Origin of the sequence: Streptomyces sp., assembly GCF_019510245.1 — a bacterium.
In the GTDB taxonomy this organism is placed as follows: Bacteria; Actinomycetota; Actinomycetes; order Streptomycetales; family Streptomycetaceae; genus Streptomyces.
Genome location: NZ_JAEKKT010000159.1, coordinates 57,366 through 113,973, shown reverse-complemented (window position 1 = coordinate 113,973; position 56,608 = coordinate 57,366). Strand labels below are relative to the sequence as shown.

The following is a 56,608-nucleotide window of genomic DNA, read 5'->3' as shown; positions in this document are numbered from 1 at the left end:
TTCCAGCCGGAGACCCGCACCTGGGGCGTGGCGCCGTGCAGGTCGGCGGTCCGGTAGGTGGCCGTCAGGGTCGCCGACTCGCCCGGCCACAGGCTGACCTCGTTGTCCGACCACCGGACCGGCAGCACGGGCCTGCCGTTCGCGTCGACCAGATGGACGTCCGTCAGCAGGGCCGGGGTCTTCCCGGTGCCCGTGTTGCGGACGGTGACCGTGGTGGTCGAGGTGCCGTCGGCCTCGGTCGTCGACGCCGTCGCCGTGACCGGGACCTGGGCCATCGAGGAGAGCCCGGACAGATCGCCGTAGCTCGTCGTCGGCGTGTGCCACCAGTCGGTCTTCGTCCAGTCGAGGGTGTCGGGCCGGGTGGAGAGCCAGTAGACGTTGCGGCTCACCTCCTTGCCGTCGGCGTCGGTGAGGACCAGCCGCGCCAGGTAGGTGGACGACAGCCCGGACACCGACGCCGGCAGCGTGAGGGCGGTGCCGTGCGCGCCGTCGCCCTGGACCGAGACACCGGTGACGGCCTTGTCGTACTTCTGCGTGCCGTCGGGGTTGAAGAGGGTGGCCCGCGCGGTGAGCCCGGCCGCCGGCGTGTGCCGGTTGTTCACCACGACCACCGAGCGGTCGTCGTAGGAGTACTGGACGTGCAGCGGCTCGTTGGCCTTCTTCGCGCCGAAGTAGGCGCCGCCCTGGTCGAGGTAACGGTCCATCAGCTGCCAGTGCAGGGACGTCCAGCCGCTGTTGAACATCCAGTAGATCACCCCGGTCGAGGGCTTCGAGGCGTCGGTCTGGTTGCGCTCGTACGCCTCGTACTGCGCGCGGACGTTCTCGTACTGGGCGAGCTGGGCCTTGCGGACGTAGTCGGTGAGGCTCTTCGGGGCGCCGTAGCGGCCCGTGAGGGCGGCGTCGTAGACCTTCAGGGTGCCGAAGGTCGCGGACGGCGAGCGGTGGTACTGCTTGGCGTCCGGGTTCTTCCAGAGGGTGTCGAGTTCGGCCGGGGTCATCATCCGGCGCAGGGTGTCGAGGGTCGGGATGTCCGGTCCGGCGCTGGTCTCCGAGTTGAAGCCGGTGGCGCCGCCCTCGCGCTTGGCGTACCAGTAGCCGGGCGGGACCCAGTCGTAGGGGCCGGTCATCTTCATGCCGGAACTGCCCAGCTGAGGCGCCGACTTGTCCGAGGCGGCGGGAACCACCGGGACGGACCAGTCGGCGGCGTCCAGGGCGTCCAGATAGTTCTTCTCGATCTTCGCGTCGGGTGCGGCGTCGCTGCCGATCAGGAAGGAGATCACGCTCGGGTGGTCACGCAGCCGGGCGGCCTCGGCGGCCATCGAGGCCTGGGCTACCGGGTAGTCGGCGGCGGTCCACTTCTCGCCGCTCTCGCCGGGGTTGGTCTGCCCCTCCCACTTGTCGCAGCACTCCCAGCCGGGCAGGGTGAGGACGCCGAGGTGGTCGGCGAGGTCGAAGAACTCGTCGGGCTCGATGTGGCCTTCCAGGCGGATGGCGTTGAGGCCCAGGTCCACGGCGTACTTGAGGCGGTCCTCGGCGTAGGCGCGGTCCCAGCGCAGGAACTCGTCCGGCGACCAGCCGCCGCCCTTGATCAGCAGCCGGCGGCCGTTGATCGAGTACTGGCGGGCGCCGTCGGCGTTCAGCGGTGCCCGGACGTCACGGATGCCGAAGCTCTCGTGCGCGGTGTCCGACGCCGTGCCGGCGACGGAGGCGGTGAGGTCGAGGTCGTAGAGCGGCTGGCCGCCCATGCCCGCCGGCCACCACACCTTCGGGGAGGCGAGGTGCAGACCGGGGGTGTCGGCCGGGGTGAAGGTGACGGTCGTGGCCTGGTGGGCGGCGAGCTGGACCGACCGGGTGAGGGTCACCCCGGCGACGGTGCCGGAGACCTCGGCGGTGACCGGCGCTTCCGAGTCGTTGCGGGCCTGCGCCTTCACGGTCAGGTCCGCCGTCGCGAGGGACGGCACCGCGAGCTTCGTCACCACGTGCGCGTCGCGCAGCGCGACCGGGCCGCCGCGCCGGACCAGGACGTCCCGGACGATGCCCATGTTCTGGTCGGGCGGCGGCTGGAGCCAGTCGAGCCAGCCCATGGTGAGGTTCTTGTTGGGGTTGTTGGGCTGGATGCGGAAGGCGACCGTGTTCGTGCCGGCCTTCACCAGCGAGGTGACGTCCAGTTCGTGCCGGGTGTAGGCACCGGCGACGTCGGCGGTGGTGGCGACCTGACGGCCGTTCACGTACACGTCGGCCGCCGAGATCACCCCGCTGAAGTCGAGGTAGGTGCGCTGCGCGGGGTCGGCCGCCGAGAAGTCGCTGCGGTACCACCAGGGCACCTGGAAGGGCGCCTTGGGGATCTGCTGCTGGTTGGTGGAGACGAACGGGTCGGGGTAGACGCCGTCGGCGAGCAGCGCGGCCAGGACCGTGGAGCGGGGCCCCGCCGGATACCAGCCCTGCGTCGGGTAACCGGGGGAGGAGACCGCCGACGCGGAGTCGCCCACGTCGGCCGTCGACCGGATCGCATAGCCCGACAGCGGGGTGGCGGACCCGGCGGCGGACGGCACACGGGTGATCCCGGTGGAAGCGTGGGCCGGGTCGCGGGCCCCGGCCCAGGCGCTGGTGTTGAGTGAGCAGAGCAGTCCCAGGGCCACGGCGGCCGTGGCGAGGCGGTGTCCGGGGGCACGGCGAGGGAACACGATGGTCTCCAGGCTCGTAAAGTTAGGAAACTTTACTAACCCGGCTCAAGCTAGGGCGCCGCAGAGGTCGTGTCAATCACCGTGGCGCCTGCGCGAGTTGGCGCCGCGGCCGTCAGGACGTGCCCGACCTGCGCTCGAACACCAGGTCACGGGCGGTGCCCAGGGCCGTGGCCACCGCGCCGAGCAGCACCGCGTCCTCGCCGAGGCCGCTGGGCGCCAGCTTCGGGCGCAGCGGGGTGAGGGTGCGCAAGTGCTCCCGCACGGGGCGCAGCAGCAGGTCGACGCTGTGGCCGACCCCGCCGCCGAGCACCACCAGGTCGGGGTCGAGCACGGCCGCGGCCGCGGCCACCGTGTGCGCGATCCGCTCGCCCTCGAGCCGTACCGCCTCGGCGGCGGCCCGGTCGCCCTGGCGGGCGGCGTCGAACACGGACTTCGCGGTGAGCTGCCCGGTCATCCCCAGCCGTCGCGCGGTCTCGACCACGGCCACCCCCGAGACCGCGTCCTCCAGGCGCTCCGGCCCCCGCTGCCGCCCCGGCCAGGGCAGGAAGCCGATCTCCCCGGCGAGTCCGTGCGCCCCGGTGAACAGCCGCCCCTCGCTGACCACGCCCATCCCGAGGCCGGTGCCGATCATGATGTACGCGAACAGCCGGCTGCCCGCCCCGACGCCGTACGTGTACTCGCCGAGGGCCGCCAGATTGGCGTCGTTGTGCACCTCCAGCGGCACACCCAGCTCCTCGCGCATCCGGTCGAACAGGCCCGCGCGCCCCCAGCCCGGCAGATGCATCGCGTACCGCACCCGGCGCTGCCGCTCGTCGTACACGCCCGGCGTGCCCACCACCCCGTGCACCACCTCGGCCGGATCCACTCCTGAGTTGGCGACGACCTGCCGGGCGGTTGCGACCAGCAGGTCGGCCATCGCGCCCGAGCCCCGGGCCCGGTTGCGCACGTCGGAACGGGCGACCAGGGTGCCGTCGAGATCGGTGACCGCCGCCCGCAGCCAGCTCCGGCCCACATCGATGCCGAGTGCGTAGCCCGCCGCCGGGTCGGGCGCGTACAGCACGGCCGTGCGGCCGCGCTCCGGCACGTGGGTGCCGACCTCGTGGACCAGCCCCGCCGTCTCCAGGGACGCGAGTGCGCTGGACACCGTCGGCTTCGACAGACCCGTCTCCCTGGCCAGTTGGGCGCGCGAGGCGGAGCCGAGCAGGCGCAGCCGGTCCAGCAGCAGCCGCTCGTTGGTGCTGCGCAGTCGCTGCCGGCTCCAGGGCTGCTCCTGCTCCTCTACGACGTCGCTGGCGGCCATCGCACCATTCTCACCGATTCCCGGCGCATACTTGACGCATCTAGTAAGGCTCCTTAACTTTATCGGCCATCCCGTCGAGTCGGCACCCGCCCGTCGTACGCGCCTCGCCCACCTCCCCGTGTCTCGCTCAGGAGCCCTCATGTCTGCAGGTCCCGGTAGTCCCGTCGTCTCGGGCAGTGCGCCACCGGCCGGCGGTTTCGTCCGCCGTGTCGGGCTGTTCCAGGCCACCGCCATCAACATGAGCCAGATGTGCGGCATCGGTCCGTTCGTGACCATCCCGCTCATGGTCGCCGCGTTCGGCGGCCCGCAGGCCGTCATCGGCTTCGTCGCGGGCGCGCTGCTCGCGCTCTGCGACGGCCTCGTCTGGGCCGAGCTCGGTGCCGCGATGCCCGGTTCCGGGGGCAGTTACGTCTATCTGCGGCAGGCCTTCCAGTACCGCACCGGACGCCTGATGCCGTTCCTGTTCGTGTGGACGGCGATGCTCTTCATCCCGCTGATCATGTCCACCGGCGTGGTCGGCTTCGTCCAGTACCTGGGCTACCTCGCCCCCGGCCTCGGCCAGACCTCCGGCGACCTGATCGGGCTCGGCGTCATCGCCCTGGTGGTGCTCCTGCTCTGGCGCGGCATCGAGCACATCGCCCGGATCACCGCCGTCATGTGGACGGTGATGATCGCCTCGGTGCTGCTGGTGATCGTCGCCGCGGCGACCGACTTCAGCCCGCACCTGGCCTTCACGTACCCGGCCCACGCCTTCGACCTGACCAGCGACCACTTCTGGCTCGGCTTCGCCGCGGGCCTGACCATCGGCATCTACGACTACCTCGGCTACAACACGACCGCGTACATGGGCGCCGAGATCAAGGAACCCGGCCGCGTCCTGCCGCGGTCCATCCTCCTCTCGATCCTCGGCATCATGGCCATCTACCTGCTGCTCCAGATCGGCACGCTCGGCGTCGTCGACTGGCACCGCATGACGAACCCGGACGACATCGCCTCGACCTCGGTCGCCTCGGCGGTCCTGGAGAAGACCTGGGGCAAGGGCGCCGCCGACACGGTGACCGTGCTCATCCTCATCACCGCCTTCGCCTCGGTCTTCACCGGCCTGCTCGGCGGCTCCCGGGTGCCCTACGACGCCGCCCGCGACCGCGTCTTCTTCCGCCCCTACGAGAAGCTGCACCCGAAGCACCGCTTCCCGATGCTCGGGCTCGCGACCATGGGCGTGATCACCGCGATCGGCTTCCTGATCGGCCGGCACACCGACCTGGCGACCCTGATCCAGCTGCTCACCACCGTGATGGTGATCGTCCAGGCGCTGGCCCAGATCGTGGCGCTCACGGTGCTGCGCCGCCGGCAGCCGGCCCTGAAGCGGCCGTACCGCATGTGGCTCTACCCGCTGCCGAGCATCGTTGCCTTCGCCGGCTGGTGCGTGATCTACGGCTACGCGGACCGCAACTCCCCGGGCCGCCACCCCATCGAGTGGTCCCTGGCCTGGCTCGCCCTCGGCTGCGTGGCGTTCCTGGTCTGGGCCCGGCTGGAGAAGGTGTGGCCGTTCGGGGCGAGGGAGATCAGCGAGGAGTACCTGACGCCGGAGGAACCGGCCGTGGTGTAGCGTCCCCGCCACACGTCAGCCTCACCCGGCGGTCAACTACCGCCGGGTGAGGCTTTTTTCATGAACCGCACGGCTCCCCGAACCGCACCGCACCGGTGCCGGCATTGACATGCAAGTAATTGCCTGCATAACGTTGAGTGTGCGATCAGAGGACGACAGCGGGATGGACCAGGTCTTCAAGGCGCTGGCCGACGACACCCGCAGGCGGCTGCTGGACCGGCTGCACGAGCAGAACGGCCAGACGCTGGGCGAGCTGTGTGAGCGCATCGCGATGACCCGGCAGTCGGTGACCCAGCACCTGGCCGTCCTGGAGGCCGCCAACCTGATCAGTGCCGTGCGGCGGGGACGGGAGAAGCTGCACTACCTCAACCCGGTGCCGCTCCACGAGATCCAGGAGCGGTGGATCGACAAGTTCGAGCGCCCGCGCCTGCGCGCGCTCGGCGACCTGAAGCGACGAGCCGAGGAAGCCATGAGCGACCAGCCCAGCTATGTCTACGTCACCTACATCGCCAGCACCCCCGAGAAGGTCTGGGACGCCCTCACGGACGCCGACCTGACCGCCGTCTACTGGGGGCACTCCAACGTCTCCGACTGGCAGCCCGGATCCCGCTGGGAGCACGTCCGCACCGACGACTCCGGCATCGCCGACGTGGTCGGCGGCGTCGTCGAGAGCGACCGCCCCACCCGGCTGGTCACCACCTGGGCCGCGCCCGCGGACGAGGGCGACCGGGCCCGGCACTCCCGCGTCACCTTCGACATCCGCCCGCACGCCGACATCGTGAAGCTCACCGTCACCCACGAGGACCTCAACGACGAGGGCGAACTCCGGGCGATCTCGTCCGGCTGGCCGGCCGTCCTCTCCAACCTGAAGTCCCTCCTCGAGACGGGCAGCCCCCTCCCGCAGGAGCCCTGGCTGGTCCCCGGCCGCTGAGCGGGCGCGCGGCGGGGCCGGTCCGCCGTCATCGGACCGGCCCCGCGTCCTCCCTTCCAGGGGATGCTCGGTGCCTAGGTCATGGGCGTCCGCCTGGCCGCCGAAGCGGCGCACACCAACCCGAGGCAGAGGGCCAGCGCGCCGATGACGACGTTGTTGATGATGACGCCCGTGTCCGGGCTGGTGCCGACCACCCAGGGGGCGATGATCATCCAGATGCCCAGCGCGCACATGGCCCAGCTGAGGCCGTACATGCGCTCCGGTGCCCTGGTGAAGCCCAGTGCCAGCAGGCCTATCGCTATGCCCATGATCAGGTTGTGGGCCACGAGCGCGGGCTGGCTCGCCGTGTAGTGGAGGATCCACGGGGACGCCGCGCAGTACAGACCGAGGAGGAACACCGGTCCGTCCACGAGTGCCACGTCACGGCCGCCGAGCATGCGGTCGTAGCGCTCCCGCATCTCGGAGACATCGGGGTGGCTGGATATGTCACTTCTGCCGTGCGAGACGTTGGCCATGACTCGTCTCCTTTGACTTGCAGGCCTGACCGCGTCTGGTGCGTGCGGTAAACGCCACTACCTACCATTCTGCTCTTATCTCTTCTTTATGTGTACCTCTCGGGCGTTCCGGGTGCGCTCAGCCGCGCTCCCGCAGCCAGGGGCGTGAACACCGCGTCGTGCGACGGACCGGCGGCCGGCGGCAGTCCGGGGCGTTTCCGGCATGTCCGCGTCGATCGGGGGCAGCCGCAGGGAAAGGCGAAAACCGACCCGGGAGGTGCAGGACCACTATGGGTGCGAGGGTGCTGGAGCGATTTCCCGCCGGGGCTCCCCGGGGTTCGTGGCCGGCTGAGGAGTACGCGGCGCGGTGCCGCGCCGAGGGCGAGCGGGCGACCGTGGTGATGGATCTCGGCTCGGACGCCTTCCTGGTCGTCGTACCCGGCTCGGACGACGACCGGCCCCCCTCCGCCGCGGGCGCGTCAGCCGGGAAGTGACTGCTCGGCCCAGATGGTCTTGCCCCGCGCGTTGTACCGCGTCCCCCAGTTCTGTGCGAGCTGGGTGATGAGGTAGAGACCGCGTCCGCCCTCGTCCGTGTCCCGGGCGCGCCGCACATGGGGCGAGGTGCTGCTGCCGTCCGAGACCTCGCAGATCAGGCTCCGGTCCCGGATCAGGCGCACGGTGATCGGCGCGCCGCCGTACCGCAGCGCGTTCGTCACCAGCTCGCTCACGATGAGCTCGGTGGTGAACGACTCCTCCGCCAGACCCCACCGCGCGAGCTGCCGGGCCGTCAGCTCCCGTGCCCGGCGGACCATTTGCTCCTGCGCCTCGATCTCCCAGGTGACATGGGCGTCCGGGGCCAGACCCCTCATCCGGGCCACCAGCACGGCCACGTCGTCCTGGTGGCCCGGTGGCAGCAGTTCGGTGACCAGCGTGTCGCACACCTCCTGCGGTGCGGCCGACGCGGGGGTGCGGGAGAGCGTGGCGCGCATCCGGCGCAGCCCGGTGACGAAGTCCTGCGCACGCGACTCCAGCAGTCCGTCCGTGTAGAGGACCAGCAGGTCCCCGTCGGCCAGGGCGATCTCCCGTTCCTCGAACACGACACCGCCGAGGCCGAGGGGCGGGCCGCCGGGCAGGTCCACGAAGTCGACGGCGCCGTCCGCGGTGACGACCGCGGGGGGCGGATGACCGGCACGCGCCAGCTGGCACAGCCGGGACACCGGGTCGTACACCGCGTACAGGCAGGTCGCCCCCGTCACCAGGGACACCTCGTCGCCGCGCTCGTCGAGGAACCGGTTCATCTGGTCGTCCAGGTGGGCGAGGAGCTCCGCGGGGGACAGGTCGAGGTCCGCGAGGGTGCGGACGGCACCGCGCAGCCGGCCCATGGTCACCGCCGACTGCAGACCGTGCCCGACCACGTCGCCCACCACGAGCGCCACCCGGGCCCCGGACAGCGGGATCACGTCGAACCAGTCCCCGCCCAGCCCGGTGTGCTCGCTGGCCGGCAGATAGCGGGACGCCGTCCGCACCGCCGACGGCGACGGCAGGTGCTGGGGGAGCAGACTGCGCCGCAGGGTCCGGGCCGTCGTCCGCTCCCGGTGGTAGCGGCTGGCGTTGTCGACGCACACCGCGGTACGGGTCACGATCTGCTCGGCGAGCAGCACGTCCTCGGGCTCGAACCGGCGTGGGCTGCGCGAGCGCATGAAGACGGCGGTTCCGAGGGCGACGCCCCGGGCGAGCATGGGGACCAGCAGCCAGGAGTGGACGTCCGGGCCCGCTCCCGGTGCCCGGCGGGGGTCGGTGGCGGCGGGGCGCAGCTGCTCGTCGGTGAGGAGGACGGACTCGCCCTTCGCGAGGGCGGCGAGGAACGGCGAGCCCGGCACCGTCGCCGCCGTGTCGAGGTCGCCCACCCGTACCGTGCGCGCCCCGCCGGGGGGCGTGTCCCCGGCGGTCACTCCGTCGGACGCGGCCCGGCGCAGCAGCGGGTGGCGCGGCCGTGCGTCGTCGGCCGGCTCCCTGCCGTCCGTGTCGTCCCGGTCGGAGAGGACGGAGTCCAGCAGGTCGACGTGGCAGGCGTCGGCGAACCACGGCACCGCGACCTCGGCCAGCTCCCGGGCCGTCTGCCACAGGTCCAGGGTGGTGCCGATCCGGGTGCCGGCCTCGTTGGCCAGGACCAGCCGCTCGCGCGAGCGGACCCGGTGGGTCACGTCGGAGACCACATGGGCCAGCGCGATCACCGTCCCGGCCGGGTCCCTGAGCGGCAGGATGGACTCCGACCACACGTAGTCCTGCGGCGAACCGGGTACGGGGTGGCCGACCACCTCGGTGTCGAGCAGCGCCTTGCCGGTCTCCAGCACCCGCCGTTGCCGCTCCTCCAGCGCGTCGATGTCCAGGAGGCCGGGCGGGGCCATCTCGCGCATGGTGTGCCCGGAGTACTCGGCATCCCGGAACACCCCGGCGCGCCGCTGCGCGAGGTTCTGGGCGATGAACCGCTGCCGGGTGTCGAAGAGGTCGATGTGGAAGGGGATGTCGGTGAACAGCCCCTGCAGCAGGGCACGGCCGAATTCGTACGTGCGGTACGCCTCCGCGCCGGCCGCCTGTACGAGCCACCGCTGCTCGCCGTCCGCGGCGGTGAGGGAGCGTACCCAGACCTGGACCTCGACCGGCTCCCCGCCGCGCCGCCGCAGCACGAGCGGCCCCTGGCGGACGCCGTCCTCCCACCGCCGCACCACGCGCCCCGCCTCGGCGGGGTCGTGCAGCAGGCCGGCCGCGGGCCGGCCGAGCACCTCCCGCGCCGGGTGACCGAGCAGCGCCTCGGCGCCGGGGCCCCAGGCCGCCACCCGGCCCTGCGCGTCCAGCAGTACCTCCGCCTCGCCCCCGGGCTCAGGGAGCTCGCCGCGGCCGTCGAAGGTGATGTCGCGCATCCTCACCTCGGGCACATCCGTGCCGGACTCGGGATGTCGGTGTTTGTGGTGTTTGCCTAATAAATGATACCTGCGGGTGCGATGTCGGCCCCCGTGCATGCGGTGCACGCCCCGGCCGTGCCGGACGCGGGGGCCGCCGACGGATCCTTGACCCCCGGTTCGGCCTCCGCGATGCTGTGTTGCGAAACACGAGATGCGTGCCGTATCGAGCAACATCTCGCCGCCTCTGTCAGTGGAGGAGTGGCCATGTCCCAGCAGGTCCGTGCCGTCGTCGCGCGGAGCAAGGGCGCCCCCGTCAGCCTCGAGACGATCGTGGTGCCCGACCCGGGGCCGGGCGAAGCCGTCGTACAGGTGCAGGCCTGCGGCGTCTGCCACACCGATCTGCACTACCGCGAGGGCGGCATCAGCGACGACTTCCCCTTCCTGCTGGGGCACGAGGCGGCGGGGATCGTCGAGGCGGTCGGCGACGATGTCACCGACGTGGCGCCCGGTGACTTCGTGATCCTCAACTGGCGTGCGGTGTGCGGCCAGTGCCGCGCCTGCCTGCGCGGGCGTCCGTGGTACTGCTTCGCCACGCACAACGCCGGGCAGCGGATGACCCTGACTGGGGGCACCTCCCGGACGAAGTCTGGGGGAGGGACGGAACTCTCGCCCGCCCTCGGCATAGGGGCGTTCGCCGAGAAGACGCTGGTGGCCGCCGGGCAGTGCACCAAGGTCGACCGGCGCGCCTCGGCGGCGGCCGCCGGGCTGCTGGGATGCGGCGTGATGGCGGGCATCGGCGCCGCCCTCAACACCGGAAACGTCGGCCGCGGCGACAGCGTCGCCGTGATCGGCTGCGGAGGCGTCGGCGCCGCGGCCGTCCTCGGTTCGAACCTGGCCGGCGCGGCGCGCGTCATCGCCGTGGACATCGACGACCGCAAGCTGGAGAACGCCCGCAGGCTCGGCGCCACCCACACGGTCAACTCCAAGGAGACCGACGCCGTCGACGCGGTGCGTGAACTGACCGGCGGCTTCGGCGCCGACGTCGTCATCGAGGCGGTCGGCCGCCCGGAGACCTACCAGCAGGCCTTCTACGCCCGCGACCTCGCCGGCACCGTCGTCCTGGTCGGCGTCCCCACTCCGGAGATGAAGCTGGAACTGCCGCTCCTCGACGTCTTCGGTCGCGGTGGCGCACTCAAGTCGTCCTGGTACGGCGACTGCCTGCCCTCCCGGGACTTCCCCATGCTCATCGACCTGTACATGCAGGGCCGCCTCGACCTCGACGCCTTCGTCACCGAGACCATCGCCCTGGACGAGGTCGAGAAGGCGTTCGAGCGCATGCACCACGGTGACGTGCTGCGTTCCGTCGTGCTCCTCTGACGAACGGCCGCGGTCTCCGACCGCCCACAGGCGAAGCGGCCCTGCCCCGGTGACGGCACCGGGGCAGGGCCGTGCCCGCACCCCACCGGGGCCTGTTCGCCCTGCTCACGCCTGCTTTCGAGGGCGCTTCGGCGTGCCCGCGGGACCGCCGTCGGAGGCCGGGTAAACCGGCGCGTGAACTCCTTGACAACGCTTCGCGGCGGCCTCCAGACTGGCGTTGCGCTCATCGCAATCCGTTTCGCTATACGCACCGAGGTGTCATGATGATTCCCGCGTGCCGTCTCGCGGATCTGCCGCGAGGCGAGGCCCACCGGCTCGACATCGAACCGCCCGTCTCGGTGTTCCACACCGACGACGGGGAGCTCTTCGCCATCGACGACACCTGCACCCACCAGGACGCCTCGCTCGCCGACGGCTGGCTGGAGGGCTGCGAGGTGGAATGCCCCCTGCACGCCTCCAGGTTCGACCTGCGCACCGGCGCCGTGGACGCACCCCCGGCCAAGCTCCCGGTCCGCACCCACGAGGTCGTCGTGGAGGACGGCACGGTCTACGTCCGGCTCTCCGCCGAGGCGCCCAACCTGCCGCCGTGCGTCACCGCCCGCCTCGCCGGAGGCGCGGCGTGAGGACCGTCGCCGTGGTGGGCGCCTCGCTGGCCGGTTTGTCGGCCGCGCGCTCGCTGCGGCAGCGGGGGTACGACGGCCGCCTGGTCGTCGTCGGCGACGAGCCGCACCGGCCGTACGACCGGCCGCCGCTCTCCAAGGAGTTCCTCGCCGGCACCCTCGGCGAGGCGGACCTGGCACTGGAGCGCGACGACGAGGACCTCGGGGCGGAGTGGCTGCTCGGCGCACGGGCCGTCGGTCTCGACCGCACCCGGCAGGCGATCCGGCTCGCCGGCGGCGGGGAGGTCCGCGCCGACGGCGTGGTCATCGCGACCGGCGCCGCCGCCCGTACCCTGCCCGGCACCGAGGGCCTCGCCGGCGTCCACACGCTGCGCACCCTCGACGACGCCCGGGCGCTGCGGGCGGACCTCGCCCGGGGCGGCCGCCTGGTGGTGATCGGCGGCGGGTTCGTCGGTGCCGAGGTCGCCTCCACCGCGTACGCCCTCGGCCTCGACGTCACCGTGATCGAGGCGGCCCCGACCCCGCTGGCCGGACCGCTCGGCGAGGCCATGGGCGCCGTCGTCTCCGCGCTCCACGCCGACCACGGGGTACGGCTGCTGTGCGGAGTGGGGGTCAAGGGGCTGAGCGGCGAGCGCCAGGTGGCGGGCGTGCTGCTCGAGGACGGCCGCAGCGTGCCCGCCGACACCGTCGTCGTCGGGGTCGGGGCGCGCGCCTCGGTCGACTGGCTGGCGGGTTCCGGCATCGCCCTCGACAACGGCGTGAAGTGCGGCGCCGACGGCCGCACCAGCGTCGCCGGGGTGGTCGCCGTCGGCGACTGCGCCAACTGGTACGACCCGCACACCGGCGCCCACCGCAGGATCGAGCACTGGACCGGCGCGCGGGAACGGCCGGACACCGCCGTCGCCACGCTGCTCGCCCACGGCGCGCGGGAACCGGGGGCGCCCCGGCCGCCGTACTTCTGGTCCGACCAGTACGGAGTGAAGATCCAGTTCGTCGGTCACGCCGCCGGGGCCGACAGCGTGACGGTCGAGGAGGGCTCGACCGACGACCGCAGCTTCCTCGCCGTGTACCGGCGGGCGGGCCGGCAGGTCGCCGTGCTCGGGATGAACCAGCCGCGGCTGTTCACCCGCGCCCGCAAGCAGTTCGGCACCGCCGCGTCCTGACCCGGCGCCCGCGCCACCCCACCGATCCACGACGTTCTCCGAGGAGTGCACCGTGACCTCGACCAGCCTGCCGGACAGCCTGATCGCCACCCTCCCCGGCTCCGCCTACACCGATCCCGGGATCTTCGCCCAGGAGCAGGAGCGCATCTTCGAGACGATGTGGTTCTGCGTGGCCCGCGCGGCCGATCTGCCGAAGCCCGGCGCCTTCCGCACCGTCGACGTGGGCCGCGAGTCCATCCTCGTCACCCGGGCCCGGGACGGGTCGGTCCGCGCCTACTTCAACGTCTGCCGGCACCGCGGCGCCAGACTCTGCACGGAGGAGACGGGCGAGGTCAGGCGGGCGTTCCAGTGCCCGTACCACGCCTGGACCTACGACCTGGACGGCAGGCTGGTCGCCGCCCCCAACCTCACCAGGATGCCGGACGTCGGGCGCACCGAGTACGGCCTGGTGGGCGTCGCCGTCCGCGAGTGGCTCGGCTATGTGTGGGTGTGCCTCGCGGAGAACCCGCCGTCCTTCGAGGAGGACGTGATCGGGGCGGCCGTCGAGCGGCTGGGTGACGTCGAGTCGATCGAGCGCTACGGCATCGAGGAGCTTTCCGTCGGCAGGCGGATCGTCTACGACGTCAAGGCCAACTGGAAGCTCATCATCGAGAACTTCATGGAGTGCTACCACTGCGCCACCATCCACCCCGAACTCACCGAGGTGCTGCCCGAGTTCGCCGACGGCTACGCGGCCCAGTACTACGTCGGCCACGGCGCCGAGTTCGGCGCGGACGTGCAGGGCTTCACCGTCGACGGCTCCGAGGGACTCGACCGCATCCCCGGGGTCTCGGTGGACCAGGACCGGCGGTACTACGCGATCACCGTCAAGCCGCAGGTGTTCATCAACCTGGTCCCGGACCACGTGATATTCCACCGGATGTACCCGGTGGCCGCCGACCGCACGATCGTCGAGTGCGACTGGCTCTACCTGCCGCACGTCGTCGAGAGCGGCAAGGACGTCAGCCGGTCCGTGGAGCTCTTCGACCGGGTCAACCGGCAGGACTTCGAGGCCTGCGAACGCACGCAGCCGGGCATGAGCTCACGGCTGTACGCCAAGGGCGGGGTGCTGGTGCCCAGCGAGCACCACATCGGCGCCTTCCACGACTGGGTCGGCGAACGGCTCGGAACCCTGCAGCCGGAGTGACGCCCGTGGCGCGCTTGCGCCGCCGGCGCGGTGCCGCCGAAGGCCGGGGGAGGAACCGCGCGACCAGCCTCCGCCGACCCGCAGCCGAGCGGGCGGGCCGTCCGGCGGTCGCCGCGCGGGCGGCTCAGCCCAGGTACCCCATGCGGTAGCTGATCTCCTCCGCGCCCTTGACCAGCACCGGGGCCAGCTCGTGCATGCGCTCCTCGGTGAACCGGTAGGACGGCCCGGAGGCGCTGATCGACGCGATGACCGCGCTGTCCCGGTCCCGGATCGGCGCGGCCATCGCGTGCAGCCCGATCTCCAGCTCCTCCAGCGTCCAGGCGTAACCGCGCTCCCGGGCCTCGGCGAGGTTCTTCTCCAGCTTCGCCTTCGAGGAGATGGTGTGCGGGGTCAGCTTCTTCAGGCCCCCGTCCGAGATCAGTGCGGCCCGCTCCGCGGCGGGCCGGTGGGCGAGCATGATCTTGCCGCTGGAGGTGGCGTGCAACGGGGTCAGCTGGCCGACCCAGTTGTGCGCGGTGACGGCGGCCGTACCCCGCACCTGGTAGAGGTTGATCGCGTAGTGCTCCTGCATCACCGCGATGTTGACCGTCTCGCCGATCTCCTCGGCCAGCCGCTCGCACACCGCCCGGCCCTGCTGGGTGACGTCGATGCGCCCGGTCACCGCGCCGGCCAGGCGTACGATGCCGAAGCCGAGCGAGTACTTGCCCCGCTCGCCCGACTGCTCCACGAGACCGCGCGCCTCCAGGGCGCCGAGCAGCCGGAACGCGGTCGACTTGTGAACATCGATCTCGGCGGCCACCTCGCTCACTCCCGCCTCGCCGCGCTGGGCCAGGATCTCCAGGACGCTGATGGCGCGGTCGACGGACTGCACGCCACCGGAAGATGAGCCGTTCGTTTCGGTATCCGGACTGAAGTTGCTCATAGCGAAACTATACGCGCAGTAAACAACGCACTCCAAGTAACGCGATGTGAACAAAGATCTTACAAGTTGCGTTGTTCGCAACCTGGTGCGTATAGCGATACCCGTACTAGCATGCCGCGCAATCGACGGCGCGAGCGAGACGAGGCACCATGGCTCCCTTGCAGTACGACTTCGTCATCGTCGGCGGCGGCTCGGCCGGCAGCGCACTGGCGAACCGGCTCTCGGCCGACCCCGGCAACCGGGTGCTCGTCCTGGAGGCAGGCCGCCCCGACTACCCGTGGGACGTCTTCATCCACATGCCGGCGGCGCTGACCTACCCCATCGGCAGCCGCTTCTACGACTGGAAGTACGAGTCCGAGCCCGAGCCCCACATGGGCGGCCGCCGTGTCTACCACGCCCGCGGCAAGGTGCTCGGCGGCTCCAGCAGCATCAACGGCATGATCTTCCAGCGCGGCAACCCCATGGACTACGAGCGCTGGGCCGCCGACGCCGGGATGGAGAGCTGGGACTACGCCCACTGCCTGCCGTACTTCCGCCGGATGGAGAACTGCCTGGCCGCCGACCCGGACGACGAGTTCCGCGGCCACGACGGCCCCCTGGTCCTGGAACGCGGCCCGGCCACCAACCCGCTCTTCTCCGCCTTCCTCAAGGCCACCGAGGAGGCCGGCCACGCGCCCACCGACGACGTCAACGGCTACCGGCAGGAGGGCTTCGGCAAGTTCGACCGCAACGTCCACCGCGGCCGCCGCCTGTCCGCGTCGAAGGCGTACCTCAAGCCCGCCCGGAAGCGCCCGAACCTCACCGTGCGGACCCGTGCCCTGGTCACCCGCGTCCTCTTCGAGGGCAAGAAGGCGGTCGGCGTCGAGTTCCAGCGCGGCAAGGGCGCCCTCCAGCAGGTCCGCGCCAGGGAGGTCATCCTCTGCGGCGGCGCGATCAACTCCCCGCAGCTGCTCCAGCTCTCCGGCATCGGCAACGCGAAGGAACTGGCCGCCCTCGGCATCGACGTCGTCCACGACCTGCCCGGCGTCGGCGAGAACCTCCAGGACCACCTGGAGGTGTACATCCAGTACGCCTGCAAGCAGCCCGTCTCCGTACAGCCGTACCTGGCGAAGTGGCGGGCCCCCTTCATCGGCCTCCAGTGGCTCTTCCGCAAGGGCCCGGCCGCCACGAACCACTTCGAGGCCGGCGGCTTCTGCCGCAGCAACGACGACGTGGACTACCCCAACCTGATGTTCCACTTCCTGCCCATCGCGGTCCGCTACGACGGCTCGGTGCCGGCCGGCGGTCACGGCTACCAGGTGCACGTCGGCCCCATGTACTCCGACGCCCTCGGCTCGGTGAAGATCAGGAGCAGGGACCCGCGCGAGCACCCGGCCCTGCGCTTCAACTACCTCTCCACCGAGCAGGACCGCCGCGAGTGGGTCGAGGCGGTCAAGGTCGCCCGCAACCTCCTCAACCAGCCGGCCCTCGCCCCCTACAACGACGGGGAGATCTCACCCGGCCCGTCCGTGGCGACCGACGAGGAGATCCTCGCCTGGGTCGCCAAGGACGGCGAGACCGCCCTGCACCCGTCCTGCACCTGCAAGATGGGCACCGACGAGATGTCCGTCGTCGACCCGACGAGCATGCGGGTGCACGGCGTGGAGGGCCTGCGCGTGGTGGACGCCTCGGTGATGCCGTACGTCACCAACGGCAACATCTACGCGCCGGTGATGATGATCGCCGAGAAGGCGGCCGACCTCATCCTCGGCAAGGAGCCGCTGCCGCCCTCCAGGGCGGTGTACTACCGGCTTCGCGATGCCCAGAAGCAGGCAGGGTAGACCGGGCCACGGCGGCGCTTTCGCGGCCGAATCGGGATGCGCGGAGCCCTTGACGGCTGTCGGCACATTCGGTCAGGGTGTTCCACCAAAAGCAAACCAATGCACAATGCGCAACGAATTCGGGCTCGAAGGGCGCGGCCGTGGCAGATCTGTATGTGGATGGGAAATGGCGCGCGGCGGTGGCCGGCGGCCACCGCGAGATCCGCTGTCCGGCGGACGGCACCCTCGTCGCGACGGTCTCGGAGGCGACCCGCCGCGACACGGAGGCCGCGATCGCCGCCGCCCGCCGCGCGTTCGACGAGGGCCCCTGGCCGCACACCCCCGAGCGCGAGCGCGGTGCCCTGCTCCTGCGCACCGCCGGCATCATCGAGCGCGACGCCAAGGAGTTCGCCCGCGCCGAGTCCCTGGACACCGGCAAGCGCCTGGTGGAGAGCGAGTACGACATCGCCGACGTCGTCTCCTGCCTCCGCTACTACGGCGGCATCGCCGGCACCGGCGCCGGACGCGTGGTGGACACCGGCCGCGACGACGCGCTCAGCCGGGTCACCTACGAACCCGTCGGCGTCTGCGGGCTGATCACCCCCTGGAACTACCCGCTGCTGCAAGCCTCCTGGAAGGTCGCCCCGGCTCTGCTGGCCGGCAACACGTTCGTCCTCAAGCCCAGCGAGCTGACCCCTTCCACGGCGATCCTGCTGATGAAGGCCCTGGAGGAGGCCGGACTGCCGGCCGGTGCCGCCAACCTCGTCCTGGGCGCCGGAGCCGAGGCGGGCGCACCGCTGGCCGAGCACCCGGCGGTCGACATGGTCTCCTTCACCGGCGGACTCGACACCGGCCGGCACCTCATGGCCACCGCGGCCGCCACGGTGAAGAAGGTCGCCCTCGAACTCGGCGGCAAGAACCCCAACGTCGTCTTCGCCGACGCCGACTTCGAGACGGCCGTCGACTTCGCGCTCACCGCGGTGTTCCTGCACTCGGGGCAGGTCTGCTCGGCCGGCGCCCGGCTGATCGTCGAGGACTCGCTGCACGACGCCTTCGTCGACGAGGTGGTCCGCCGCGCCCGCCTGATCCGCCTCGGCGGCCCCTTCGACCCCGAGACCGAGACCGGCGCGCTGATCTCCGCGCGGCACCGCGAGAAGGTCGAGGCGTACGTCGAAGCCGGGATCGCCGAGGGTGCCGTACTGCGCTGCGGCGGCGCACGCCCCGACGACCCCGCGCTCGCGAACGGCTTCTACTACCCGCCCACCGTCCTCGACGAGTGCCGCCAGGACATGCGCGTGGTGCACGAGGAGTCCTTCGGCCCCGTGCTCACCGTGGAGCGCTTCCACGACGAGGACGACGCCGTCCGCATCGCCAACGACACGGAGTACGGCCTCGCCGGAGCCGTCTGGACGCAGGACGCGGGCAAGGCCCAGCGGGTCGCCCGCCGGCTGCGCCACGGCACCGTCTGGATCAACGACTACCACCCCTACGTGCCGCAGGCGGAATGGGGTGGCTTCGGGCACTCGGGCGTGGGCCGCGAGCTGGGACCGACCGGCCTGGACGAGTACCGAGAGCCCAAGCACGTCTGGCAGAACATCCAACCCCGGCCGCAGCACTGGTTCCGCGGCTGACGCCGAAGAGAGGTCCCCACCATGCCCCCAGCCCAGACCGAGGCGTCGCAGCGGCGCGACACGTCCGAGGAACCCCGGGACCGCACCCCGGTCATCTCCGTGCGCCGGCTGTGGAAGGTGTTCGGGCCCAGGGCCGACGAGGTGCCGGGCTCCGAGGAGCTCTGCGGGCTCACCCGCCGCGAGCTGATGGACCGCACCGGCTGCACCGCCGCCGTGCGGGACGTCGACTTCGAGGTGTCGCCCGGCGAGGTCTTCGTCGTCATGGGCCTGTCCGGATCCGGCAAGTCCACCCTGGTGCGCTGTCTGACCCGGCTGATCGAGCCCACCGCCGGCGAGATCGTCTTCGAGGGTGAGGACATCCGGGACGCCGACGCCCGGCGGCTGCGCGAGCTGCGGCGCAGCAAGTTCTCCATGGTCTTCCAGCACTTCGGCCTGCTGCCGCACCGCAAGGTCGTCGACAACGTCGCGTTCGGCCTGGAGATCCGGGGCATGGGCAGGGCCGAGCGCGTGAAACGTGCGATGGAGACCGTCGAACTGGTGGGCCTCGCCGGCTACGAGAACTCCTACCCCGACCAGCTCTCCGGCGGCATGCAGCAGCGCGTGGGCCTGGCCAGGGCGCTGGCCGGTGACCCGGACGTCCTCTTCTTCGACGAGCCGTTCTCCGCGCTGGACCCGCTGATCCGCCGCGACATGCAGAGCGAGGTCGTCCGGCTGCACCACGAGGTCGGCAAGACCATGGTCTTCATCACCCACGACCTTTCCGAGGCGCTCAAGCTCGGCGACCGCATCCTGATCATGCGGGACGGCAAGACGGTCCAGTGCGGCACCGGCGACGAACTCGTCGGCGCCCCGGCAGACGACTACGTACGGGACTTCGTCAAGGACGTGCCGCGCGGCGACGTCCTCACCCTGCGCTGGATCATGCGGCCCGCCGAGCCCGGGGACGCCCTGGACGGACCGGAGCTGGGCCCGGACGTCGTGGTACGGGAGGCGACCCGGGCGGTGCTCGCCGCCGACAAGCCGGTCAAGGTCGTCGAGAACGGCAAGCTCCTCGGCATCGTCGGCGACGAGGAGATCCTCGCGGTCGTCGCCGGGCAGGAGGGCGGCGCCTGATGGCCGCCGTCGCCGACGCGACCGCGCCGGTCGCGACGATACGCAAGAAGGTCAGCCGTCCGATGGTGGTGGCGGCGATCCTGGTCGTCTGGCTGGTGCTCTTCGCCGCGTTCCGGGGCGGGCAGACGCTGACCCTGGCCGCCGCCGACCTCACCGGCCTGCACCGCTGGCTCAACGACGTCAACGACAGCATCGGTGCCAACCGCAACTCCAATCCGGTCTTCCTCTACTTCTTCAACGAGATCCGGCTGGCCATCGACAACCTGGTCACCTTCGTCCAGTCCCTGATCTCCCAGCCCGCCGACGGCCGCCCGGTCCCGCAGATCGGCTGGCTCGGCGTCGTCGGCCTCACCGGCTACGTCTCCTGGGCCGTGGGCAACTGGCGGGTCGCCCTGCTGGCCGTCGCCGGGTTCACCTTCTTCGGGCTCCAGGGCCTGTGGCAGGAGAGCATGGACACCCTGGCGCTGACCCTGTCGGCGGTCCTGGTGGCCCTGCTCATCGGCCTCCCGCTCGGGGTGTGGGCGGGGCTCTCCGACCGGTTCAACCGGATCATGACGCCGTTCCTGGACTTCATGCAGACGATGCCGACCTTCGTCTACCTCGCCCCGCTGACCCTGATCTTCCTCATCGGCGGCGCCTCCGCCGTCATCACCACGGTGATCTACGCGGCCCCGCCCGCCATCCGCATCACCGCGCACGCCATCCGCTCCGTCCCCGAGACCACGGTGGAGGCCGCCGACTCGCTCGGCACCACCCGCACCCAGCAACTGCTGAAGGTGCTGCTCCCGATGTCGAAGCGCACGGTCGTCATGGGCGTCAACCAGACCATCATGGCCGCCCTGGCCATGGTCACCATCGCCGCCCTGATCGACGCGCCCGGTCTCGGCAAGACCGTCGTGCAGGCCCTCCAGTCGCTCGATGTCGGCACCGCCTTCAACGCCGGCCTCGCCATCGTCGTCATGGCCATCGTGCTCGACCGGGTCACCACCGCGGCCGCCGCCCGCACCGAGACCCGCCGCACGGACGGGCGGTTGGGCAAGTGGCGCCGCCCGCTGCTGGGCGCGGGCGGGATCGCGGCCGCCGTCCTGGTCTACCTCTCCCACACCTACGTCTGGGCGGCCGAGTTCCCCGGCGACGGCACCGTCGGCAGCCACATCGCGAGCGCGGCGGACACCGCGACCACCTGGCTGCAGGACCACCTCTCCGGCCTCACCAACGCCCTGCGGGACGCCCTCACCAACGGCCTGCTCAACCCGTTCCAGACGCTGCTCACCGACTCGCCGTGGTGGCTGGTCGGCGCGGTCCTGGTCGGGCTCGGCGCGGTCCTCGGCGGCTGGCGGGCCGGGGCGACGGCGGCCGTGTGCGTCGGCCTGCTGGTCGGCACGGGCCTGTGGTCGGACAGCATGACCACCCTCGCCTCCACCGTCGTGGCCACCGTCCTGGTGATGCTGGTCGGCGTGGTCTTCGGCGTGTGGATGGGCCGCAGCACGCTGGTGGACCGGCTGATCCGGCCCACCCTGGACGCGGCACAGGTCATGCCGCCGTTCGTCTACCTGGTGCCGTTCCTGGCGCTGTTCGGCGCCACCCGCTTCACGGCGATCGTCGCGGCCGTCGTCTACGCGGCACCCGTGGCCGTCAAGATCATCGCGGACGGGGTGCGGAACGTCTCCGCGCCCACCGTGGAGGCGGCCACCTCGGCCGGGTGCAACACCTGGCAGATCATCACCAAGGTCCAGCTGCCGATGGCACGCAGCGCCCTGACCCTCGCGACCAACCAGGGCCTGATCTACGTGCTGTCGATGGTTGTGGTGGGCGGCCTGGTGGGGGCCGGCGCCCTCGGCTACGACGTCGTGGCCGGTTTCTCGCAGGGCGAGCTGTACGGCAAGGGGCTGGCGGCAGGGCTCGCCATCGTACTGCTCGGAGTCATGTTCGACCGGATCACTCAGGCTGCGGCACGACGCACCAGGGCATAAGGAGCTCGACACCATGGCACATCACTGGCGAGCCGGCGCGGCCGGCCTGGCCGTCCTCGGCCTCACCCTCACGGCCTGCGGCGGCGCGAAGGTCGGCGAGAGCAGTTCCGCCGGCTCGACGTCCTCGGGCGGCAAGTGCGGCCGTCAACCCCTGGGTGGGCTACGAGGCGGACGCGGCGGTCGTCGCGTACGTCGCGCAGCACGACCTCGGCTGTACCGTCGACAAGAAGGACCTGAAGGAGGAGATCGCCTGGCAGGGCTTCGGGACCGGCGAGGTCGACGCCGTCCTGGAGAACTGGGGCCACGACGATCTGAAGAAGAAGTACATCACCGGGCAGAAGACGGCCGTCGAGGCCGGCTCGACCGGCAACAAGGGCATCATCGGCTGGTACGTGCCGCCGTGGCTGGCCAAGGCGCACCCGGACATCACGAACTGGCAGAACCTCGACAAGTACGCGGCCCAGTTCAAGACCTCCGAATCCGGCGGCAAGGGCCAGCTGCTCGACGGCGACCCGTCGTACGTCACCAACGACGCCGCCCTGGTGAAGAACCTGAAGCTGGACTTCAAGGTGGTGTACGCGGGCAGCGAGACCGCGCTCATCCAGGCCTTCAGAACGGCCGAGAAGAACAAGCAGTGGCTGATCGGCTACTTCTACGAACCCCAGTGGTTCCTCTCCGAAGTGCCGCTGGTCAAGGTGAACCTCCCCAAGTACACGACGGGCTGCGACGCCGACGCGGCGAAGGTGGCCTGCGACTATCCCGTCTACAACCTCGACAAGATCGTGAGCGCGAGCTTCGCCAAGTCGGGCAGCCCGGCGTACGACCTGGTGAAGAAGTTCAACTGGACCAACGACGACCAGAACACCGTGGCCAAGTACATCGCGGTGGACAAGATGTCGGACGACGCGGCGGCGAAGAAGTGGGTCGACGCCAACCCCGACAAGGTCAAGGCCTGGCTGAAGTAGCCAAGGCCGCGGGAACAGCCGTTCCGGGACGCCCGGCGGGCGGTGCGCACCTGTGCGCGCCGCCCGCCGGGCGTTGCTTTCCGGCCGTCGTCAGACCCGTCGTGGGGCCCGTGAGGCCCCTTGACACCCCTCCTCGGAGGCGGGCACATTGAGTTGCGCAGCCTGAATCAGGTTGCGCAGAAAGCAACTGCACCGGTCTCAAGTTCGGAGGTTGGGCGATGGCGGGACCCCGAGTGGTCATCATCGGAGCGGGTGTCGTGGGGGCGGCCCTCGCGGACGAGATCTCCCAACGCGGCTGGACCGAGGTGACCGTGGTCGACCAGGGCCCCCTCCCGGCCACCGGCGGCTCCTCCTCGCACGCCCCCGGCCTGGTCTTCCAGACGAACCCCTCGAAGACCATGACGGAGCTGGCCCGCTACACCGTCGAGAAGTTCTGCTCCCTCGACGTCGACGGCAAGCCCTGCTTCCTCCAGGTCGGCGGCCTCGAAGTGGCCACCACGCCCGAGCGCCTCACCGAACTCCACCGCCGGCACGGCTGGATCACGTCCTGGGGCGTCGAGGCGCGGATCCTCACCCCCGAGGAGTGCGTCGAGCAGCACCCGCTGGTCAACCCCGACCGGGTCCTGGGCGGCCTCCTCGTCCCCACCGACGGCCTCGCCAAGGCCGTCCTCGCCGTGGAGGCCCAGATCCGCCGGGCCACCGAGCGCGGCGTGCGCTTCCTCGCCCGCCACGAGGTCCTGGACGTGCAGCAGAGCGAGGGCCGCGTCACCGGCGTACTGACCGACCAGGGCGAGATCCCCGCCGACATCGTCGTGTGCTGCGCAGGCATCTGGGGCCCGAAGATCGCCCGCATGGTCGGCATGAACCTGCCCCTCACGCCGCTCGCCCACCAGCTCGCCTGGACCGGCCCCGTCCCCGCCCTGGCCGGCCAGACCGAGGAGGCCGTCCGCCCGATCCTGCGCCACCAGGACGCCGACCTCTACTACCGCGACCGCTTCGACGGCATCGGCATCGGCTACTACGGCCACCGCCCGATGCCGGTCTCCGCCGACGACATCCTCTCCTTCGACGAGGCCGACCGGATGCCGTCGGTCCTGAAGTTCACCGAGGAGGACTTCGCGGACGCCTGGACCGAGACCCAGTCACTGCTCCCCGCGACCCGCGAGGCCAAGGTCGAGGAGGGCATCAACGGCCTGTTCTCCTTCACCACCGACGGCTACCCGCTGCTCGGCGAGTCCCCGGACGTCAAGGGCTTCTGGGTCGCCGAGGCGGTCTGGGTCACCCACTCCGCGGGTGTCGGCCGCGCGGTCGCCGAGTGGCTGGTCGACGGCCACTGCTCGTCCTTCGACCTGCACGAGTGCGACGTCAACCGCTTCGAACCGCACCAGCTCGCCCCGGAGTACGTCCTCGCCCGCGACTGCCAGAACTTCGTCGAGGTCTACGACATCCTCCACCCCCTCCAGCCGTCCGGGAAACCGCGCCCGATCCGCACCAGCCCCTTCCACGCTCGCCAGCAGGAACACGGCGCGTTCTTCCTGGAGGCGAACGGCTGGGAGCGCCCCCAGTGGTACGAGGCCAACGCGGGCCTGGTCGAGGGCCGCGCGATCCCCAACCCCAACGACTGGGCCGCCCGGTACTGGTCGCCGATCGTCGGTGCCGAGGCCCAGGCCACCCGCGAGACCGTCGCGATGTACGACATGACCGCCCTCAAGCGCCTGGAGGTGAGCGGCCCCGGCGCCGCCGGCTTCCTGGAGGGCCTGGTCACCGGGAAGGTCGCCAAGTCCGTCGGCTCGGTCACGTACACCCTGCTCCTCGACCACGACGGCGGCATCCGCAGCGACATCACCGTGGCTCGCCTCGGCCGCGACCTCTTCCAGGTCGGCGCCAACGGCAACCTCGACCTCGACTGGTTCAGCCGCCACCTGCCCGCCGACGGAAGGGTCCAGGCCCGCGACATCACCCCAGGCACCTGCTGCATCGGACTGTGGGGCCCACTCGCCCGCGAGGTCCTGCAGCCGCTCACCGACGCCGACTTCTCCAACGAGGGCCTCAAGTACTTCCGCGCCAGGCGCGCCTACATCGGCTCGGTGCCGGTCACCGCGATGCGGCTGTCGTACGTCGGTGAACTCGGCTGGGAGCTGTACACGACCGCCGACCAGGGCGCGAAGCTGTGGGACACCCTCTGGCAGGCGGCCGAGCCCCTCGGCGGGATCGTCGCCGGCCGCGGCGCCTTCAACAGCCTCCGGCTGGAGAAGGGCTACCGGTCCTTCGGCACCGACATGACCTACGAGCACGATCCCTACGAGGCCGGCGTCGGCTTCGCGGTCCGGCTCGACAAGGGCGACTTCATCGGCAGGGCCGCGCTGGAGCGTCGCAAGGCCGACGTACGGCGCAAGCTCACCTGCCTCACCGTCGACGACCCCCGGGCCGTCGTCATGGGCAAGGAGCCGGTGTACGACGGCGACCGCGCGGTCGGGTACGTCACCAGCGCGGCGTACGGCTACACGGTCGGCAAGGGGATCGCGTACGCGTGGCTGCTGGCGGAGCTGGCGGTGCCGGGGACCACCGTGCGGATCGGCTACTTCGACCAGCGCGTGGAGGCGGTGGTGGCGGAGGAGCCGCTGTTCGACCCGGCGATGGCCCGGCTCCGGGGCTGAGCAGCCCCCGCAGCGTCAGGCGGACCGCTCCGCCAGCCGCTCCAGGTGCGCCCCGCGCGACTCGTCCGTCTGGCCCTGGACCAGCAGGAACAGGGCCTCCCTCGCGAGGCGCTGGGCGCGTTCGCCGACGGACATGGCCCGGCCGCCGCCCGAGACCACCGCCGCGGTGGTCGCCGTACGCAGCAGGGTGAACGCCTCGGCCCGCAGCGCCAGACGCTCCCGTGCGTGCTCCTGCGGCACCGGATGATCGGCGAGCGCGTAGGCCCGGCGGCGGACCTCGCCGAGGCGCACCCGCAGGGGAGCGGCATACTCCTCCCGCACCAGGGCGAGGGCCGCCGCCGCGACCCCGAAGACCGCGGGGTTGGCGTTGCGGCTCTTCGGACGGTCCGTCGCCGCCCACTCCTCGTAGGGCATCCGCAGCGCCACCGCCTCCTCCGGCACCCGCAGGCCGTCCAGGTCCAGGGACACCGTCCGGGACGCGGTGAGCGCCGCCAGCCGCATCGGTTCCGAAGGCCGCAGGCCGGGCTGCTCCCGTGCCTCGACGAAGGCGAAGACCACCTCGTGGTCGTCGGTCACCCCGGCCAGCAGGAGCACGTCGTTCAGACCCCAGCCGGTGTACCAGGGCACCGTGCCGAAGAAGCGCACGCCGTCCGCCTCCCGCCGGACCCGCACGGGGATCCGCGGGTAGGACCGCAGATGCGCGTACGCCACCCCCGACAGCAGCTCACCGCGAGCCAGCGGGCCCAGGAGGCGGTCCCGTACCGGCAGGTCCGTCCCCACCAGGGTCAGCACCGGCGTGTGGTGCTGCGTCTGCACGAACCAGGTCGAGCAGCACGCCCCGGCCAGGATCTCCGCCGTCTCGCGCACCACGTCCGCGGGCGCCGCCGAGCCGCCGTACGCCACCGGCGCGTTCACGCCCAGCAGGCCCGAGCGCTTGATCGCCTCGATGTGGCTCGCGGGGACGCCCTCCTGGTCGACTCGCTCGGCGGCGGGGGAGAGGAGGCCGTCGGCGAGCTCCCGGGCGCGGGCGACGAGCGGATGCGCGGCGATGGTCATGGAGAAGATTCTTTCGGTTCCGCGGTGCGAGATGTCGATCCTTGGGCCTGCCGTTCGTGTAAAAGGCGAACACACCCCCACGACGACCGAGGAGAACGAGATGAAGCACTACCTGCTCAGCGTGGTCCAGCCGGCCGACGGCACCCCGCCCTCGCCCGAAGCGCTCGCCGCGATCGTGCGCGACGTCGAGGCGTTCCACGACGAGCTGCGCGCGGCCGGCGCCTGGGTCTTCGCGGACGGTCTGCACGGCCCGGAGACGGCCACCGTGCTACGGCCGAAGGACGGCGACGTGCTGATCACCGACGGTCCCTACGCCGAGGGCAAGGAGTACCTGGGCGGCATCTGCCTGATCCGGGCGGAGGACCTGGACGCCGCGCTGGAGTGGGGCCGCAAGGCCGCCCTCGCCACCACTCTCCCCATCGAGGTGCGGCCCTTCATGGGACAGCACTGATGGCGGAACCCGCCGACGTCGAGGCCGCCTTCCGTGCCGAGTACGGGCGCGCGGTCTCGGTCCTCGTCCGCTTCCTCGGCGACATCGACCTCGCCGAGGAAGCGGTCCAGGACGCCTTCACCACCGCGCTGGACAGCTGGCCGCGCGCCGGACTGCCGCCGAGCCCGGCCGGCTGGATCATCACCACCGCCCGGAACCGCGCGCTCGACCGGCTGCGCCGCGAGTCCTCCCGGGACGCGCGGCAGGCCGAGGCCGCCCGGCTGTACGCGCCCGACGCACCGGCCGAGGAGGGCCCCGTGCGCGACGAACGGCTCCGGCTGATCTTCACCTGCTGCCACCCCGCACTCGCCCTCCAGTCCCGGGTCGCCCTGACCCTGCGCCTGCTCGGCGGGCTCAGTACCGCGCAGATCGCCCGCGCCTTCCTGGTCCCCGAGCCCACCCTGGCCCAGCGGCTGGTCCGGGCCAAGGCCAAGATCCGCGACGCGGGCATCCCGTACCGGGTGCCGAGGGACGCCGACCTGCCCGACCGGCTCGGCGGCGTACTGGCGGTCGTGTACCTGATCTTCAACGCGGGGTACGGCGGTGATACCGCGCTGTGCGCCGAAGCCGTACGCCTGGGCCGGCTGTTGTACGAGCTGATGCCGGACGAGCCCGAGGCCGCCGGGCTGCTCGCGCTGATGCTGCTCGTCGAGGCCAGGCGTCCGGCCAGGGAGCCGGCGGCGGGGGTGCTGGTGCCGTTGAACGAGCAGGACCGTGGACGGTGGGACCGGGAGCTGGTCCGGGAGGGCCAGGACCTGGTCCGGCGGTGCCTGCGGCGGAACAGGCCCGGGCCGTACCAGATCCAGGCCGCGATCAACGCCGTGCACAGCGACGCGCCCACCGCCGAGGCCACCGACTGGGGGCAGATCCTGCGCCTGTACGACCAGCTCATGGCCGTCGCCCCGAGCCCCGTCGTCGCGCTGAACCGGGCGGTCGCGGTGGCCGAGACCTCGGGGCCGGGCGAGGCCCTGGACCAGGTCGACGCCCTCGACCTGGACCGGTACCACGTGCTGCACGCCGTCCGTGCCGACCTGCTGCGCCGCCTCGGCCGGGACACCGAGGCGGTCGCCGAGTACGACGCCGCCATCGAGCTGGCCGACAGCGTGCCCGAACGGGCCCACCTGGTCCGGCGGCGGAGCGGACTCGCGGGCTGAGACGGTGTGGCCGCGGTCCCGGCAGCCGGCTCCACGGGCCGGAATTTACTTCGGACGCTGAAAGGTTGCAATATACATCTGACCGTCGAGACCGGATCCGGGCCGCAAGGCCCATCCGCACCACCAGTGAGGCATCCGTGAACCAGCCCGCCCCCGAGCAGCCCGCCGACGTCGTGGCCCGGCTGCGCGCCACCTTCCGCACCGGCCGCACCAGGCCCGTCGAGTGGCGCACCGGCCGGCTCCGCCGGCTGCGCGCCATGCTCACGGAGCGCGGCGCCGAGATCGCCGTGGCCCTCCACGCGGACCTGGGCAAGAGCACCCGCGAGGCCTACGGCACGGAGATCGACTTCACCGTCCGGGAGATCGACCACACCCTCGACCACCTGGAGGAGTGGCTGCGCCCCGAGTCCGCACCGGTCCCGAAGCACCTGGGCGACGACGCGACCGCCTGGACGCAGTACGACCCCCTCGGCGTCGTCCTCGTCATCGCCCCGTGGAACTACCCGGCCCAGCTGCTGCTCGCCCCCGTGGCCGGCGCCCTCGCCGCCGGCAACGCGGTCGTCGCCAAGCCCAGCCCGGGCAGACCTGCGTGGCTCCCGACTACGTCCTGACCGACCCGGAGACCGCCGCGGCCCTGGAGCCCGCCCTGGCCAAGGCCGTCCAGGGGCTGTTCGGCAGCGAGCCCAAGGAGTCCGGCGAGTACGGCCGGATCGTCAACGAGCGCCACTTCGACCGGCTCAGCGCACTGCTCGGCTCGGGCCGGGTGGCGGTCGGTGGCGACACCGACCGGGCCGCCAGGTACATCGCGCCCACCGTGCTCGCCGATGTCGACCCGGAGTCCCCCGTGATGCAGGAGGAGATCTTCGGCCCGATCCTGCCCATCGTGACCGTCCCGGACCTCGACGGCGCGATCGGCTTCGTCAACGACCGCGACAAGCCCCTCGCGCTCTACGTGTTCAGCGAGTCCGACGACACCCGGGAGCGGATCGCCGCCGAGACCTCCTCCGGCGCCCTCGGGCACGGCCTGCCGCTCGCCCACCTCACCGTCTCCGACCTGCCGTTCGGCGGGGTGGGGGAGAGCGGCATGGGCAGCTACCACGGCCGCTACTCCATCGAGACGTTCAGCCACCGCAAGGCGATCCTCGCCAAGCCCCTGAGCTGAACCTCCTCACCGGCCGGGCCCCGGTCGGTGCCGTTTCCCCGCGGGAGGCCGGTCGACTGGTCTACACCCTTGACTGGTACAGACCAAAGCAGTTGAGTGTGCCTCACACCCCCCACCGCGGCCGCACCCCATCGAGGGGCGCGGCCGCGTCAACGGCTCCCTGGAGTCCCAGATCCTCGGCGTCCGCGCGAGCGGCAACTGTCTTGCCGACCCGGCCGTAAGGATCGTGTGCCAGACTCCGTCGATGACCTCCGAAACGATCACCGCGGACGCCTCCGGCACCTGGAAACTCGGCGACCTGCCCGTCCACCGCCTCGGCTTCGGCGCGATGCGGCTGACGGGCAGCGCCGCCTTCCACCACGGCACCCCGAGCGACCGAGCCCGCTCGATCGCCGTCCTGCGCAAGGCCGTCGAGCTCGGCGTGAACCACATCGACACGGCGGCCTTCTACTTCTCCGCCCTGCGCTCCGCCAACGAACTCATCAACACCGCCCTGGCCCCGTACCCCGACGGCCTGGTCATCGTCACCAAGGTCGGCACCCACCGGGACCATGACGGGGAGTGGGTCACCTCCGCCCGCCCCGACCAGCTGCGCGGACAGGTCGAGGAGAACCTGCGCCAGCTCGGCCGCGACTACCTCGACGTCGTCAACCTCCGCCGGATGGGCCAGGACTCGATCGCCGAGCACTTCGGCGCCCTCGCCGAACTGCGCGAGGCCGGGCTGGTCCGGCACCTCGGCGTCTCCGACGTCGAACCACGCCATCTCGACGAGGCGCAGGCCATCGCCCCGGTGGTGTGCGTGCAGAACCGCTGGGGACTCGACGCGGCGAACCCGGCCACCGACGAGCTCGTGCGCATCTGCGGCGAACGGGGCATCGCCTTCGTACCGTTCTTCGCCGTCGCGGGCGACGCCGGGGCGCTCGGCGCCACCGCGAGCCACGACGACGAGGTGCTCGCCGTCGCCCGCGCCCACGGCGCCACCCCCGCCCAGATCCGCCTCGCCTGGACCCTGCACCAGGGCCCGCACGTCCTCGCCATCCCCGGCACCGGCAACCCGGACCACCTCGCCGAGAACGTGGCGGCCGGCGCCGTCCGGCTCACCGAAGACGAGCTGACCCGGCTGGACGCCCTGCACACCAGGGCCGGCTGACGGTCCGGCTCAGACCGCCCACACCCCGTCCCGCATCAGATGCCGGCCACGCAGTTCGAGCGTCCCGCGCCAGGCCTGCACCGCGTACGGCAGGATCCGGAAGAACGCGTACGACGGGCTGTCCCCGCGCGGGTCCCAGCCCGTCTTCGCCCGCAGCGCCCCGGCAGCCGCCTCCGGCACGTCGGCCGGGGACCAGACGCTCACCTCGCCGTCGAGCAGCACGACGTCCTGGGTGTCGCCGAGCGCGAGCCGGACCCGGCCGCCGTCCCGCAGATTGCGGCCGGTCGGGTTGGTGAGCCGGGTGGACAGCCACACCGCGTCCGCGTGCCAGACGAACCAGAGCGGGACGAGACACGGCAGCCCGCCGCCGTCCGCCGTGGCCACCCAGACGTCCGTCTCCCGTTCCAGACGCGCGAGTACGTCCTGCTTGCGCTGGCCGGGGGAACGGGCCGGGTTCGTGATCTTCATGGCCGCGAAACTACCGGCCGTGCCCGCTCCGCGCCTCGGCCCCGCGTCCTAGGTCTCCGGTACCGCCCACTGGGACGGTCCCCGGCCCGCGACGGCCTCCCCATAATGGATTCACGGCCGCCGGCCGCTGCGGGGCTGACTACACTGCCGTAGACGGTCTGCTGACCGAGGACGAAGAAGGGGGGAGGAACCTTCCATGGCCGACGGGAAGGACGAACGCCGGCCCGCCGGCGAACTGGAGGCGAGCGTCATGGCAGCTCTCTGGGCCGCGGGCGCGCCCCAGACCCCCGGACAGGTGCAGCGGAGCCTCGGCACCGACCTGGCCCGCACGACCGTGACCACGATCCTCACCCGGCTGCACGATAAGGGCGTGGTCGAACGGCACCGCCAGGGGCGTGGCTACGCCTACGTCCCCGTCCAGGACGCCCAGGGCCTCACCGCGAAACGGATGCACACCGAACTCGACCGGGACAGCGACCGGGAGACCGTGCTCGCCCGCTTCGTCGCCCAGCTCAGCCCCGACGACGAGCGCGTGCTGCGGACCCTGCTCGAACCCGGCGAGCAACCCGGTCCGTCATGACCGCGCTGCTGCTCCTGCCCCTGCTGGTGCCGTTCGCGCTGCCGGCGCTGTCCCGGCGGGCCCTCGACCGGCTGGCGCCCGGCACAGCGCTCTGGGTGATCACCACCTCGGCCGTCGCCCTCGCGGGCTGCTGCCTGGCCGCGCTCGGCGCGTTCTTCCTCACCGGGCTCCTCAAGCTGCCGTTCTTCGCGGCGCTCGGTGAGCTGGTCCAGCCCCTGCACACCGCCTCCGACCAGTACGTCCTGCCGCTCACGGCGCTCTCGGTCGGCGGCCTCGCCGTGTGCGCCGGGACCCTCGCCCGGACGGTGCTCCGGCAGACCCGTGCCTTCCGCGCGGCCCGTACGGAGGCGGGACGCCGGCCCGCGGTGGGCGACCTGTGCGTGGTCGACTCGCCGTGCCCGGACGCCTACGCGCTGCCCGGACGTCCGCACCGGATCGTCGTCACCACCGGAATGCTGCGCAGCCTCGACGGAGCCGAGCGGGAGGCGCTGTTCGCCCACGAACGGGCGCACAACACGGGCGGCCACCACTTCTTCCTCGCCGCGGCAGAGCTCGCCGCGCACTGCCACCCGGCGCTGCGGCGGGTCCGGGACGTCGTCCGGCTGGCCGTGGAGCGGTCCGCCGACGAGGCCGCGGCGAGTGCGGTGGGGGACCGGCGCCTGACCGCCCGCGCGATCGCCCGGGCCGCGCTGGCGGGACAGGGCGCCGCGGCCGAGCGGCCGGCGTTCGTGTCCGGCGCCGCGTCCGGGCCGGTGCCGCAGCGGGTCGAGGCGCTGCTGGCGCCGCGCGGACGGCGACGGGCCGGGGCGTGGGTGGCGGCGCTGCTGGTGGCCTGCGCGGGGTTGTCGTGTGTCGCCTCCGCGACCGGCATGGTCGACTTCCATCATCGCGTGGAGGTCGCGCAGGGGGAGACGGAGCGGTAGGGGGCGGCCGGTTCTCGGGTGCGGGTGCGCCGTGGCTGGTCGCGAAGTTCCTCCCCCAGCCTTCGGCCGGGGGTACCCCCAGCGCCCCTGGAGGGGCGCTTCAGCGGGCGTCCCCCAAGGAGTTGCGCTCGGAAGAGGAAGATTGGCATCCCGGGAGTTTTACGTATAACCTCTCCCGCTAACCGCTCCATCGAAAGGCCCCCATGCGACGCGTCGCCCTGGTCACCCTTGTCGTCGGCGACTACGACGAGGCGATCCGCTTCTACACCGAGGCCCTCGGGTTCCGGCTCGTCGAGGACGCGCCCCGCCCGGACGGTTCCCGCTGGGTCGTCGTGGCGCCCGGCGGGGAGGGACACGGCACCGGACTGCTGCTCGCCCGCGCCAAGGACGCGGACCAGCGCGCCCGCCTCGGCGACCAGACGGGCGGCCGGGTCGGCTTCTTCCTGCACACCGACGACTTCGCCCGCGACCACGCCCGGATGACCGCCGCCGGCGTGACCTTCCTGGAGGAGCCGCGGCACGAGCCCTACGGCAGCGTCGCCGTCTTCCAGGACCTCTACGGAAACCGCTGGGACCTGCTCCAGCCCGCCGCCTGACCGACCACCCGAACCACCTGCCGAGGACAGCTCCACCATGACTGCTACGCGCGTAGACGCAGACGTGATCCGCCGCCTCCCCAAGGCCGTCCTGCACGACCACCTCGACGGCGGCCTGCGCCCCGCCACCCTCGTCGAGCTCGCGGCCGAGGCAGGTCACACCCTGCCCACCACCGACCCCGACGAGCTGGCCGCCTGGTACTTCGAGGCCGCGAACTCCGGTGACCTGGTCCGCTACATAGCCACCTTCGAGCACACCCTCGCCGTCATGCAGACCAAGGAGGGACTGCGCCGGGTCGCCGAGGAGTACGTCCTCGACCTGGCCGCCGACGGTGTCGTCTACGGCGAGGTGCGCTACGCGCCGGAGCTGAACACCAAGGGCGGCCTCACGCTGAACGAGGTCGTCGAGAGCGTGCAGGAGGGGCTCGCCGCCGGTATGGCGAAGGCCGCCGCCGCGGGCACGCCCGTCCGCGTCGGCACCCTGCTCTGCGGGATGCGGATGTTCGACCGGGTCGCCGAGGCCGCCGGGCTGGCCGTCGCCTACCGGGACGCCGGTGTCGTCGGCTTCGACATCGCCGGCGCCGAGGACGGCTTCCCGGCCGCCGACCACCTCGCCGCCTTCGAGTACCTGCGCCGCGAGAGCGTGCCGTTCACCATCCATGCCGGTGAGGCGTTCGGCCTGCCCAGCATCCACCAGGCGGTCCAGGTGTGCGGAGCCCAGCGCATCGGGCACGGTGTCCGCATCACCGAGGACATCGTCGACGGCAAGCTCGGCCGCCTGGCGAGCTGGGTGCGCGACCGCCGGATCGCCCTGGAGATGTGCCCCACCTCGAACCTCCAGACCAGCTGTGCCGCCTCCGTCGCCGAGCACCCCATCACCGCGCTGAAGGAGCTGGGCTTCCGGGTCACCCTCAACACCGACAACCGGCTGGTCTCGGGGACGACGATGACCCGGGAGATGTCCTTGCTGGTCGAGGAGGCGAACTGGACGGTGGCGGACCTGCGCACGGTCACGGTGAACGCCCTGAAGAGCGCGTTCATCCCGTTCGACGAGCGCAGGGCCATCGTCGAGGACGTCGTCCTGCCGGGTTACGCCTCCGCGCTCTGAAGCAGCCCCCGCAGATAGGCGGCCTGTCCGGCGTGCTGCAGGTCGTCGGACAGGACGCTCACCAGCCGCACGCCCAGCGTCACCGGCGGATCGAAGCGGGTGTCGACGATCCGTTCGAGGTCCTTGGCCGGGAGCTCGCGCAGCACCTTGAGGGTCTGCTCGTGCACCGCGTCGTAGTAGCCGGTCAGCAGGTCGCCGGAGTCCACCGTCACCTTCGCCACGTCGGCCGGCGTATGGCCGTACCCGTGGTCACGGGGTGGCAGGTCGAGGCCGAAACGCTTCTCCCAGCCCTGGGTCAGCCACACCTGGTCGAGGTCGAAGGCGTCGGCGACGTGGTCGTCCTGGATCCGGGTGAGGTGCCAGACCAGCCAGGTGATGGAGTTGGAATCGGTGGCAGGGCGCTTGTTGAGCAGGTCGGGGCCGGCGCCGTCGAGGGCGGCATGGACTTCTTCCTGGATGCGGCCGAAGCCGTCGATGAGAATGTCCCTTGCATGCATACGACCACGATCGCTCATCGCCGGTCGTCATGCGTCAGGAATCCAGCTTCCGTGGAAGCCCAGCGGCACCCGGCCCGGCAGGTGCACCCTGGCCAGCGGCTCGCCGGTGAAGTCCTGTGCGGCGAGGACCAGCAGGTCGGCGGCGCCCCGGTCCGGGTTGTGGACGTAGGCGATCGCGTACCCCTCGTCCTCCCGGCGCCCGTGTTCGCTCGGCACGAACACCGCCTCACCCGCCGCCGCGCCCCTCGGCAGCCGGTGCACCTCGGCCGTGCCGCGCGCAAGGTCGTGCTTGAAGAGGGCGTTGGAGAAGGCGCGGTCGGGCGGGTTGCCGTCGCCGGCCAGATAGGCGAGGGACATCTCGGCGGCCGCCGCCGAGTAGCCGTAGCGGTGCCGGCGGGACACCAACTCCTCGTTGACCCGCGGGAACTCCTGCGGCCGGTCGTCGAGCGTGCGCCTGCGGACCTGGCCGCGGCGCAGGTCGACCGTCCAGCGCTCCAGCTTCGCGGTGCCCACCGCGTGCGGTCCGTCGGTGGTGGCGCCCGCGACCTCGAACGGTGCCGGATACGTCGTCAGGTCGATCACCACGGAGCCGCCCTCGTCGTACGCGTTGAGGGTGTGCGAGTAGAAGACCGGGTCGACGCCGAACCACCGGACGGCGCCCCCGGAGCGTGGCATCACGCCCACCCGCGCGGGGTGATCACGGTTCCAGACGTACGGCACCGGCGCGCCCGCCCCGGCGGCCGCCGCGTCGAAGGTGACCGGGACGTCGAAGACGACCACGTGCCTCTCGGTGAGCGCGAAGTCGTGCATCATCGGCGCGTCCCGGACCGGGATCCGGGTGGTGCGGGCGAGCCGGCCGCTCGGGTTCACGACCAGGTGCCGGACATGGTCCCAGGTCGGGTAGTAGGCGATCGCGTGCAACTCGTCCGCGTGCGCGTCGTACTTGGTGTGCGCGGTGAACGCGCCCTCCAGGGTGCCCCGGAAGTCGTAGGTGCCCACGGTGTTGAGTTCGCCGTCGAGTTCGTACGGCAGCGGGCCGCTCTCCTGGAGCGCGAGGATGCGTCCCCGGTAGGGGACGACATGGGTGTTGCAGGCGAAGTCGTCCGGCGGGACCGGCCCGGAGCGGGTCTCGCCGAGCTCCGCCGCCACCTGTGAGGAGCGCACCCAGCGGTTGCGATACCACTCGGCGCGGCCGTCGCGCAGCCGCACCCCGTGGACCATGCCCTCGCCCAGCATCCAGTGGTGGGCGCGCGGATCCTCCAGGCCCAGCACGTTCGGCCCGTTGCGCAGGTAACGACCGTTCAGGTCGCTCGGGACACGGCCGGTGACCGGCAGGTCGAAGGCCGTGAGTTCCTCGGTGACCGGAGCGAACGCACCCTCCAGGAAGGGATGGTGACGGTCCGTCGCATGCGCGGCGGCTGCGGCTGCCGCTGCCTCCGCCGGACGGGCCGTCGTGCCCGTCAGCGCGCCCGCCACCGCGATGCCCGCCGCCCCGCGCAGGACCGTACGCCGTGTGTGTTCCGCCATCTGGGTACTCCCCCTCGTCGTCGTGGACATCCACGAGTCTGCGGCGGCGGGCAGCCCGGGTCAGGAGGGGCAGGCCCCGTCCGGGGGTGTTGCCAGACCCCCTGTTTCGAGCAGGGTGATCAGCGCCCGGGCCGCCGGGCTGGTGGCCGTCTCGGGCGGCAGCAGGGCGACCGTCTCGTAGGCCGTCTCGTCCGTGTCCTTGAGCGCGAGCGCGGCCAGCGCGGGGCGCTTGTGGCGGAAGTGGCGGGGTGCGACGGCGATGCCGAGGTTCTCGTCGACCAGGTCGAGGAGGCTGTGCACGTCGTTGACCTCAAGGGCGACCGTGCGCCGCACGCCCGCCGAGGCGAAGGCCGCGTCGGTCGTGCGGCGCGGGCCCCAGTCCGGGTGGAAGTCGACGAACACCTCGCCGCCGAGGTCCTCGGGGGTCACGGCCGCGCCGGCCGTCGCCAGCCGGTGGCTGGGATGGCACAGCACGGTCATCGGCTCGCCGGTCAGGGACACCGAGCGCAGCTGGTCGGTGTCGTCCTGGGTGCGGTAGGCGAAGGCCAGGTCGAGCCGGCCCGCCGCCACCTCCTCGGCGAGCGCGCCCGAACCGGCCTGCCGCAGCCGGATCTCCACGTCCGGGTGGCGGCGCCGGAACGCGGCGAGCAGCCCGGCCACGTGCACCCCGGCGATGCACTGCTCGGTGCCCAGCGCCAGCGTCCCGCGCAGCACGCCCTGCACCGCCGCAACCGCCTCGTGCGCCGAGCGCACCTGGGCGAGGATCCGCTCCGCCTCGCCGAGCAGCGCCCGGCCCGCCTCGGTCAGCGTCACCCGGCGGGTGGTCCGCACGAACAGCGGTGCCCGCAGCTCCCGCTCCAGGGCCCGGATCGACGCCGACAGGCCCGACTGGGACACCATCAGCCGCTCCGCAGCCCGGGTGAAGTGCTGGTCCTCGGCGACGGCGACGAAATGCTGGAGGTGGCGCAGTTCCATGATTGAGAAGCCTATCCGCACAATTCCATCGGATTCTCCTGTTGGACCGCTGCCCGCCGCTCGGGAAAGAGTGGAACCGGTAGATCCTGTGGCAACCCCTCTGGAGTCGCGTTGTACACCGCACACCCCGACCGCTACGCCGACATGCCGTACCGCCGCAGCGGCCGCAGCGGCCTGAAGCTCCCCGCGCTGTCGCTCGGCCTGTGGCACAACTTCGGGCCCGACCGGCCCGTGACGACCCAGCGTGCCATCCTGCGCCGCGCCTTCGACCTCGGTGTCACCCACTTCGACCTCGCCAACAACTACGGCCCGCCGCCCGGCGCCGCCGAGTCCGCGTTCGGCGAGGCCCTCAGGGCGGACTTCGCGGCCTACCGCGACGAGCTCGTCATCTCCACCAAGGCCGGCTACCTGATGTGGTCCGGCCCGTACGGCGAGTGGGGTTCGCGCAAGTACCTGCTGTCCTCGCTGGACCAGTCCCTGACCCGGATGGGCCTGGACTACGTCGACATCTTCTACTCGCACCGCCCGGACCCGGAGACACCCCTGGAGGAGACGATGGGTGCCCTGCACTCGGCGGTCCAGCAGGGCAAGGCGCTCTACGTCGGCATCTCCAACTACTCGGCGGAGCAGACCCGAGAGGCCGCCCGGATCCTCGGTGAGCTCGGCACCCCGCTCCTCATCCATCAGCCGCGCTACTCGATGCTGGACCGCCGTCCGGAGAGCGAGGGCCTCCTGGACGCTCTCGACGAGCTCCAGGTCGGCTCCATCGTCTTCTCCCCGCTGGAGCAGGGTCTGCTCACCGGCCGCTACCTCGACGGCATCCCCGAGGGGTCGCGGGCCGCGAGCGACAGCCCGTTCCTGAACTCGGACGAGGTCACCGCGGACCTCGTCGCCCAGCTGCGCGACCTCGACGAGGTCGCCAAGGGCCGCGGCCAGACCCTGGCCCAGTTCGCCCTGTCCTGGGTGCTGCGCGGCGGCCGGGTGACCTCGGCGCTGATCGGTGCGAGCAGCCCGCAGCAGGTCGAGGACTGCGTCGGCGCGATCGGGAACCTCGACTTCGACGCGGACGAGCTGGCCCGGATCGACGCGATCATCAACCGCTGATCCGTTCGGTGAGGCGGACGCACACCGCGTCCCCCTCACCCTTTCCGATCGCCCTGCGGACGTCGGCCCGCACGGGCAGCTTGTGCGTGCCGTGGCCGAGGGCCATGAAGGAACTGCGGAACGGGTGCCCGTCGACCGTGCCGCGGACCCTGACGAGCCCCAGGGTGCCGAAGAACACGGCGGACTCGGGCCAGACCACGTAGGTCCAGCCGCCCCTGGCGGGGCTGCGGCGCAGCACGGCGGTGAACTCCACGTCCAGATGGGCGGTCGTACTCATGACGGTCCTCCGCTCGCGGTGGTCTCCCTCGTCGAGAAGACCGCCGCGAGCGGCGGAACTCATCGCCGGCGGCGGTTCACGCCCCGGCCGGAACCCGGTCCAGGAAGCCCAGTACCCGGAGGACCCGGCCGTCCTCACTGAGCGTGACCACGTCAAAACCGGCCACCGGAGCCGACCCCTCCGCCTCGTTCACCAGCTCCCAGCCGAAGCGGGCCGTGTCATGGTGGCCGTCGACCACCCCGAGCGGACGGAACACGAAACCGGGGAACTGCTCATGCACCGCCGCGATCACGGCCGTGATCTGCGCATGTCCGGTGACATCCGCGAGCGGGTCGGTGTAGCTGCCCTCCGGAGCCCAGGCCTCGGCGACCGCCTTGCCCAGCGCCTCCGGCTCGGTGGCGTTCCAGGCCTCGAAGTAGCGGGCGGCGGCGGTCTGGTAACGGTCGGTGTTCACGGACATGGCGAATCAGCCTCCATCGAGGTCGGCACTGCTGGTCAGAGGGTGGATCGCGGTGTGCGGCGATCCGTGGACACCACTCTGCCCCGGTCCGCGTGACGGGTCGATTACCCCTCGGGTAATGAAGGCCGACCGGTGCACCTCGCGCATTTCGGCCAATTCGCAGCGCGAATATGCCAAGAGACTGGCCGGAAAGGTGTGGTGACAGTGTTTCGAAAGTGAACATACTCGAATGCCAGGAGCACTTCACCGCACAGGAGCCGCACGGAAACCCGGCCGCGACGGCACACCGGCGAGCTACGGGGGAGTGATCGTGCACGACGAATTCCTGTGCCATGTCACGGCATACGGCATGTGCGGCGGGCAACGCATCGGCGTTCCGCTCGGCACCTACCGTGCGCCGACCCTGGCACTGGCGCTGTGGTGGTTACGGGACCGGGCCTCCTGGATCGCGGAACGCCTCGACCCCTTACCCGAGAACCCCAGATTCCCGCAGGGATCACTCGTGCCGGTCGCGGAGACCGTCTCTGATGTACCCGGCCTGCTGCGCGCCTGGTGCGCCGACGCGGCCCGGCAGGAACTGGTCGCCGACGAACTGGCCGACGGGCGGTTGGTGCGGATCGCGCTCCAGGACGACACCACGGAGTACGAACTGCTCGCCGAGTCCATCGACGCCCTGCGGATGCAGCGCACCATCCCGGCCCTCGTCGTCCCCGTCGCCTGACCCGTGACAGCCGCCGCCCGCGCGGCGGTGACCAGGCACAGAAGGGGGCGGATCGGTAGAATTCTTGCCATGGCGGAGCGGCCGGTCGCCTCGACGGCGCCCGAACTCGTCCTGGAGACCGACACGGGATCCACGGTGATGAGCCCGGGCCGCGACTACCACGTCGGGCGGGACCCGTTGAGCGACATCGTCATCGACGATGCCCGGGTCTCCTGGCACCACGCGGTGCTGCGGCCCGACGACGGTCACTGGACGCTGGAGGACGAGCAGAGCACCAACGGCACCTACGCCGACGGCCGCCGCATCCGGGAGTGGGAGGTAGGACCGGGCACGGTGATCCGCTTCGGCAGCCCCGCCGACGGGCCGTCCGCCGTCCTGAGCGGCCGCCCGGCACCCGCCGCGGACCGTCCCTCCGCCGTCTCCATGCCCGCCCGGACCGGCACCTTCCGGCAGCCCTCCTCGGTACGGCCGCTCCCGGCCCGCACGGTCCGCATCGGCCGCGCCACCGGCAACGACATCGTCGTCGACGACCTGACCGTCTCCCGCCACCACGCCGAACTGCGCGCCGACCCCGACGGCAGCCACGAGATCGTCGACCTCGACAGCCACAACGGCACCTACCTCAACGGCCGCGCCGTCACCCGCGCCCTGCTCGGCCCCCGGGACGTCGTCGGCATCGGCCACTCCGCGTTCTGCCTGGTCGACGGCCGGCTCCAGGAGTACGTCGACACCGGCGAGGTCTCCCTCGACGTCCAGGAACTGACCGTCGCCGTCGACCACGGCCGCAGGATCCTGCTGGACCACGTCTCCTTCCCGGTGGGGGAGAAGTCCCTGCTCGCCGTGGTCGGGCCGAGCGGGGCCGGCAAGTCCACCCTGCTCAACGCCCTCACCGGCCAGCGCCCCGCCGAGCAAGGCACCGTCCTCTACGACGGCCGCGACCTCTACCGCGACTACGCCGAACTGCGCCAGCGCATCGGGCTCGTCCCGCAGGACGACATCCTGCACGTCCAGCTGACCGTGCGCAGCGCCCTGACCTACGCCGCCGAACTGCGCTTCCCCGAGGACACCGCGAAGGCCGAGCGCCGACAGCGGGTGGACGAGGTCATCCGGGAACTGGGCCTCGAACAGCGCGCCGAGCAGCCCGTGCACAGCCTCTCCGGCGGGCAGCGCAAGCGGGTCAGCGTCGCCCTGGAACTGCTGACCAAGCCCTCCCTGCTCTTCCTGGACGAGCCGACCTCAGGGCTCGACCCCGGGATGGACCGCTCGGTGATGAACATGCTGCGCGGCCTCGCCGACGACGGCCGTACCGTCATCGTCGTCACCCACAGCGTCCTCAGCCTCGACGTCTGCGACCGTCTCCTGGTCCTCGCACCGGGCGGCCGGACCGCCTACTTCGGGCCGCCCGGCGACGCCCTCGGCTTCTTCGGGTTCGACGAGTGGCCCGAGGCCTTCGAGGCGTTCGAGCGGGACACCGGCCGGGACTGGGCGGGGGAGTACAGCGCCTCGTCGTACCACCGCAAGTACATCGTGAACTCCAGCGCGCAGCCGGTGGTGCCGCACTCCGGGCCGGTGGCCGCCGCCCCGCCGCCGCGGCCGCGCAGCTGGGGCGCCCAGTTCTCGACCCTGGTGCGCCGCTACACGGCCGCGCTCGCCGCCGACCGGACCTTCCTCGCCATCATGATCGGGCTGCCTTTCGTCATGGGCGCGATGGTCCGGGCCGTCGCCGGCCACAAGCTCACCGTCGACACCGCGACCGACGTGCTGCTCCTCCTGTGCGTGGGGGGAGTGCTGGCCGGCTCGGCCAACGCGGTGCGTGAACTGGTCAAGGAACGCGTCATCTACCAGCGCGAGAGAGCCGTCGGCCTGTCCAGACCGGCGTACGTGATGTCGAAGGTCGCCGTCCTCGGTACCGTCACCGTCCTCCAGGCGATCGTGCTCACCCAGGTGGGCCTGGCCGGTGTCGACCTCAACGCGCCCGGCGGCCACGGGGTCCTGATGCCGCCCCTGCTGGAGATCACCGTCGCCGTGGCCGTGCTCTCCTTCACCGCCATGATGCTCGGGCTGCTGATCTCCGCGCTGGTCCGCAAGGAGGAGGTGACGATGCCGCTGCTGGTGCTGCTCACCGTCGTCCAGGTCGTCTTCTGCGGGACCCTGCTGAAGCTGAACGGTGTGCCCGGTCTCGAACAGGTCGCCTGGCTGGTCCCCTCGCGGTGGGCGCTCGGCGCCATGGCCGGCACCGTGGAACTGCACCGGATCGTGCCCGGCTCCTTCACCGACGACCCCTTGTTCCGGCACTCGGCGGGCGTCTGGCTGCGGAACATGGTCATGCTGATGGTGCTGTCGGTCGTCTTCGGCTGTGTGCTGTCCCGGCTGCTGCGCCGCCACGAACCGGCCGTGATGCGGAAGTAGGCGACCGATGACCACGACGCCAGGATTCCGGCCCACCCATGTCGTCCCCGGCGACGGCATGCCCGCCTGGGAGGCGCCCGACCCGGCCCGGCCCACCGTGCCCCTCGACCCGCTGTTGCCGGTCCAGCTCGTCGAACGGCGCGGCGACTGGGCGCACATCAGCTGCGCCAACGGCTGGTCCGCCTGGGTCGACGGCCGTTACCTCGTCGCCGTACCCCAGGACCCGCCCGTCACCGGCGGCCCGCCCACCGACGCCACCGACCCGCGCCCGCTCCTTGCCCACGCCGCCGAGGCGCTCATCGGCTACCGGGCCGCCGTCGAGGAACTGGCTGCCGGCGGCCTCGACGGGGAGTCCTTCCGCGGCCGTACGCACGGGCTGCGCATCGGCGTGGTGGTCGACGGGGAGTCCATGTGGCTGTACGACCCGGCCGAGGGACGCTGGCTGTACGGCGACGGGCGGCGGCTGTCCACGTACGTCACCGACCGCGCCGCCCCGGGCGGCGACGGCCCCGGTCACGAGCCCACCCGGGTGGTCGCGCCCGACGGCGGCCGCTGAGGCCCGGCGGCGCCGCGGTGCCCCGCCGGCGGCGCTCAGGCCACCACCTCGCCCCGCCGGTGCACCGGGCGGGCCAGCAGCGCGCCCAGGAACCCGGCGAGCAGACCCCACAGCGCGCCCAGGCCCACCGCCGGCCAGAGCACGGGCTCGAGCAGCAGCTCGCCCGACAGGTTGCCGCCCAGGTCGCCGACGCCGAGCAGGGAGAGGCCGTAGTGGGCGGAGACCCGCCCGGTCAGGCACAGGGCGAGCATCGTCAGCGCGAGGGCGACCGCCAGGTGCAGGGCGTGCTGCCAGGCGCGGATCCGGGCCGGGGAACGGACCGCCATCTGGAACGCGGCCGCCGTCAGGAGCACCGCGGCCACCCCGGCCAGCCACCACCAGCGGCCGTCGTGGGCGGTGACGGTCCGCAGGTTCAGCGTCGAGACGTCCGGTGTGCGCAGCACCTCGGCGAGCACCTTCGGCACCGGCAGCCCGAACGGTCCGTCGACCCTGCCCTTCCAGGTGGCGCCCAGACCGAGCGTGAGGGCCAGCCAGGCCAGGTTGGGCAGCCCGAGCAGGATCACCGCGAGGGTCTGCCCGGCGTGCCCGCGGGCCGCCATCGCCGCCAGGGCGATCACCAGGGCCAGTACGACGTACGCCAGCACGAGCACGACCATCGCGTACGCCGCCGGCCGGACCGAGGCCTGGAAGCGCACCAGGCGCCCCGGCAGCGGCGCCCCGCGCGACACCAGCAGCGCCAGCAGCAGGATCCCCGCCAGCCACAGCAGCCCGAACCCGGCCGTCTGCGGCACGTCCGTCGTGAAGCCCGCCTCCGGTGCCGCGTCGAGTGCGTCGGTGAGATCGCCGAGGGTGCCGTTGCCCACGTCCACCGCGAAGGCGTGCCGGGCACCGGAGGCGAGCCCGATCAGCGCGAGCAGCCACAGCACCGCGATCCGCGCCGCCCACCCGGCCAGCTCTCCGGCCCCGGCCACCGCCCGGTGCCGCAGCGGCCGCAGGAAGCCCCCGGCGGCGGTCAGCGCCCCGACCAGCGTCACCGACAGCGGTACCACCGTGAGCCCGGCGTGCGTGCGGGCCAGTTCGCCGGCGTTTCCGGACAGTTCGGCGGCGCCGCCGACGGCCGTCACCACGGTCGCGAGCACCACCGGCAGGAACGCGCCCTTCGGGAGGTCCGTCGCGCCCGCGGCCCACAGCCCCGCCGCGGCCACCACGAGCATCACGATCGACGTGGCCAGCACCACGGCCAGGGCCCGCGGCCACCCGTGCCGGACCGCGGCTCGGCCGGCCGGCGCGGCCACCGGCCGCTCGGAGGCGATTCGGGGGCGCACGCTGTCACGTTAGGCAACGCCCGGACCCGCCGCCCCCCGGGTGGTCCGTCCGCGCGGCAAGCGCGTCGGCTCCAGGTCGGCTCCAGGTCGGTCCGGTGCCGGCTCGGCCGCGGCTCCGGGTCCGCTTGCGGGCGGTACCGGACCGGCGCACATTGGGCTCGACATGCCCCAAATGAGGCATTTTTCATGAATGCCGTTTACTGCACCGGGGAGATGAGCGCGTGAGCGTCGAACCGCCGTCGTCGGGCCGCCCCACAGGTCCCCCCTCCGGCCCCCTGTCCGGGCCCTCCGGGCCGCCCCCAGGACCCCCCTCGCAGCCGCCCGGAGGCGGCGGCGGTCAGGGCGGAGAGCCGCACCGCCCGTGGTGGAGGTCGGCGCCCCGGGTCGCGACGCTCACCACCGCCGTGGTGGTAGCCACCGCCCTGGCCCTGGTCCTCACCCGTTCGGGCGACAGCTCCGGCAGACGCGGCGAGGTCTTCCTGCAGTCCGCCAACAGCTCCGGACAGGACCCGTTCACCGAGTCCACCGCCAGGAAGGCCACCGCGGCGCCGCTGTCCGCGGCCCCGGCCGGGTCGGCGGCGCCGGTGAACGAGGTGCGCGGGGTGGACGGCGGGGCGCCCGGACTCTACAGCGGCACGAAGAACAGCCCCAGCTGCGATGTCGAACAGCAGATCAAGTACTTGCAGGCCGCGCCGTCCCGCAACCGGGCCTTCGCCTCGCAGGCCGGCGTCCAGCCCTCCGGCGTCCCCGCCTACCTGCGCTCCCTCACCCCGGTGCAGCTGCGCGCCGACACCCGGGTCACCGCCCACGGGTACCGTGACGGCGGGACGACGACCTACCAGTCCGTCCTCCAGGCGGGCACCGCCGTCCTGGTCGACGGGCACGGCGTGCCCCGGCTGCGGTGCGCCTGCGGCAACCCGCTGGCCCCGCCGGTCGCGCAGCGGACCCCGAGGGCCGTCGGCACCGCCTGGGCCGGCTACCGGCCCGCCAACGTGGTCGTCGTCGCACCCGCCGCGCAGATCATCAAGGTGTTCGTCGTCTTCGACCACGAGCACGACGACTGGTTCGGCCGCCACCGGGGCGACCACACCGGGCACGACGACCGCCCGGCCAGGCCCCCGGCCGATCCGGATCCCATGAACCCGCCGCCTGACCACGGCTGCCCGCCCGCCTCCGGCAGACCCGGTTCGCCCGGCCCCGTCGTCGAACTCCCCGTCGTCGAACTCCCCGTCGTCGAACTCCCCGTCGTCGAACTCCCCGTCGTCGAACTCGTCGTCCTCGAACTCGCCGTCCTCGAACTCGCCGTCCTCGAACTCGCCGGCGTCGAAGCAGCCGCCCTCGTCCGCGCCGCCGTCCTCGAAGCCGCCGTCCTCCGAACCGCCCTCGCCGGAGCCTCCGAAGACCGAGTCGCCGAAGACCGAGTCCCCGAAGACCGAGTCGCCGGCGTCGCCGCCGCCGAAGTCGCAGGGACCGGCCTCCGAGCCGCCGTCCTCCGCGCAGCCGCTCGCCCCGCAGTCCGCTGCGTCGCCGGGCTCGCCCGGACCCGAGTCCGCGGTGTCCTCCGCCGCCCCGGCGTCCTCGGCCCAGCAGATGCCGCCCGGCTCGGCGGCCCCCGGTGCGCCGGCGCTGTGACCAGCGCGACGTGAGGTGTGCGCGGTCGGCGAACACCTCCGGGGACTGCCGGAGCGCACTCGGGGTACGAGGATGGATGCAACAGCGACGGGCCGGTCCGGCCTCCTGGAGAGACTCGCATGATCGAAAACCTGGGCGGGGCAGTGATACCGACTGGCTTCGACGTACCCGTGGAGCCGCTGCGACGCGCGGCGCACTACACCGGCGAGCCCGGCTGCATCGCCGAGGCACGGGACTTCGCGGCCGGCTTCCTGGAGCAGCTCAGGACCGAGTGGTGCGCCGAGATCGATCCCCGGGCCGACGGTGAGCTGCTGCTCGTGGTGAGCGAGCTGGTGACCAACGCGGACCGGCACAGCAACGGCCCGTACATCCTCGAACTGGAGGGTACGGAGAGCGCGGTCCTGGTCTCCGTGTACGACAGCAGCGCGGCCCTGCCCCGGCGCTTCCCCAGGGACCCCGAGCGGGTCGGACGGCACGGGCTGGAGATCGTCCATGCCCTGGCCACCGAGGTGACCGCCGAGAGGGTACCGGTCGGGAAGCGGGTACGCGCGCTGGTGCGCTTCCCTCGGTGAGCCCGAGCCGGTGAGCCGAAGCCACGGGCGCCGCCCCACGCGCCGGTGCGGGGCAGCGCCCGGGATTCGCCGTCAGGCGCAGCCGAGCTCGCCCAGCATCCCCTGACGCAGCCGCGTGATGATCCGCTTGATGAGACGGGAGACGTGCATCTGGGAGCAGCCGAGCCGCTCACCGATCTCCGCCTGCGTGGCCTCCTCCACGAACCGCAGATGGATGATCTCCCGGTCCCGCTCGCTCAGCTCGGCCATGAGCGGGGCCAGCGACTGGAAGTCCTCCACGAGCCGCAGGCCTTCCTCCTCGACCCCGATGAAGTCGGCCAGCACCGCCTCGCCGTCCTCCGGGCCGTCCCCGGTCAGCGCGGCGTCCAGGGAGGAGGAGTTGTAGCCGTTGGCGGCCAGCTGGCCCTCGACCACCTCCTCCTCGGACAGGTTCATGAGCGTGGCCAGCTCGGCGACCGTCGGCTCCCGGTCCAGGCGGCTGGACAGCTCCTCGCGCGCCTTCGCCAGCTCCACGCGCAGTTCCTGGAGCCGGCGCGGCACGTGCACCGCCCAGGTGGTGTCCCGGAAGAACCGCTTGATCTCGCCCACGATGTACGGCAGCGCGAAGGAGGTGAACTCGACCTCGCGCGACAGCTCGAACCGGTCGATCGCCTTGATCAGGCCGATCATCCCGGTCTGGACGATGTCCTCCATGTCGTCGCCGCGGTTGCGGAACCGGCCGGCCGCGAACCGGACCAGCGACATGTTCATCTCAATGAGCGTGTTGCGGGCGTACTGGTACTCGTGCGTACCCTCCTCCAGCTCCCCGATCCGCTGGAAGAACTGGCGGGACAGCTCGCGTGCGTCGCGCGGGGCGACGGCCCTCGGGTCCTCGATTCCTGGCAGTGCCCCCTCCGGCGTCCACGCCTCGACGGGGTGAGCGGTGTTCACTGCTTCCGACCGGATCCCGGCGGTGTTCATGTCCTCTCCCAGGTCACTCATGTTCGGCGGCTGCCTATTCGGCCGGTCTCGTCCCGGCCCTGTCCAGGTGTCGCCCGGCCCGGGTACCCGGAAACGGACGTCTCATGCGTGCCTCGACGGCTCGGGTACCCGGGGTGACGCGACGCATGCGTGCGGTTTCCCGCCTTGGCGGAAAACCGCCGGTGGTGGCCTGGGGACGAGGCCGCTAGGGCCCGACGCGCACGGCTGTGACCAGCTCGTGCCAGTACCGTTTGGTGACGACACCGCCGTACCGGGAGTCGATCAGCTCGCGGATGCCCGAGAGCAGCCCGTTCCGGGCGGTCTCCGGGAGTGCGCGGTGGTTCGAGTACGTGAGCAGCACGTCCAGGTACTGGCGGGTGCTGTACGTGATCTCCTGGGCGTGGCCGTGCACGGCCACGTCGGTGAAGTACGGGGAGCCGGTGAACTCGGTCGTGTCGGTCGCGAGGTCCGACTCGCGGGTCTGGCGCAGGCCCGGCGGGGTGGCCGGATCCCAGCGTTCGTAGCACTCCTGGACCTCGGCGAAGAAGTCCTCGGTGCCGCCTGCCACGTGGTGGGTGGCGACGACGCCGAGCAGCCCGCCCGGGCGCAGCGCCCGGGCCGCCTTCGGCAGCCGGACCGCCGGGTCGATCCAGTGGAAGGCGGTCGCGCAGACCACCGCGTCGAACGGCTCCGGCGGCAGCTCCCACTGTTCGAAGGCCGCGACCACCACGTCCACGCCGGGAAACGCCGACAGCTGCCGGCGGGCCACGGCGGCCATGCCCGGGCCGATCTCCACGCCGGTGATCGAACAGCCGGACGCGGCCAGGTCGACGGTGAGCTTGCCGGTGCCCGGGGCGATCTCCAGCACCCGGACGCCGGGCCCGGCCCCCGTGACCCCGACCAGCTCCTCGACCAGCGCGGCCGGGTAGCGGGGCCGGGCCCGTTCGTAGCGCTCGGCGTCCTCGTCGAAGATGTCCCGCAGCCTGCGGTCCCTCACCCTGAATTCCAGTGCGTCCACGCTGGGAAGGATGCCGATGCCCGCGCCTCGGGGCCAGTGTTTTCCGGCACGTCTTCCAGGGCGCCGAGCGATGAGTTTCCCGGCGGGCGGGGGTCGGTACAGATGACCCGTTTCTGCTCCCAGGAGGTGTCCATGACCGCCGACGGATTCACCACGTGTCTCTGGTTCGACGGGCAGGCCGAGGAGGCCGCCCACTACTACGTGTCGATCTTCAAGAACTCCAGTATCGGGAAGGTCGGCCGGTACAACGAGGCCGGACCCGGGGAGGCGGGCTCCGTGCTGGCCGTCGACTTCACGGCCAACGGGCAGAAGTTCGTCGCCATCAACGGCGGCCCGCAGTTCAGGTTCACCGAGGCCATCTCCTTCCAGATCTACTGCGACGGCCAGGAGGAGGTCGACCACTACTGGGCCAAGCTCACCGAGAACGGCGGCGAGCCCGGCCCCTGCGGCTGGCTCAAGGACAGGTACGGCGTGTCCTGGCAGGTCATCCCGGACGGGCTGATCGAGATGATCGGCGACGCCGACCCGGAGAAGGCCGCGCGCACCACGCGTGCGATGTACGCGATGGGCAAGCTCGACATCGCCGCGTTGAAGAAGGCCCACGCGGGGGAGTGAGCGGTACGGGGACGGGGGCGGTGTCCGCGGACACCGCCCCCTCGTGGACACGCCGCCGGATCAGACCCGGTCGGCCACGATCAGCAGGTACTGGAAGCTGCCGTTCTTGTACGCGGTGAGGAACGCGTCCTCGATCCCCGTCACCAGGTGGTCGGCCTGCTTGCGCAGTTCCCAGTAGGGGATCGTCGCCGCGGTGAGGTCCTCCACGTGGACCGGCACCAGCCGGTTGGCGGCCATCGCCCGGAAGTACTCCGAGCGCGGGTGGATGTCGCAGATGTAGTGCGCGTTGATCAGGGACACCTCGCGGGACGCCTGCCCGTAGGTGTTGTTGTAGCAGCCGGTGATCGTCACATAGCGGCCGCCGCGGCGCAGCAGCCGGGCGTGCTCGGCGAACAGCAGGTCCAGCTCGACGTACATGGTGGACTCGTTGTTCCACGAGGCCGCGTAGGCGCCCGTCTCGAAGCCGGTGTCCAGCATGTTCCGGTGGTGGTAGCGGACCTTGTCGCCGACCTCCCGCTTGCGGGCCATCTCGTTGGCGAAGTCGGCCTGTTTGGCGGAGATGGTCACCCCGTCGGAGTGGCAGCCGTAGCGCAGGTTCGCCACGATGCTGCCGCCGCCGCGGCCGCAGCCCGCGTCGAAGACCCGGTCGGCCGGCGTCAGGGCACCCAGATGGGAGGCGAGCAGTTCGGCCTGGGCGTGCTCCAGGCGGTGCAGCTCGGCGGTGACGCGTTCCTGGCGCAGCGCGGGGTCGGTCTCGTCGAGTACCGACCAGTCGGCCTCACCGATGCCGTAGTGGTGGTGGTACAGGTCGTCGATCTTTCCGAGTGCGAGGTTGACCGGGTTCTCCTCGGCGTTCCAGTACTCCGCGACGCTGTTCTGGTACCTGGACTGGGTCGGCACCGGGGCTGACGTGGTGGTCTTCCGAGCGACAGGGGCGGTGGTCAACAGGTTCTCCTCGAAGTGTTTCTGACGGTGCTTCGGATGGGCTCGGTGGCTACCAGTAGTCGGGCAGGTGGTAGCGGTGGGTGTTGGTGGCGTGCCACTCGTGGTTGCCCGAGACCCAGGCGGCGAGTCCCTCGGCGTAGCGCGCGATCAGCGGTGAGCCGGCGGACAGGGCGGCGGACTCCTCCTCGAAGGCGGCCATGACCCGGTTGTGGATGTCGACGGACTTCAGATAGGCCGCCTTCAGCCCGCGCCGGTCGTTGGCCGCCACCACCTGGGGCAGGTTCAGGTGGTCCGGGTCGCTCGCCAGCTCCTTGGTGAAGGAGTAGAGGTCGTTGACGATCGTGGTGGCGTTGCACGCCAGGGCCGTGATCCGCTGGATCTCCGGGCGGGCGTAGAGCTGTTCGGGCAGTTCGTAGCCGTCCACCGCGTCGACGATCGACAGACACGGCCGGAAGTTGTTGAACTGCCGCATCACCAGGTACTCCCAGACCCGCGGCAGGTACCCGGTCTCCATCCACGCGGCCTCGCCGAGGTACCCGAGGTGCAGCCGGGCGATGTCGTGCACGAACCGGTCGGTCTGGCTCGGCGTGGCGAAGGCCGCGAAGTCCGCGAGGGCGAAGCGGTACGACCGCAGCGGGCCGGTGGCCCGGATGCCCTCGCGCCACTCCTCCTCCAGCTCCGGGATGCCGTGATAGGGGTCGAGCGCCGACTGGGCGATGATCAGCGGACCGCCGAGGCCCCGCCGGGATCCGCCCCGCCCCTCGTCCTCCTCGCAGTAGCAGGAGTCCACGATGTTCTCGGCGAGCAGCAGCTTGCCGGCGGCGGTGAGCCGGTCGAGGTCGAGGCCGCCCGGATGCTGGAGGACGACGGCCCGGCCGAACTGGAAGTCGGCGAAGTCCCCCTTCCAGGCCGCGGGGAACAGCTCCAGCTCGCGGGCCCAGGCCTCCAGCCGGCGGTCGAGCTCGGCGGCCTTCTCCGGGTCGGCGGGCACGGCCGGCCGGTAGTGCAGCCCGGGGACCGCCCCGGTGCGTTTGGCCGGGCGCAGTCGCTCCGCGATGTTCGGCGGTCCCGGCAGGGCGTAGGAGGTGGTGGTTGTGCTCATGGATGTGCTCCAGGCCGTCAGTCGGCGGTGCGGCCGAGCTGGACGTTCTCCAGGATCCCGGCCGCGTCGGGAACCAGGACGGCGAGCGAGTAGTAGGCGGTGACCAGGTAGTTGACGACGGCCTGCTCGTTGATCCCCATGAAGCGGACGTTCAGGCCGGGCTGGAACTCCTCGGGGATGCCGGTCTGGTGGAGGCCGACGACCCCCTGGTCGGCCTCGCCGGTGCGCAGCGCGATGATGCTGCTGGTGTGGTCGTCGCTGATCGGGATCTTGCTGCACGGGTAGATCGGGACCCCGCGCCAGGCCGGGATCTCGTGCCCGTCGACGTTGGTGGACGGGGGTACGAGGCCGCGCCGGTTGCACTGCCGGAAGAAGGCCGCGATCGCCTTCGGATGCGCCAGGATGACCTTGGTCTTGCGGCGCATGGAGATCAGCTCGTCCATGTCGTCCGGGGTCGGCGGGCCGGTGAAGGAGCTGATCCGCTGCCCGTAGTCGATGTTGTGCAGGAGCCCGAACTCCCGGTTGTTGACCAGCTCCCACTCCTGGCGCTCGCGGATCTCCTCGACCGTGAGGCGCAGCTGCTGCTGGGTCTGGTCCATCGGGTGGTTGTAGAGGTCGGCGACCCGGGAGTGCACCCGCAGCACGGTCTGGGTGAGCGACAACTCGTACTCGCGCGGCGCCAGTTCGTAGTCCACGAAGCCGCCCTGGAGGGTCGGCTCGCCGGTGTGGCCGGCCTGCACCGGCACCTCGGCCTCGCCCTTGCGGTTCATCGGCAGCCGCTGCCGGTCGACGTAGGCCTGCAGATGGGCGCCGAGCGACGGCACCCGGTCCATGATCTCCTCGGCGACCGCCCAGGGCAGCGCCAGGACCACGCCCGCCGTCTCGGCCCGCACCGAGGTGAGCCAGAGCGGGTCGGTCTGGCCGACCGCCTCGTCGCCCATCTGGTCGCCGTCGGTGACGACCCCGACGACCTCCTCCTCGCCGTACTTGCCGGCCGCGTACCGGATGAACCGGCCGTGCACCACCAGGTAGGTCTCGGTGACCGGCTGCCCGGCCTCGAACAGCACCTGCCCGGCGCGGACCTCGCGGGGCTGGAACCGGTCCGCGAGCTGGTTCAGCGCGTCCGGGTCGTCGTAGCCGCGCAGGATCGGCAGCTCGGTGAGGGTCCGCGGGATGACCCGGATGTCGTCCCCACCGTTGTGCTCGAAGCTCACCCGGCCCCGTCCGGTGCGCAGTTGCAGCCGCCGGTTGACCCGGTAGGTGCCGCCCTTGACGTCCACCCACGGCAGTGTCTTCAGCAGCCACCGGGAGGTGATGGCCTGCATCTGCGGTTCGGACTTGGTGGTCGTGGCGAGCTGGCGTGCGGCCCGGGTGCTCAGGCTGGTGAGCTGCCCGTCGGCGGTCGGATCCGGCTCGGGCTCGTCGACGGCGGAACCGATGACGCTGTCCGGTGTGGACACATTCCCTCCAGCAGAGAGGTGAACAACGGTGACCCGGAGGGTCGGTGGTGTGCGAGGTGGTGGTGCGCACGGACAAGCCAAACAGCCTTGGTGATCTACGGGTACGGCGCGAAAGGGGCGGTTGCATGCCTTAGTTGCGCAAACCAGGTGTTCGGGGTGGAAAGGGTTGCGTTTCCCGGTCGTGCGCCGGTCGCCCGCTCTCGTGCCCGGGGCCGCGCCGGGGTTGGACTCAGGAAAGGTCGTTCACCAGCACCGCGGCCCCGTCGAAGCGCCCGGCCTTCAGGTCCCGGAGGGCCCGCGGGGCCTGAGAGAGCGGGTAGGGGTGGGTGGTCGCGTGGACGCCGTGCCGCTCGGCGAGGGCGAGGAACTCCCGCCCGTCGGCACGGGTGTTGGAGGTGACACTGCGCAACTCCCGCTCGTAGAACAGCTCGCGCTCGTAGTTCAGTGACGGCACGTCGCTGAGGTGGATGCCCGCGACCGCCAGCACCCCGCCCCGGTCCAGGGCACGCAGCGCGACCGGCACCAGATCGCCGACCGGCGCGAACAGGATCGCGCTGTCCAGCGGCTCGGGCGGCGGCTCGTAGGCGTCCCGCGCCGAGGCCGCGCCCAGCTCCACGGCCAGCCGCCGCGCCTCGGCGCCCCGGGTGAGCACATGCACCCGCGCGCCCTCGGCGAGCGCCACCTGCGCGCACAGGTGGGCGCTGCCCCCGAAGCCGTACAGGCCCAGCCGCCCGCCCGCCGGGAGCGACGCCCGGCGCAGCGCGCGGTAGCCGATGATCCCGGCGCACAGCAGCGGTGCGAGCGCGACGTCGTCGAGGGCGCCGGGCAGCCGGTAGGCGAAGGCGGCCGGCACGGTCGTGTACTGCGCGTAACCGCCGTCGGCGTCCCAGCCGGTGTACGCCGAGCGCGGACACAGGTTCTCGGAGCCCCGCAGGCAGTACGCGCACTCCCCGTCCGTGCGCCGCAGCCAGGCCACCCCGACCCGGTCGCCGACGGCGAAGTCCGCCACCCCGGCACCCGTGCCCGCGACCTCGCCGACCACCTCGTGGCCCGGCGTCACCCCGGTCCGGTGCACCGGGAGATCACCTTCGGTGACGTGCAGATCGGTGCGGCACACCCCGCAGGCCCGCACCCGCACCAGCAGCTCGTCCGCCCCGGGCACCGGCACCGGCCGCTCGACCAGCCGCAGCGGATCCGCCTCGACCGGCCCGGGCCGTTCCACCGACCATGCCCGCATCACGTCCGCCATACCGCGCCCCGTCCGCCGAAGGCCGCCGACTCCCTTCCAGTCTCCGCCGGAGTGCGGCGTTCGGCGCGCGGGCGGTCCGCCCGGTGGCTAGCGTGAGGAACCGGGAGAACCCGCTCGATCGGAAGGGCCGCGGACATGGCGGTACAACCTGAAGGAACCCCCTGTTGGGCCGACGCGATGTTCAGCGACCTGGAGGGGGCCAAGAGCTTCTACGGCGAGGTGCTCGGCTGGACCTTCGGTGAGTCGTCCTCGGAGTACGGCAACTACACCCAGGCCTACGCGGACGGCAAGGCCGTCGCCGCCGTCGTACCGCCCATGTCAGGTCAGGAGGGGCACTCGCAGTGGTGCCTGTACCTCGCCTCGCCGGACGCCGCGGCCGCCGCCGGGCGGATCCGGGCGAACGGCGGCGAGGTGCTGATGGAGCCGATGCAGGTCGGCGAGTTCGGCACGATGTGCCTGGCCCGTGAGCCCAGTGGCGCGGTGTTCGGGATCTGGCAGGGCGGCGTCCACGAGGGCTTCGAGGCCACGGCGGTGCCGGGCGCCTACTGCTGGGCGGAGGTCTTCACCCGCGAGCCCGAGAAGACCGACCCCTTCTTCGCGGCCGTCTTCCCCTACACGGTCCGGCAGATCGAGGACAGCAACGTCGACTTCCGCACGTTCAACCTCCGTGAGCAGCCGGTCCTCGGCCGGATGCGGATGACCGACGACTTCCCGCCCGAGGTGCCCTCGTACGTGAACGTGTACTTCACCGTCTCCGACTGCGACGAGGCCGTCGCCAAGGCGACGAAGCTCGGCGCGGCGCTCCGGTTCGGGCCGATGACCAGTCCCTTCGGACGGATGGCGGCGCTCACCGACCCGCAGGGCGCGAACTTCTCGGTGATCGACGTCACGACCACCGAAGGTGAGATGCCCTCCGGCACGGAGGTCTGACCAGCCCGGATCCCGGGCCACGGCCGGGCACTCCGCCCGGCCGTGGCATGATCGGGCCCATGCGTGAACGAGTGGTGGCCGCGTGCGACGGGGCTTCTAAGGGAAACCCGGGACCGGCCGGCTGGGCCTGGGTGGTGTCCGACGACGCGGCGACTCCCGCCCGCTGGGAGGCCGGGCCGCTCGGCAAGGCCACCAACAACGTGGCCGAACTGACCGCCCTGGAACAGCTGCTGGCGGCCACCGACCCGGACGTGCCGCTGGAAGTGCGGATGGACTCGCAGTACGCGATGAAGGCCGTCACCACCTGGCTGCCGGGCTGGAAGCGCAACGGCTGGAAGACCTCCGCGGGCAAGCCGGTCGCCAACCAGGACCTCGTCGTCCGCATCGACGAGCTCCTCGACGGCCGCACGGTCGACTTCCGGTACGTCCCCGCCCACCAGGTCGACGGCGACCCGCTGAACGACTTCGCCGACCGCGCGGCCAGCCAGGCCGCCACGGTCCAGGAGGCCGCGGGCAGCGCCCTCGGCTCCCCGGCGCCGCCGCCGTCATCGGCGCCCGTCGCCTCCGCCGCGGCCCCGCGCCGCAAGGCGGCACCCCGCAAGAGCGCGGCGGGCGGCTCCTCGTCCCGCACCATCAAGGCGAAGTTCCCCGGCCGCTGCCTGTGCGGCCGTTCCTACGCGGCCGGCGAGCCGATCGCCAAGAACGCGCAGGGCTGGGGCCACCCGGAGTGCCGTACGGTGGCCGAGGCCTGACCCAGGGGCGTCACACAGCGGCCCGGTCAGGGCTCCAGGGTGTCGAACGTGTAGAACCTCGTGTGGTCGAGCAGGTCCGCCGGCCGCACGTCGTTCCACGGCTTCATCGTCTCGTCCAGGTCCACCACGTCCGGCGTGCCACCGCCCGGTACGTAGGCCGCCCCGGGGTGCCGACGCTGCCACCGGGCCCACAGCTTGTCGACGAAGGCGTGGTGCAGCCAGAACACCGGGTCGTTGGGGGAGACTCCCGTGGCCATCTGCCCGCCGACCCAGACGTGGACCCTGTTGTGGAGGTTGACCCCGCGCCAGCCCTCCAGATGGTTGCGGAAGCCGTCCGAGGCGCTGTTCCAGGGCGCCATGTCGTACGTCGCCATGGACAGGACCGAGTCGACCTCGGCCCCGGTCGGCAGCTCGCGCACGGCCGTCCCGAGCGACCTGCGCAGATAAGTACGGCCGTCCACCCGGATGTTGACCGGCCAGTTGCCGCCGGTGGCGGCGAACGGCCCGTCCGTGACCCGCCCGTCCGAACTGCGCCCGGTACCGCCGAGGAAGTCCGGTGCCCACAGCGCGGCACGGACGGTCCGGTCGGCACTCCAGTCCCAGTAGGGGAGCGCGACGGAGGAGTCCACCGACTGCAGCGCCTGCTCGAAGTCGAGCAGGAATCTGCGGTGCCAGGGCAGGAACGACGGCGAACGGTGGCCGGTGCGCTCCGAGTCGTCCGTGTCGGACATGATGAAGGCGTTGTGCGTGCGCACGAAGTCGTCGTAACGCCCGCTGCGCTTCAGTTCGATGACGGCGGCGACGAACCGCCGCTTCTCGTCGGCGGTCAGACTGGCCTGGTTCTTGCGTACGGTCATGTGCGGAAAGCTCCTTGAACGGGGCGGTCGGCGCGGTCAGTTGGCGGGGGACGGCAGCAGCGCGGCGCCCTGCAGCTCGTCGACCGCGGCCCTGGCGGCGGCGCGCGGGGTGGCGACCGGGGCGTAGTGGCTGACCACGCTGATCCAGCTGCCGTCGGCGTTCCGCATCACATGCAGGGCGACCCCGTCCACGAACACCGCGTATCCGCCGCCGTGTCCGTGGTGGTGACCGCCGCCCATGTCGTCCGTGCCGGCCGGGCGGCCCTGTATTCGGCGGCCCTTGTAGACCTCGTCGAAGGGTTCGAGTGATCCCTCGTGCGAGTGGCCGGCGGCCGAGGCACCGGGCGCGAGGAGGGACTGGGCACCGGCCGCGGCGGCGAGGGCGGCCGCCGCGGTCAGGGCGCGACGGCGGGTGAGTTCGGGCATACGGATGCTCCTGTGACGGGTGCGGTTGATGACTCCGTATGCCTATCCGCCGGCTCCGGAGCGGGAGAAATCGCCCGGATCGGGTTGGCTACGATAAGGACAATTAGCTACATGTCATACAAGATTGAACAAAGGTGATCTTGCTGTGGCAGCGGCTCCGCCGGACCCGGAACGGGTAATTCCTTGCGTGGGTGAGCGGCTTGCCGGAGATCTTTCTCCGCGGTC

At 71.8% G+C, this 56,608-nt stretch carries 49 protein-coding genes and 2 pseudogenes (1 of these 51 running past the window's edge); 30 read left to right on the top strand and 21 right to left on the bottom strand.

The genetic code is table 11. The features are described 5' to 3' along the window. Nucleotides 1-2,684, bottom strand: the 5' portion of a protein-coding gene (locus JF597_RS30410) for an exo-beta-D-glucosaminidase (RefSeq protein WP_294002676.1). The gene continues 64 nt to the left of window position 1, outside the view; 2,684 of the gene's 2,748 nt are visible here — the first part of the coding sequence; the start codon lies at nt 2,682-2,684; its stop codon lies off the left edge, out of view. 112 nt (nt 2,685-2,796) lie between these two features. After that, entirely contained in the window at nt 2,797-3,984 is a 1,188-nt protein-coding gene (locus JF597_RS30405) for an ROK family transcriptional regulator (RefSeq protein ID WP_294002674.1), read from the bottom strand. Between the two features lie 139 nt (nt 3,985-4,123). Here JF597_RS30405 and JF597_RS30400 point away from each other — a divergent pair, with 139 nt between their 5' ends. Further along, entirely contained in the window at nt 4,124-5,593 is a 1,470-nt protein-coding gene (locus tag JF597_RS30400) for an APC family permease (protein WP_294002671.1), read from the top strand. Between the two features lie 163 nt (nt 5,594-5,756). Further along, nucleotides 5,757-6,524, top strand: coding sequence for a metalloregulator ArsR/SmtB family transcription factor (locus JF597_RS30395; RefSeq protein ID WP_294002694.1), 768 nt, complete (start codon nt 5,757-5,759; stop codon nt 6,522-6,524). Nucleotides 6,525-6,598: 74 nt separating this feature from the next. Here the strand turns inward: JF597_RS30395 and JF597_RS30390 are convergent, their stop codons facing one another. Beyond that, nucleotides 6,599-7,039 (bottom strand): SPW repeat protein, encoded by a 441-nt coding sequence (locus JF597_RS30390; protein ID WP_294002668.1) that lies wholly within the window; start codon nt 7,037-7,039, stop codon nt 6,599-6,601. 269 nt (nt 7,040-7,308) lie between these two features. Between JF597_RS30390 and JF597_RS30385 the strand changes: the two genes are divergently transcribed. Beyond that, nucleotides 7,309-7,512, top strand: a complete 204-nt coding sequence (locus JF597_RS30385; RefSeq protein ID WP_294002665.1) for a hypothetical protein — start codon at nt 7,309-7,311, stop codon at nt 7,510-7,512. Here the strand turns inward: JF597_RS30385 and JF597_RS30380 are convergent. Continuing rightward, nucleotides 7,498-9,939: a SpoIIE family protein phosphatase gene (locus JF597_RS30380; RefSeq protein WP_294002661.1), complete on the bottom strand. Its 2,442-nt coding sequence runs from the start codon at nt 9,937-9,939 to the stop codon at nt 7,498-7,500. The genes JF597_RS30385 and JF597_RS30380 overlap by 15 nt on opposite strands. Nucleotides 9,940-10,185: 246 nt before the next feature. On the opposite strand from JF597_RS30380, the gene JF597_RS30375 reads away from it, so the two are divergent. The 4 genes from JF597_RS30375 (at nt 10,186) to JF597_RS30360 (ending at nt 14,267) form a co-directional block, all read left to right on the top strand. Beyond that, complete coding sequence (locus JF597_RS30375) at nt 10,186-11,298, top strand: S-(hydroxymethyl)mycothiol dehydrogenase (protein WP_294002658.1); 1,113 nt, start codon at nt 10,186-10,188, stop codon at nt 11,296-11,298. 260 nt (nt 11,299-11,558) lie between these two features. Continuing rightward, complete coding sequence (locus JF597_RS30370; protein WP_294002655.1) at nt 11,559-11,921, top strand: bifunctional 3-phenylpropionate/cinnamic acid dioxygenase ferredoxin subunit; 363 nt, start codon at nt 11,559-11,561, stop codon at nt 11,919-11,921. Continuing rightward, nucleotides 11,918-13,081 (top strand): NAD(P)/FAD-dependent oxidoreductase, encoded by a 1,164-nt coding sequence (locus tag JF597_RS30365; RefSeq protein WP_294002652.1) that lies wholly within the window; start codon nt 11,918-11,920, stop codon nt 13,079-13,081. The genes JF597_RS30370 and JF597_RS30365 overlap by 4 nt, the downstream gene beginning before the upstream one ends. Before the next feature lie 52 nt (nt 13,082-13,133). Then, a complete protein-coding gene (locus JF597_RS30360) occupies nt 13,134-14,267 on the top strand; it encodes an aromatic ring-hydroxylating dioxygenase subunit alpha (RefSeq protein WP_294002649.1) in 1,134 nt (377 codons plus the stop codon). A 124-nt stretch (nt 14,268-14,391) separates the two neighbouring features. Here the strand turns inward: JF597_RS30360 and JF597_RS30355 are convergent, their stop codons facing one another. Beyond that, nucleotides 14,392-15,189 (bottom strand): IclR family transcriptional regulator, encoded by a 798-nt coding sequence (locus tag JF597_RS30355; protein ID WP_294002646.1) that lies wholly within the window; start codon nt 15,187-15,189, stop codon nt 14,392-14,394. 149 nt (nt 15,190-15,338) lie between these two features. Between JF597_RS30355 and betA the strand changes: the two genes are divergently transcribed. From betA to JF597_RS30325, 6 genes and pseudogenes are all read left to right on the top strand, one after another. Beyond that, entirely contained in the window at nt 15,339-17,009 is a 1,671-nt protein-coding gene (gene betA, locus JF597_RS30350; protein ID WP_294002644.1) for a choline dehydrogenase, read from the top strand. Nucleotides 17,010-17,149: 140 nt separating this feature from the next. Then, nucleotides 17,150-18,619 (top strand): aldehyde dehydrogenase family protein, encoded by a 1,470-nt coding sequence (locus tag JF597_RS30345; RefSeq protein WP_294002641.1) that lies wholly within the window; start codon nt 17,150-17,152, stop codon nt 18,617-18,619. Nucleotides 18,620-18,640: 21 nt separating this feature from the next. Continuing rightward, on the top strand, nt 18,641-19,732 hold the full coding sequence (locus tag JF597_RS30340; protein ID WP_294002638.1) for a glycine betaine/L-proline ABC transporter ATP-binding protein: 1,092 nt from the start codon (nt 18,641-18,643) through the stop codon (nt 19,730-19,732). Then, nucleotides 19,732-21,705, top strand: a complete 1,974-nt coding sequence (locus JF597_RS30335; RefSeq protein WP_294002636.1) for an ABC transporter permease subunit — start codon at nt 19,732-19,734, stop codon at nt 21,703-21,705. The genes JF597_RS30340 and JF597_RS30335 overlap by 1 nt, the downstream gene beginning before the upstream one ends. 13 nt (nt 21,706-21,718) lie before the next feature. Next, nucleotides 21,719-22,670, top strand: a pseudogene (locus tag JF597_RS30330) (ABC transporter substrate-binding protein). Between the two features lie 218 nt (nt 22,671-22,888). Continuing rightward, complete coding sequence (locus tag JF597_RS30325) at nt 22,889-25,327, top strand: FAD-dependent oxidoreductase (RefSeq protein WP_294002634.1); 2,439 nt, start codon at nt 22,889-22,891, stop codon at nt 25,325-25,327. Between the two features lie 15 nt (nt 25,328-25,342). Here the strand turns inward: JF597_RS30325 and JF597_RS30320 are convergent, their stop codons facing one another. Further along, entirely contained in the window at nt 25,343-26,383 is a 1,041-nt protein-coding gene (locus JF597_RS30320) for an acyl-CoA dehydrogenase family protein (protein WP_294002632.1), read from the bottom strand. Nucleotides 26,384-26,483: 100 nt separating this feature from the next. Here JF597_RS30320 and JF597_RS30315 point away from each other — a divergent pair, with 100 nt between their 5' ends. The 4 genes and pseudogenes from JF597_RS30315 (at nt 26,484) to JF597_RS30300 (ending at nt 30,339) form a co-directional block, all read left to right on the top strand. After that, entirely contained in the window at nt 26,484-26,834 is a 351-nt protein-coding gene (locus JF597_RS30315; RefSeq protein ID WP_294002629.1) for a YciI family protein, read from the top strand. Then, nucleotides 26,834-28,027 carry an RNA polymerase sigma factor gene (locus JF597_RS30310; RefSeq protein ID WP_294002626.1) on the top strand — a complete coding sequence of 398 codons (1,194 nt, stop codon included), beginning with the start codon at nt 26,834-26,836 and terminating at the stop codon, nt 28,025-28,027. The genes JF597_RS30315 and JF597_RS30310 overlap by 1 nt, the downstream gene beginning before the upstream one ends. A gap of 137 nt (nt 28,028-28,164) precedes the next feature. Further along, nucleotides 28,165-29,189, top strand: a pseudogene (locus JF597_RS30305) (aldehyde dehydrogenase family protein). 244 nt (nt 29,190-29,433) lie between these two features. After that, nucleotides 29,434-30,339 (top strand): oxidoreductase, encoded by a 906-nt coding sequence (locus JF597_RS30300; protein WP_294002623.1) that lies wholly within the window; start codon nt 29,434-29,436, stop codon nt 30,337-30,339. Between the two features lie 9 nt (nt 30,340-30,348). Here JF597_RS30300 and JF597_RS30295 read toward each other — a convergent pair whose 3' ends face one another. Further along, nucleotides 30,349-30,807, bottom strand: a complete 459-nt coding sequence (locus JF597_RS30295) for a pyridoxamine 5'-phosphate oxidase family protein (protein WP_294002621.1) — start codon at nt 30,805-30,807, stop codon at nt 30,349-30,351. Between the two features lie 196 nt (nt 30,808-31,003). Between JF597_RS30295 and JF597_RS30290 the strand changes: the two genes are divergently transcribed. From JF597_RS30290 to JF597_RS30275, 4 genes are all read left to right on the top strand, one after another. Next, nucleotides 31,004-31,387: a BlaI/MecI/CopY family transcriptional regulator gene (locus JF597_RS30290; RefSeq protein WP_294002618.1), complete on the top strand. Its 384-nt coding sequence runs from the start codon at nt 31,004-31,006 to the stop codon at nt 31,385-31,387. Continuing rightward, on the top strand, nt 31,384-32,310 hold the full coding sequence (locus JF597_RS30285; protein ID WP_294002615.1) for a M56 family metallopeptidase: 927 nt from the start codon (nt 31,384-31,386) through the stop codon (nt 32,308-32,310). Before JF597_RS30290 ends, JF597_RS30285 begins: the two co-directional genes overlap by 4 nt. A gap of 203 nt (nt 32,311-32,513) precedes the next feature. Next, entirely contained in the window at nt 32,514-32,906 is a 393-nt protein-coding gene (locus JF597_RS30280) for a VOC family protein (protein WP_294002612.1), read from the top strand. Nucleotides 32,907-32,943: 37 nt separating this feature from the next. Then, nucleotides 32,944-34,014 carry an adenosine deaminase gene (locus JF597_RS30275; protein ID WP_294002610.1) on the top strand — a complete coding sequence of 357 codons (1,071 nt, stop codon included), beginning with the start codon at nt 32,944-32,946 and terminating at the stop codon, nt 34,012-34,014. Here JF597_RS30275 and JF597_RS30270 read toward each other — a convergent pair. From JF597_RS30270 to JF597_RS30260, 3 genes are read right to left on the bottom strand one after another with little or no spacing between them, the layout of a single operon-like run. Beyond that, nucleotides 33,996-34,511, bottom strand: a complete 516-nt coding sequence (locus JF597_RS30270) for a DinB family protein (protein ID WP_294002608.1) — start codon at nt 34,509-34,511, stop codon at nt 33,996-33,998. The two genes, JF597_RS30275 and JF597_RS30270, sit on opposite strands and share 19 nt — an antisense overlap. 27 nt (nt 34,512-34,538) lie before the next feature. Beyond that, nucleotides 34,539-36,038, bottom strand: coding sequence for a carotenoid oxygenase family protein (locus JF597_RS30265; protein ID WP_294002606.1), 1,500 nt, complete (start codon nt 36,036-36,038; stop codon nt 34,539-34,541). 60 nt (nt 36,039-36,098) lie between these two features. Next, on the bottom strand, nt 36,099-37,013 hold the full coding sequence (locus JF597_RS30260; RefSeq protein ID WP_294002603.1) for a LysR substrate-binding domain-containing protein: 915 nt from the start codon (nt 37,011-37,013) through the stop codon (nt 36,099-36,101). A 111-nt stretch (nt 37,014-37,124) separates the two neighbouring features. On the opposite strand from JF597_RS30260, the gene mgrA reads away from it, so the two are divergent. Then, the gene (mgrA, locus tag JF597_RS30255) at nt 37,125-38,117 is read left to right on the top strand and encodes an L-glyceraldehyde 3-phosphate reductase (protein ID WP_294002600.1); all 993 of its coding nucleotides are present in this window, start codon (nt 37,125-37,127) and stop codon (nt 38,115-38,117) included. Here the strand turns inward: mgrA and JF597_RS30250 are convergent. Beyond that, nucleotides 38,107-38,394, bottom strand: a complete 288-nt coding sequence (locus tag JF597_RS30250; protein ID WP_294002597.1) for a DUF1905 domain-containing protein — start codon at nt 38,392-38,394, stop codon at nt 38,107-38,109. The genes mgrA and JF597_RS30250 overlap by 11 nt on opposite strands. A 76-nt stretch (nt 38,395-38,470) precedes the next feature. Then, a complete protein-coding gene (locus JF597_RS30245; RefSeq protein ID WP_294002594.1) occupies nt 38,471-38,854 on the bottom strand; it encodes a nuclear transport factor 2 family protein in 384 nt (127 codons plus the stop codon). 310 nt (nt 38,855-39,164) lie between these two features. On the opposite strand from JF597_RS30245, the gene JF597_RS30240 reads away from it, so the two are divergent. From JF597_RS30240 to JF597_RS30230, 3 genes are all read left to right on the top strand, one after another. Continuing rightward, nucleotides 39,165-39,575: a hypothetical protein gene (locus JF597_RS30240; protein WP_294002591.1), complete on the top strand. Its 411-nt coding sequence runs from the start codon at nt 39,165-39,167 to the stop codon at nt 39,573-39,575. Between the two features lie 69 nt (nt 39,576-39,644). Next, complete coding sequence (locus JF597_RS30235) at nt 39,645-41,984, top strand: FHA domain-containing protein (RefSeq protein WP_294002588.1); 2,340 nt, start codon at nt 39,645-39,647, stop codon at nt 41,982-41,984. Nucleotides 41,985-41,991: 7 nt separating this feature from the next. Beyond that, nucleotides 41,992-42,540 (top strand): hypothetical protein, encoded by a 549-nt coding sequence (locus tag JF597_RS30230; RefSeq protein ID WP_294002585.1) that lies wholly within the window; start codon nt 41,992-41,994, stop codon nt 42,538-42,540. Between the two features lie 35 nt (nt 42,541-42,575). Here JF597_RS30230 and JF597_RS30225 read toward each other — a convergent pair whose 3' ends face one another. After that, a complete protein-coding gene (locus JF597_RS30225; RefSeq protein WP_294002582.1) occupies nt 42,576-43,865 on the bottom strand; it encodes a streptophobe family protein in 1,290 nt (429 codons plus the stop codon). A gap of 404 nt (nt 43,866-44,269) precedes the next feature. Between JF597_RS30225 and JF597_RS30220 the strand changes: the two genes are divergently transcribed. Next, nucleotides 44,270-45,511, top strand: coding sequence for a DUF6777 domain-containing protein (locus tag JF597_RS30220; RefSeq protein WP_294002579.1), 1,242 nt, complete (start codon nt 44,270-44,272; stop codon nt 45,509-45,511). A gap of 105 nt (nt 45,512-45,616) precedes the next feature. Continuing rightward, complete coding sequence (locus JF597_RS30215) at nt 45,617-46,069, top strand: ATP-binding protein (protein ID WP_294002576.1); 453 nt, start codon at nt 45,617-45,619, stop codon at nt 46,067-46,069. Nucleotides 46,070-46,141: 72 nt separating this feature from the next. Here JF597_RS30215 and JF597_RS30210 read toward each other — a convergent pair whose 3' ends face one another. Both JF597_RS30210 and JF597_RS30205 read right to left on the bottom strand, forming a co-directional pair. Then, nucleotides 46,142-47,029 (bottom strand): RNA polymerase sigma factor SigF, encoded by an 888-nt coding sequence (locus JF597_RS30210; protein ID WP_294002690.1) that lies wholly within the window; start codon nt 47,027-47,029, stop codon nt 46,142-46,144. A 205-nt stretch (nt 47,030-47,234) separates the two neighbouring features. Then, the gene (locus JF597_RS30205) at nt 47,235-48,047 is read right to left on the bottom strand and encodes a class I SAM-dependent methyltransferase (RefSeq protein ID WP_294002573.1); all 813 of its coding nucleotides are present in this window, start codon (nt 48,045-48,047) and stop codon (nt 47,235-47,237) included. Nucleotides 48,048-48,179: 132 nt separating this feature from the next. Between JF597_RS30205 and JF597_RS30200 the strand changes: the two genes are divergently transcribed. Then, complete coding sequence (locus JF597_RS30200) at nt 48,180-48,662, top strand: VOC family protein (RefSeq protein ID WP_294002570.1); 483 nt, start codon at nt 48,180-48,182, stop codon at nt 48,660-48,662. Nucleotides 48,663-48,722: 60 nt separating this feature from the next. Here JF597_RS30200 and JF597_RS30195 read toward each other — a convergent pair whose 3' ends face one another. The 4 genes from JF597_RS30195 to JF597_RS30180 form a co-directional block, all read right to left on the bottom strand. After that, nucleotides 48,723-49,607: a geranyl diphosphate 2-C-methyltransferase gene (locus JF597_RS30195; RefSeq protein WP_294002567.1), complete on the bottom strand. Its 885-nt coding sequence runs from the start codon at nt 49,605-49,607 to the stop codon at nt 48,723-48,725. A 49-nt stretch (nt 49,608-49,656) separates the two neighbouring features. Further along, complete coding sequence (locus JF597_RS30190) at nt 49,657-50,709, bottom strand: family 2 encapsulin nanocompartment cargo protein terpene cyclase (protein WP_294002564.1); 1,053 nt, start codon at nt 50,707-50,709, stop codon at nt 49,657-49,659. 17 nt (nt 50,710-50,726) lie between these two features. Further along, entirely contained in the window at nt 50,727-52,169 is a 1,443-nt protein-coding gene (locus JF597_RS30185) for a family 2B encapsulin nanocompartment shell protein (RefSeq protein ID WP_294002562.1), read from the bottom strand. Nucleotides 52,170-52,398: 229 nt separating this feature from the next. Then, nucleotides 52,399-53,406 (bottom strand): zinc-binding alcohol dehydrogenase family protein, encoded by a 1,008-nt coding sequence (locus JF597_RS30180; RefSeq protein WP_294002687.1) that lies wholly within the window; start codon nt 53,404-53,406, stop codon nt 52,399-52,401. 147 nt (nt 53,407-53,553) lie between these two features. Between JF597_RS30180 and JF597_RS30175 the strand changes: the two genes are divergently transcribed. Continuing rightward, on the top strand, nt 53,554-54,348 hold the full coding sequence (locus JF597_RS30175) for a VOC family protein (RefSeq protein WP_294002559.1): 795 nt from the start codon (nt 53,554-53,556) through the stop codon (nt 54,346-54,348). A 47-nt stretch (nt 54,349-54,395) separates the two neighbouring features. Further along, complete coding sequence (locus tag JF597_RS30170; protein ID WP_294002556.1) at nt 54,396-55,100, top strand: ribonuclease H; 705 nt, start codon at nt 54,396-54,398, stop codon at nt 55,098-55,100. Between the two features lie 26 nt (nt 55,101-55,126). On the opposite strand, the gene JF597_RS30165 is transcribed toward JF597_RS30170, so the two are convergent. Further along, on the bottom strand, nt 55,127-55,957 hold the full coding sequence (locus tag JF597_RS30165; RefSeq protein ID WP_294002553.1) for a tyrosinase family protein: 831 nt from the start codon (nt 55,955-55,957) through the stop codon (nt 55,127-55,129). A gap of 36 nt (nt 55,958-55,993) precedes the next feature. Further along, on the bottom strand, nt 55,994-56,383 hold the full coding sequence (locus JF597_RS30160) for a tyrosinase cofactor (protein WP_294002550.1): 390 nt from the start codon (nt 56,381-56,383) through the stop codon (nt 55,994-55,996). Nucleotides 56,384-56,608 lie beyond the last annotated feature (225 nt).

What these genes read in the sequence shown, in the direction of transcription:
- JF597_RS30400 (WP_294002671.1), top strand. Translation starts at nt 4,124, where the DNA reads ATGTCTGCAGGTCCCGGTAGTCCCGTCGTCTCGGGCAGTGCGCCACCG.
- JF597_RS30395 (WP_294002694.1), top strand. Translation starts at nt 5,757, where the DNA reads ATGGACCAGGTCTTCAAGGCGCTGGCCGACGACACCCGCAGGCGGCTG.
- JF597_RS30265 (WP_294002606.1), bottom strand. Translation starts at nt 36,038, where the DNA reads ATGGCGGAACACACACGGCGTACGGTCCTGCGCGGGGCGGCGGGCATC.
- JF597_RS30280 (WP_294002612.1), top strand. Translation starts at nt 32,514, where the DNA reads ATGCGACGCGTCGCCCTGGTCACCCTTGTCGTCGGCGACTACGACGAG.
- JF597_RS30325 (WP_294002634.1), top strand. Translation starts at nt 22,889, where the DNA reads ATGGCGGGACCCCGAGTGGTCATCATCGGAGCGGGTGTCGTGGGGGCG.
- JF597_RS30370 (WP_294002655.1), top strand. Translation starts at nt 11,559, where the DNA reads ATGATGATTCCCGCGTGCCGTCTCGCGGATCTGCCGCGAGGCGAGGCC.
- JF597_RS30285 (WP_294002615.1), top strand. Translation starts at nt 31,384, where the DNA reads ATGACCGCGCTGCTGCTCCTGCCCCTGCTGGTGCCGTTCGCGCTGCCG.
- JF597_RS30310 (WP_294002626.1), top strand. Translation starts at nt 26,834, where the DNA reads ATGGCGGAACCCGCCGACGTCGAGGCCGCCTTCCGTGCCGAGTACGGG.
- JF597_RS30340 (WP_294002638.1), top strand. Translation starts at nt 18,641, where the DNA reads ATGCCCCCAGCCCAGACCGAGGCGTCGCAGCGGCGCGACACGTCCGAG.
- JF597_RS30380 (WP_294002661.1), bottom strand. Translation starts at nt 9,939, where the DNA reads ATGCGCGACATCACCTTCGACGGCCGCGGCGAGCTCCCTGAGCCCGGG.
- JF597_RS30270 (WP_294002608.1), bottom strand. Translation starts at nt 34,511, where the DNA reads ATGCATGCAAGGGACATTCTCATCGACGGCTTCGGCCGCATCCAGGAA.
- JF597_RS30390 (WP_294002668.1), bottom strand. Translation starts at nt 7,039, where the DNA reads ATGGCCAACGTCTCGCACGGCAGAAGTGACATATCCAGCCACCCCGAT.
- JF597_RS30375 (WP_294002658.1), top strand. Translation starts at nt 10,186, where the DNA reads ATGTCCCAGCAGGTCCGTGCCGTCGTCGCGCGGAGCAAGGGCGCCCCC.
- JF597_RS30190 (WP_294002564.1), bottom strand. Translation starts at nt 50,709, where the DNA reads ATGAGCACAACCACCACCTCCTACGCCCTGCCGGGACCGCCGAACATC.
- JF597_RS30385 (WP_294002665.1), top strand. Translation starts at nt 7,309, where the DNA reads ATGGGTGCGAGGGTGCTGGAGCGATTTCCCGCCGGGGCTCCCCGGGGT.
- JF597_RS30230 (WP_294002585.1), top strand. Translation starts at nt 41,992, where the DNA reads ATGACCACGACGCCAGGATTCCGGCCCACCCATGTCGTCCCCGGCGAC.
- JF597_RS30210 (WP_294002690.1), bottom strand. Translation starts at nt 47,029, where the DNA reads ATGAACACCGCCGGGATCCGGTCGGAAGCAGTGAACACCGCTCACCCC.
- JF597_RS30165 (WP_294002553.1), bottom strand. Translation starts at nt 55,957, where the DNA reads ATGACCGTACGCAAGAACCAGGCCAGTCTGACCGCCGACGAGAAGCGG.
- JF597_RS30215 (WP_294002576.1), top strand. Translation starts at nt 45,617, where the DNA reads ATGATCGAAAACCTGGGCGGGGCAGTGATACCGACTGGCTTCGACGTA.
- JF597_RS30275 (WP_294002610.1), top strand. Translation starts at nt 32,944, where the DNA reads ATGACTGCTACGCGCGTAGACGCAGACGTGATCCGCCGCCTCCCCAAG.
- betA (WP_294002644.1), top strand. Translation starts at nt 15,339, where the DNA reads ATGGCTCCCTTGCAGTACGACTTCGTCATCGTCGGCGGCGGCTCGGCC.
- JF597_RS30170 (WP_294002556.1), top strand. Translation starts at nt 54,396, where the DNA reads ATGATCGGGCCCATGCGTGAACGAGTGGTGGCCGCGTGCGACGGGGCT.
- JF597_RS30295 (WP_294002621.1), bottom strand. Translation starts at nt 30,807, where the DNA reads ATGAAGATCACGAACCCGGCCCGTTCCCCCGGCCAGCGCAAGCAGGAC.
- JF597_RS30200 (WP_294002570.1), top strand. Translation starts at nt 48,180, where the DNA reads ATGACCGCCGACGGATTCACCACGTGTCTCTGGTTCGACGGGCAGGCC.
- JF597_RS30320 (WP_294002632.1), bottom strand. Translation starts at nt 26,383, where the DNA reads ATGACCATCGCCGCGCATCCGCTCGTCGCCCGCGCCCGGGAGCTCGCC.
- JF597_RS30315 (WP_294002629.1), top strand. Translation starts at nt 26,484, where the DNA reads ATGAAGCACTACCTGCTCAGCGTGGTCCAGCCGGCCGACGGCACCCCG.
- JF597_RS30260 (WP_294002603.1), bottom strand. Translation starts at nt 37,013, where the DNA reads ATGGAACTGCGCCACCTCCAGCATTTCGTCGCCGTCGCCGAGGACCAG.
- JF597_RS30180 (WP_294002687.1), bottom strand. Translation starts at nt 53,406, where the DNA reads ATGCGGGCATGGTCGGTGGAACGGCCCGGGCCGGTCGAGGCGGATCCG.
- JF597_RS30355 (WP_294002646.1), bottom strand. Translation starts at nt 15,189, where the DNA reads ATGAGCAACTTCAGTCCGGATACCGAAACGAACGGCTCATCTTCCGGT.
- JF597_RS30335 (WP_294002636.1), top strand. Translation starts at nt 19,732, where the DNA reads ATGGCCGCCGTCGCCGACGCGACCGCGCCGGTCGCGACGATACGCAAG.
- JF597_RS30300 (WP_294002623.1), top strand. Translation starts at nt 29,434, where the DNA reads ATGACCTCCGAAACGATCACCGCGGACGCCTCCGGCACCTGGAAACTC.
- JF597_RS30235 (WP_294002588.1), top strand. Translation starts at nt 39,645, where the DNA reads ATGGCGGAGCGGCCGGTCGCCTCGACGGCGCCCGAACTCGTCCTGGAG.
- JF597_RS30290 (WP_294002618.1), top strand. Translation starts at nt 31,004, where the DNA reads ATGGCCGACGGGAAGGACGAACGCCGGCCCGCCGGCGAACTGGAGGCG.
- JF597_RS30160 (WP_294002550.1), bottom strand. Translation starts at nt 56,383, where the DNA reads ATGCCCGAACTCACCCGCCGTCGCGCCCTGACCGCGGCGGCCGCCCTC.
- JF597_RS30245 (WP_294002594.1), bottom strand. Translation starts at nt 38,854, where the DNA reads ATGTCCGTGAACACCGACCGTTACCAGACCGCCGCCGCCCGCTACTTC.
- JF597_RS30405 (WP_294002674.1), bottom strand. Translation starts at nt 3,984, where the DNA reads ATGGCCGCCAGCGACGTCGTAGAGGAGCAGGAGCAGCCCTGGAGCCGG.
- JF597_RS30250 (WP_294002597.1), bottom strand. Translation starts at nt 38,394, where the DNA reads ATGAGTACGACCGCCCATCTGGACGTGGAGTTCACCGCCGTGCTGCGC.
- JF597_RS30175 (WP_294002559.1), top strand. Translation starts at nt 53,554, where the DNA reads ATGGCGGTACAACCTGAAGGAACCCCCTGTTGGGCCGACGCGATGTTC.